We start from the raw sequence: 43,852 nt of genomic DNA, 5'->3' as shown, positions 1-43,852 counted from the left end.
AGAATAGGTTACCCACAACCGTCAGGATTTCCCGATAAATCTGACATACTCGCTATAGTAAGGAGTATGCGACTGTCTAAAAATTACTGATTTGACCGGGATTCACCGTTTGCATGGATTAATTTCAACCAATCATCTCGTAGCTTGTCTATGGCTTCTCGTCAGTTAGGCTTTCTATACAGTTGAAGAGATACATTATTTGGGATGGTTCTGTAAAAATGACCGAATTGTTTTCTCCTGCCGAGGCGTATCGTTCACTATGCAAGACCTTCGATGGGTGCAAATGTCCGATGGCGAATTGCACGAGTTTCTCGGAAAGGGGGGCACGGGCATCATCTCGTTTGCAACGGAGAGCAACAACCCACCATTCACAATCCCGGTGTCGTATGGATACGATACAGACTCCGCGACCTTCTACTACCGCCTTGCCTTCCCCCCGGAGAGTGGAAAAGAGGATGTCGTCGATAACCCTGTAGCCTTCGTCACATATAACCAGGTCGACGAGAGATATCAGAGCGTCGTCGCGACCGGCCACTTGGAGAAAGTGACGAACATGCCATACGATTCGGCCGCCATCCAACGAATGTGGGCGATCCAGATTCCGATGGTTGATATATTCGATCGTCCTCCGGAGAATATCTCGTTCCGACACTTCCGCCTTGTTCCGGATACGATAGCAGGACGGAAGGAAGTCAAAACACAGCCCTAAACGGAGTGGATTTGCCTTTTTGAATCGCAAGATCTCGACTAGGTGAGGGCGTTTACTCATGTTCCCACGGCGTGAAGCGTTCAATTCTCCGAGTAGAAGATACAGAAACTCTCTATGGGATATTTCATCTGTATAGCCCAACAATCGAGATTTAGTAAGATTTTCCATCTGAATTTCTGATATGTGAAATAGTCATCGAGAGATAACAGTATGTTCTCCTTCCACCACACGATCAGTCTCCTCACGGCTAATGAGCGCAACATCGCCTGGAATAGTCCGCTTTAGTGCAGCAACGGCTGCACCGTATTCAAGCGAAGTTTCGAGATCAGTTTCTGCTAGCTGACAGGCAAGAAAACCGCCGACGAATGCATCTCCGGTGCCAACTGGTTCTATCGTTTCTGTCTCGAATGCCGGTTGTTCGACGGACTCGTCGTCTTGATGGGCCACTGCTCCATCCGCCCCACATGTAATCACGACGGTATCGAATCCCCACTCGTCGGCGAGTGCTTTAGCGATTGTATTTGCGTCACCGGTCTTGCCTAATATATTTTGAGCGTCACGGATAGGCGTGATGAGAACGTTGATCATAGGGAAATAGTTCTCGATTGTCTCACGTGCCTTCTGTTGTGACCATAACTTGCCACGATAATTGACGTCAAATGCGGTTCGTACGTTTGCTTCTTGTGTGATATTTAATATATTATCTACTGTTTATTTTAATGTTGACGACAGCGCGGGCGTGATTCCAGAAGTAAAAAACAGACCCGCATTTTGGATCGTCTTAGTAGACAAATAGAATCTTCTCGCCGAATGAATCGAGTGAGCAGTAAATCCGTACCACGATCCCCGCACAGATCGATTCGGGGATCCCGGGGGTAGTCCACTTCCGCTTAGTAAAAAATGGAGAAGTAGAATGCATATTACCACCTCCAGTGTAAATCCGTGTTTCAAGCCCTATATCGGGCGATAGCAGCCATTCGAATATCCATAAACCATATATCGTTATATCAAATTTAATATTTGGAAGATGAGACTACACCGGCAACAGCGTACCCGGGATGCGCGATTTCGACGGATCCATCGATCTACAACCATTTCAAACTGGAATCTAAGAGATAGTTCTAGTTAATATTCTAACATTCTCACGAGTTGTGCGCTGCTTGAGCCAATGCTGTCGCTTATCGACGGGCGTTCACTATGTTATCCGCCGGCTTTAGCCGATTCCAGTCTGCTTCAGCAGTGTAAGAACCGTGTTCGCCGTCACAATCGGTGATCGCTCGTCATCTGCCGCTTCCTCAACGAAGTCGTGTGAATGCGTGTCCGGTGGCTCTCGCGAGATTGAAACGCCTGCTTGATCGGCCGTAAACAAAATCGTCTCCGCGGCCGTCTCGACCGTGTCTCTGAGGTCCGTGGTGAATCGATAATTCCAGCTTCGCTACAGTGTCGATTGGTCGGGTATCGATTCAATATTGAGTCGGTGGCATAGTGATGGCCGCTGCTGAAGATACTTGATGAGAGCTGTCTCGTGCTCCCACCCAGAGAGTTCTTTGAGCAGAAATAACCTCATCAGCACGGTCATATCATATCGTGTTGATCCAGTATACTGATCATGGTCTAAAACTAAAAATATGCTAGCGGAAAGTTAGAAACAAAGTGCTCGACTAATTGATGAGCGCCATGCTCGAACCAGACCGTGGCGACGGTTCAAACGTCCTCTTCGAGACCGCCGAGTGAACTCTGGTCGTACAGTGGTGTTGAATCATAGGCTGACCATTCGAAGTACAATGCTACCGCAATTGTTCGGAAAACCTCGCGTTGAGATATTCGTGTAGAGGGCATTGTTGAGTACTAGTTACTTTTTTTATTATATTTGTTCAATATCCACTGAATACAAATATACTGGGATATAACAGTTAAATCTGCAACTAAATAGGCAAAAGAGGCAACCTATGACAGCAACCCGTTGTTTTATTCCACTCATCAGTGATTCTTGGTTCGTGCTCGACATTAACATCATTCTCGCATTCATCCCAGCTGCCCTCGTGCTGATAATTTCACCGGGGCCTGACAGCATCTATACGCTGACTCGAAGCATCAGTGATGGCCGGACCGTCGGCGTTACTGCTGCATTGGGATCCTCAACTGGAAGCATCGTGCACACGACAGCTGCGGTTCTCGGGCTCTCAGCTGTTCTTAAAACATCAGCTGTTGCATATACCATCGTCAAATTGGTCGGTGCAGCGTACTTGGTCTACCTTGGCGTCCAAACGTTCAGAAGCTCGGAGGAGTTCGAGATCACACCAGAGAGTACAAGCTTCACGCCGACGGAGTCGTTCAAAAGCGCGCTCATGATTAACGCGTTAAATCCGAAGGTAGCAGTGTTCTTTCTCGCGTTTCTCCCGCAGTTTGTTCAGCCAAGTGGTTCGACTGCCGTCCAGCTGTTTACATTCGGAGTACTCTTTGCGACGCTTGGATTTTGCTATCAAGCACTCTTAGCAGTCTTCTCGGCGCGGGCTCGGCGAGCCATTACCGAACGCGAACTCGTGCAGACGATCCTTCAGACAGTAAGCGGGAGCGTTCTTATCGGCTTCGGGCTCAAGCTAGCGCTTGAACGACGGGTCACATCGTAGTTTTCGAGACATCAACTATCCATTCTTAGCTAGTTTTTGCAAATGACCATTGAACGATCTACCGACCAGATGCATTGAGAACTCCGGTCTCAACTTTTACTTAGTTGTGATATCGGTGAATACGTATGCCAACACCAGTAGAATAACGATTTGCCATTTACCTGGCCAACAATACCTCCACCCGTACGCTTATATTCCTATCAAACAGCATAACACACATGACCGGGAGGGGCACCGTCGAACAGATTTTTACTGCACCTGAAGCCGAAGTTGAGATGGAAGAGCAGACCGACGTTGAAGCGATCGCCGGGAATGGGCTCCGAGGTGATCGCTACTTTAGCGAGATTGAAACGGGAACTTTCGTCGACTGGGAGCCAGATGAGGAACGCCACGATGGGTACGATCTTACGCTGATTGAGCAAGAGGCAGTTGCAGCAATCGAACGTGAAGCGGGAATCGAACTCGCACCGGGAGAACACAGACGCAACATCGAGACTCGTGATGCCGCACTCAATCATCTCGTTGGACAACGATTCCGCGTCGGTGACGCCATCTGTCGAGGGGATCGGCTGTGTGAACCATGTAATCATCTTCAGCGTATCACTCACGATGGTGTATTGCAGGCACTCACTCACCGAGGAGGGCTCCGAGCGGACATTCTTGAAGATGGGATAATTCGTCCTGGAGACATCATCGAACCGATCGAATAAGCTACACTCTTTTGTTCATAAACGATCCGTATGCCCGCTTAGAGATCTGGACGGTCAAGTGGAAAGGGGAATGCGCGCCTACGGCAGCGCTGTCCGGAGGTCCTCACAAAGGTCATCGGCGTCTTCGAGGCCAACCGACACCCGGACCAACGTCTCCGGGATCTCCGCTGTCGCCTTCCCATGGCCAATCTCGTCGGGAATCATAAACGACGGAACCTCAATCAAACTTTCGACCCCACCAAGGCTCGCCCCCGGCGTAAATACCTCGAGCCCCTCTATGAACGCTTCAAGCTCAACCAGCGTACCGTCAAACTCGAACGACAACATTCCGCTGTACCCCAACATCTGCTCACTCGCAAGGTTGTGGGTGACTCTCCAGTCCCGGATAATAGACACGCGCCACCCGATCGTGGCTCTCGAGGAACCGCGCAACCGCCATCGCGTTGGTCTCGTGGTGTTCCATCCGTGCCGGCAACGTCTTCACCCCTCGCGCAACCAGATAGCAGTCAAACGGCGACAGCATATTCCCAAGTCCGACCCGCTGCGCGAACGCTAACTGCTCAAAGACCCTTTCATCGTTGGTAATGATGGCACCGCCGATCGAGTCGGAATGCCCGTTGAGGTACTTGGTGGTGCTGTGGACGACAACGTCGGCACCCAGCTCGAGCGGTGCTTGGAAGTACGGACTCGCAAAAGTACTGTCAACTCCGAACAGGATGCCGTGATCGTCGGCGATGTCGTCGATCGCCTGAATGTCGCACAGCCGCATCAGCGGGTTTGTCGGCGTCTCTGCCCAGATCAAGTCGGTGTCCGAATTGACTGCCGCCGCAACGTTTTCGGGGTCGCGAGCGTCGACGAAGTCCACGTCGACGTTAAGGTGTCCGGCAGCGAGTTCCGTGAGCAGTTTTTCGGTGCCGCTATAGATGGAGTCCGAGGAGACGAGGTGGCCACCCGGCGGGACCAGCGACAGTATCGTCGTCGAAGTAGCGGCCATCCCTGAGGCGAACGCCAATGCATGTTCGCCGCCTTCGAGGCGAGCTAATTGCTCTTCGAGGGCCGCCCGTGTCGGGTTGCTCTCACGTGAGTAGTCGTGTTCGTTGGCATTGTCCCCGCTGGCCCACTCGAACGTGGTCGAGAGGTGGATTGGCGGGACGACATCGCTCGTGCCACCTCTGTGGGGGCGCCTCTCAGTCTCAGCGGCGCCGACAGCAATGGTTGCGAATCGGTTCTCGATTGACCGGTTATCGTGTTGTGTCATAGGCAGTTCACTACAGGATCCACTCGGAGGGTGGTACAGGCCTCCGATATGGTTGGATTGTCCATAGGAGTGTTCTCTGAAGCGATGGATAGTTGTGGGGTTCCAGGCGAGACTGGCCAGAGACGAAAACGCGAGAAGGACGTTAGGTCAGCGAGTATCCAGTGGCGAACGTTTGCGTACATCGAGGGGAATCATCTTATCGGCGTGGGTGAGAATAAGTAGTGATGTATCTTGTTACGTTCCGCCTTGACCCGTGAGAGTACGATGAGGAGTTTCAGAAGTTAAACGACACGATACAAGCGGCCGCTGAAGATACGGATGGATATCTCGGTAAACGCACGTGGAACGCCCCGGAGAGTGAGGAGATTCTCGTCGTGTATTACTGGGAGTCACTGGGTGCGCTCGAGTCATTTGGAGCGAATTCAGACCACAAACGGGCGAAGCAGCGGTGGACTGAGTGGTACGACGCGTACGAGGTCACCGTTACAAAAGTGCTCGAAACGTACGGGAGTGGCTTCAGTGACGACGCAGCCCCACCCAAGTAGTATACCGAGGCTCTGTCGGAAGCCTGAGATAGCTATCGGTTTGAATCGGTTGGCTAAACGGAAACAACAGATCCATCTCCAGTTATACTGGCTCCTTAGCGGGGATTGTTCGTTACCCACTCTAAAACCTCGCTTGCGTGTTCATCTGGTGGGAAAATCGGATAGAAGACGTGTTCGATAAGTCCATCAGAGATCACCAATGTCAACCGTTTTAGGTACTCGTCTCCATCCCTTCGCGGTGAATTATGACTATAGTGTCTCCTCACTGATGTGGACAGCGTTACGAGGGTGGGAAATCGATGACGCCGAGTTGTTGCAATAGACTGAGATTATCAGGCAAGAACCACCGTTCGGTTATCCTTCCGTCCTTTATGCGGGCGAAGAACATCTGTTGAACTTCGATCTCCTTCCCGGTTGGCTCAAGCCCTCCAAGCTCACCTTTGTGCGTCCCACGACTCGTGATACGCACCGCAACTAGATCTCCTTCCGCAACGATATTCTCGACGGTCTGCGAGACGTCGGGGAACGCGGTGAGAAAACTGTTATAGGACTCTCGAATCGCCGGTCGACCCCGGTGAGTTCCCATCGCATTGCGTTCGACAGCATCTTCGGCGTACAGTTCGTCAAGCAGGTCGAGATCACCCTCCGCAAAAATTTCTTCCGGAATTCGGCGGGCAAGCCGCTTATTTGCCTCTAATTGAGAAGTAGGTTCTGAGTCTGTCATCGGTACTGTTCCTCGTTGGTGTCAGTCCAGATTTTGGTCTGTGAATTCATTGCAACCATTGGTGATATGTGGGGGGCAAGCGTGAGTTTGTGCAGGAACAAGTTTCTGCCTTTAAGTAAATCGAGAGCTGACTCTCCGATGAGATGCCTCAAATCCAGGTGAAGCTCGATGGAACAGCAGTAGACGGATGGTTGGCAATGATTTCAAGCGATTTCCCCGATGCCGAGTTCAGACTGATGGCGACCCAGCTACGGGACGACGGTGCGTTCGTCATTCTCGAAGTCCTGACCCCCAAGGGAGACGCACTCGTTCGCCGATTCGAGAACACACCTGAAGTAAATGCAGTTGATGTCTATCATACCGATGAGCGGATGGTGTTGCTTCAGTTCCAAACATCGGTAACAAAGTCGTATGATCCACTCCGTAGGTCGAAGAACATCTCAATTTATCCGACGATTCTTCGGGACGGATGGTTCTCCGTCGAGCTAGCGGGGTCACACGAACGGCTATCGGAATATACCGACGAGTTAGCAGCGGCTGGTATTCCGTATGAAATCGTGTCGCTCATCCAATCCCACACTGCAAGTGAGATGCTCACGGATCGCCAATGGGAGTTCATTATCGAAGCAGTCGAGCGGGGGTTCTATGAAAGTCCTCGGAACTGTACACTCGCTGAGCTGGGAGACATTCTTGAGATCCACAAATCCGCGGTAAGTCGGTTGCGCCATCGAGCCGAGAGTCGGATTATCAAGAATTTTGTCGCACAAGCAGCACAATAGGAGTCGGAGAGCGACTCGGTACCTGATCTTCAGTTACTGAACTCTCGGACAGCCTCGTTGAATTTCTCTGGATTTTCCCAGAAAAGCATATGGCTAGCGTCGTCGAAGAATACAGTTTCAGCAGTTGGTATATTATCGCCGACGTAAGCGCTCTCCGTCGGAGGCGTTGCTCGACTGTTTCTGCCAACAAACACCAACGTCGGGATTTCAATCTCGGGGAGGAATTTCCGCCAATCGAGATTGAGGATATCACGCATGAGTTCGATTTTCGCCGTCTTCGAGCAGTTCAGCATTTCCTCCACAAACCCTGACTCGCCAAGCGTTACTGAATCGTACCGACCAGCCATGCGAGTGAAGACCTCCTCTTCAGCATACTCGATGTCTTTTGTGAGTTTCGTGAATGCCTCGACGTTGAAGCAGCTTTGCCGATCCCAGTCTTGTGGGACAAGATCTTCTTTGGGGGATTGATCGACACAAACCAGTTTCGAAATTCGATCACTCCCGAATAGCTCCAGATACGACCACAACACATCTGCTCCCATTGACCAACCGACCGCGGTGACATCAGTGAGGTTCAAGTGGTCTAATAGCTCTTTAAGATCCATCGCAAGTCGAGAGATGCGATAACCGTGGCCGGGAGTCTCGGATTTGCCGTGGCCACGGTGATCATATACAATTACTCGGTAATCTTCGGCGAGGCCGGGGATGTTTTTCTCGAAGAATTGTAACGTGCTGGACCACGCACTGACGAACACGATCGGTTTCCCATCTCCGTGTGTTTCATAGTACAGTTCGACGCCATCGTTCGTTGTAAGAGACGACATTAAAATAGACTACTACTGGAAGCAGAATGATTCCGCACAGAAACATAGTTCTATATTTAATAGCATGAACAGTCGACACCACACGGGTGTATCACACTACAACCTGAGTCCAACTTGCAGTAGTCTTCGATTCCGTAGCCCCCTTCATCCGAGTTTCCACCACCTCGGAGTACTCAATAGGTCGTATTACTCACTTTGAGATCTGTTAAGGATATGAAGAACTCATGAACGATTCGTTTGTTTAGCGTAGTTACGGATCTTCGCTATGCATTGAGAGTAGCGGTCCCAACTTATGCACGAGCTTTGGTACTGAATCCCTCGTAATTGGGGATAACACTTCGACACCGGTGCACAAGGAGAACTGATCGATACCTACATCCACCGAGAGCTGTTTCACGACGGGATCACTCCAGGAGGATTTCAACATAGCCTCGTCTGTCTGTTCATGCATTGAGTACACTAGTCTCAACTTTTGGGCTCGCGTACAGTTGAGGACGTTACCAGAACGCCTCTCTATTTCACTGATCGCTATCAGAAATGATGTGCTGAATACAGAGGTTGAAGTCAGCGCCAAGCTGTCGTTGATTTTGTCTATGCTGTATCGTGACAACAGCTCAACAGGTGTTCGAACTTTCTGTCAATTCACTATTACTATTTACCAATGCTTTCTCGGCATGTCGGAAGGGATTGATTAGAGCAGATAACACTTATTAATGATCCTCAAGTATGTCAGTTGTGCTTAGACTATTCTTCCATCAGGCCGCTAGCATTGCCTACCTCGCCGTCACACGGAGGCAAATGCGATGACAGCACCCGACGATGTAGACAGGCAAAAGGCATTCGCTCAGCGCCTCACCGGAGAACTCCTGAAGCCGGGCGAAGACGGATACGACGATGCGCGAACGGTGTTCAACGGCATGATCGACCGACATCCGAGGCTGATCGCGCAATGTATTGACACTGACGACGTGGTGGCCGCGGTCACCTACGCCCGTGAAACCGATATACCCCTTAGTGTGAAGGCGGGCGGCCACAGCTCCGCCGGAATGGCCATTGTCGACGACGGCCTCGTCATCGATCTCTCACAGATGAACGACGTCACGATCGATCCTGACGCGAGGAAGGCCCGCGTCGGGGGCGGCGCGCTGGTCAAGGATCTCGACGCGGCCACGCAGCCCCATGGACTCTCCGTGACCACGGGGGGGTCCCCCGAGGTCGGCATTGGTGGCCTGACTCTCGGTGGCGGCATCGGCTGGCTCATGCGCAACTGTGGCCTCACGTGCGACAATCTCATCGGCGCCAAGGTTGTCACGGCCGACGGCGAGGTCGTCCGGGCGAGCGAGTCAGAACACCCCGACCTCCTTTGGGGTTTGCGCGGCGGTGGCGGCAACTTCGGCGTGGTAACCGAGTTCGAATTCCATCTCCACGAGATCGGCCCCGAGGTGCTCACCGTCCAGATTTTCCATCTGTTCGAGGTCGCCGGCGAGGCGCTTCAGATGTTCCGAGACTTCATGGTCGACGCGCCCGACGAGTTCACCTGTTTCCCGATGATCATGACCATTCCGCCGATGGAGCCCTTCCCCGAAGAGCATCAGGGCGAGACAGGCATCGTGTTCATCGGTTGTTGGTCGGGTAAAATCGACGTCGGTCGAGCCGCGTTGGAGCCGCTCACTTCGTGGGGGGAGCCGGTCCTCCCGATCGTTGAGCCAATGCCGTACACCGCGTTCAAGGCGACCTCCGACGAGGGCCAGCCAGGCTTGCGCTACTACGGCAAATCGGTGTACATCGAGGAGCTCTCCGACGAGCTCATAGACACGCTCGTCGATGCGATCAATGCCCTCCCCAATTCGTTCTCGAGCGTCTGGTTCGAGTCAATGGGCGGTGCCGTCGCCCGGGTCGGGCCCACCGAGGCGGCTTTCCCACACCGGGACGCGGCGTACAACGTAGGCATCGGGGTCGGGTGGACGGATCCGGCCGACGACGAGGCGATGATGGGCTGGGCCAAGGACATCTACGAGATGGTGCGACCGTACTCGACGGAGGGGATCTACGCGAACTACCTGGGGCAGGACGACGACGTGAAGGACGCCTTTGGCGAGAACTACGATCGCCTCGTCGAACTGAAAAACGAGTGGGATCCGGAGAACGTGTTACACATGAACCAGAACATCCAGCCGTCGGGCTGACTCCCAAGCCAATCGTGTCGGGATCTGCGATACTGGTAACTTTAACTACCATTCCAGGGAGCTTCTCGGCGAATTCATTCGCCAAACGGATGAGGGCTAAACGCTCATGTCCCGGGGGTTCGAGGTAGCCCAACCCATTATCGCCGATTCCGTGTATGATATAGGACTGATCGAACCGAACAATACTCAGTGACTGACCGTTATCGGCCGATTCGAATAATCTGAACTGGATAAGATTTCATGCAAGATACGCGCCTTGTATTCAGCCCGATTCTGCCAACTTCTCTAGTAGGTAGCAGAAGCAACAGCAAGCAGTTCGAATGTCTACTGAACAACCGCTTTACAAGATACATCTCTAAAAACAACTCTAACCCAGACATCACAAACCCATATGCTTTGAGAAGGCCAGTCGCAACTTCCGCATCCTCCAGAAGATCCCACAGTTTCGGAGGGTGACTAAAACCGAACGTTCTCTCTGGATCAAGGAGGAGCACTGAGATCGCTCAATACAGGAGACGAACTGCTCACTTCCCGAATCGGGGTAGCGCCGTCGCAAATATATTTTTGGCTTGAGCCCAACTATTCTGACTATGGAACCACGGATTACCGTTATTTCATTGGGGGTCGGCGATTTTGAAGAATCACCCACCTTTTATCATGATGGGTTAGGTTGACCGACTGAAGGTATCGTCAGGACCGAATTCAAAGGTGGAGATGTTGCTTTCTTCACATTGAACAATGGCTTTCAGCTCGCACTCTATCCGAAAGATCAAATTGCGGAAGACGCGAATATTGATGGAGCGGTGACTAGTTCAGCGGAATTCACCCTCGACTACAATGTTGAGTCGAAAGAAGAAGTCGAAATAATAATGATGGCAGCAGAAAATGCTGGAGCTGAGATCGCAGACTCACCTCGAAATCGTGTCTGGGGCGGCTATTCAGGGCAGTTTAAAGATCCTGACGACCACTTATGGGAAGTTGTTTGGAATCCTGAATTCAGAATCGAAGAATAGACTGACCCCCTCAATCAACCTTCTTAACCTATGGAATTTATTAATATCTTTGCTCTACATACATATTCGATGATCGGTTGACTCAATCTCAACAAGCCTGAAAATGAACCACGCATTAAAATCATCCTACAAGATCGTGACAGTATATTGACCAACGGGGCAGTGTCTACGGATAGATTTCGGTTGGTCAAAGAGTATATAATCTGTTACTTTATCCACATGTACGTTATGGAACAATACGTCGATGGATACGTTCTCCCTGTCCCGAACGATAAGATTGATGCCTACCGCGAAATGGCCGACGAGGCCGGAAAGCTCTGGGTCAAACACGGCGCGCTTGAGTACTTCGAAGGGGTCGGAGACGACATGGAGCCCGACATGGACGGCATGACGATACGGACTTTCCCACAGCTTACCGAAACCGGGGAGGACGAATCGGTTGTTTTCTCGTTCATCGTGTACGAGTCTCGGGAGCACCGCGACGAAGTGAACGCGAAGGTGATGGAGGATCCCGCAATGGATGCAGAAAACCTCGATGAGGAGATGCCCCACGACCCGGAACGTATGACTTACGGCGGCTTCCGCTCCATTGTCAGCCACGCGAAGTGAGAAACGAGCCTAAAGCGGCATATCGATTCGTGCCTCGATATTAATACAGATCTGGCTGTCACCAACGGAATATTCGCACCAACTGGCTGTTCGAAATTCGTATTCCTACAGAACGGTACATTCACACCAGATCATAACGGAAATAAGTCACTCATCAATTCTATCCTCCGAGGCTGTGGAAGTTGAGAATGACCAGGACAGATCTCGGCTTAAGCGATTGAATCTTCAGAAAACGTCCCATCTCGCCCCTCGCCGACCACATCACGCCACTCATTCAAGGTCTGCTTCAATCTCATCGAATAGTGCAATCACCCGCTGTTCGATTTCGTCGCGAATCTCACGAACGTGATCGAGCTTCTGACCATCGGGATCGGCAAGCGCCCAATCACGAACGTCGACATCTGCCGACGTATCGAGTTCAAGCGTCGAACATCCCATCGTCGCGACGTAGTCACACGACTCAAGTTCGTCAGTCGTGATGGCTCGTGGCATCCGACCTGAGAGATCGAATTCCGCTTCGTCCATGACCTCAACAACGGTCTCGTGGACGTGATCTGCAGGACAGGTTCCTCCGGTGAGGATTTCTACGTTATCTTTAAGTTCACGTCGTTCACGTTCTCGCTCCGCAAATGCTGTTGAAATCTGGCTCCGACCGGCATTCTGCACACACATAAAGGCGACCCGAATCGTCTGGGTAGACGTCTGCTGACCCATGAATGAATAATTGAACAACCCTTCTATTAATGTTTCGAAGCTAAGAGCCATATTCGGAACATAAAAACACTGAGAAGACAGTCTCGTATCGACGTCACAGTATCTCACAATAGTAGTAGTGGACGAATTCAAACGGGAAGACAGTCTTCGAAAATCTACAGCACTGACTACCGAGGATGAAAAGCGGCAGATAACCACGGAAGAAACAGGCATCTAAGAGAGCCAATTCAATAGATCTGTACCGAGCTTTGGACTCCAGAACCCTTATTGAAGTGTTTGCTAAAGTGTATTGCAATGGCAACCAACGACCGACTTCGGCGCTATCTCAGCGACGAACTCGGGGAGTGCTGTGATGAAGACGTCGAACAACGCGTCGAAGAACTCGAAATACTCGGTGCACAGACGGATGAAACGACGCTCGAATCTGACGTGCAAGTCCTCTCTGCACTCGCAAATGAAACGCGCTACAAGATCGTGCGATTACTTCACGCAGCCAATGGCGAACTCTGTGTCTGTGAGCTCTCACCGCTGCTCGACGTCAGCGAAAGCGCGATCAGCCACGCACTGTCGGACTTGACGAAGGCAGGACTCGTCACGAGGCGCAAGGATGGGAAATGGCGAAAGTATCGAGCCACCGGACGTGCAACAGCCCTTCTCGTTGCACTCGACGGCACGAAACCGGACTAACAGGCGTTCGTCGATACCTCTCTTCTTCGGGCAAATCGTAGTACAGAATCGGAACTGTCTGATTTTGATCTCCCATAGTCGGGCGAGCGTGTTCACCGCAACAATTATATGATCAGACCTTCATATGAGAGTGTGTTCAGATGAATGGCGAACAATCAACGCGATCGGTGTCCGACACTCAGCAACCGATAGAAGGAGGCTGTTGTGCAACAGAGCAGTACCTATCAGAGAGCGAGCTCCGAGACGACGTTACGCTTCTCTCGGCAACGGCGAACGATACCCGATACGAAGCGCTCCGGCTTATCGCCGCGAGTGATGATGGTATCTGCGTCTGTGAACTCGCACCATCGCTCGGTGTGAGTCAAAGTGCCGTCAGCCACGCACTCTCGCGCCTGCACACGGATGGGCTCGTCACTCGTCGAAAGGAGGGGCGATGGCGATACTACGAGACAACGGAACCAGCTGAAACGCTCCTGAACGCACTCGATACAATTCGACAAACATCCCATGAGTAACACGACCAACTCCGAGCATGATAATAAATCGTCAATAGATGCCCAAACCCAACGACGAGCGGTTCGGGAGCGATACGGAACCATCGCAACCGACGAATCGAGTTGTTGTAACGATTCGCTCATCTGCTGTGACGATACCGACCTCGGCGATCGAACAAAGCAACTCGGCTACACGCCCGACGAAATCGATTCAATTTCCGAGGGAGCCAATCTTGGGCTTGGCTGTGGAAATCCCAACGCCCTCGCGTCACTCAAAGTCGGCGAAACGGTCCTCGACCTCGGTTCTGGTGGCGGATTCGATTGCTTCCTCGCCGCTGCTGAAGTAGATGAAGAAGGGCAGGTTATTGGAGTCGATATGACCCCAGAAATGATCGAACGTGCACGAGCGAATGTCGAAAAGAACGATGTGAGCAACGCGGAGTTCCGACTCGGCGAAATCGAACATCTTCCCGTAGCGGATGATAGCGTCGACGTCATTATCTCAAATTGCGTGATTAACCTCTCGCCGGACAAGCCACAAGTCTTCCGCGAGGCGTATCGCGTTCTGCGTCCCGGTGGTCGCCTCGCGATTTCTGACGTTGTGATGACTGCACAGTTCCCCGCTGAGACCCGCAACGATATCGAATCACTCACGGGCTGTATCGCGGGTGCGGCGACGATTGAGTCGCTGCAGACGATGCTTGCAGATACTGGATTTGAAGACGTCCATATCACCCCTAAAGAAGAGAGCGACGAATTCATTCGAGAGTGGGACGACAGTCGCGATTTGAGTGAGTATATCGTCTCAGCGGCAATTGAAGGTCGAAAACCATCGCAGTGAACGAGGTTGCTTCGGTGAGACCACTATGAACCCAGACAAACGCGGACAACTGCTACCTGTGACCGAAGATCGCCTTGAGTACGTTCGTCATCTCCTTGATAAGCAGGATCTACCAACAGACGATATCACAACAAAACAAGACTGCCTCTACGTGTATTCTGTCAATACCACCCGAGTCGGCGTTGGTGGTCTCGAATGTTTTGAGTCAGTCGCGCTGCTTCGCTCCGTGGTGATCGAACCTGCGAAACAGGGGCAGGGATACGGTCAATTACTGTGCCACCAGCTGTTCGAGCAGGCAGCCACTCGTGGCGTAACAGAACTGTATCTACTCACGACAACCGCTGAATCATTCTTTGCAAATCTCGGTTTTGACAGAATTCGACGGGAAGACGCACCACCTGCGATTCAACAGACGAGCGAGTTTCACGATCTCTGTCCCACGACAGCAACGTGCATGAGAAAGCACCTTTCTTAGCGGCTCACGGTTCTTGCTATGACTTTCAGCACTTGTCTGTCGCTTTCTTCTGGCGTGTGGGTTGACTACTGAAGAGTTGCACTACCGTCAAACGACCACGGCTTCGATTTTTGCCTCGGTAGTTTCTGGCTCCAGTGAACTCGACCGGATATCGTGTTCGAATACAGTGTTTAATTGCATCGATCTGGTTTGGTGGCACCTCCTCGAGCTCCAGTAGCTCCGCTGCTTTTGCTGCGCCCCATCTGGCGTGATCGTCGATTTCCCCACTCGTTCTCGTGGCCGACCGATATCGCGTAACTATGCTGCTGCCAAAAGAGCGTCTCTCAACGGTGTTGCTTACGTTGCTAACCGGATCACCAAATCGTGGACTCGCTTGGCATGAGATTGATCGTGGACTGGGAGGGCAGCTTCATGATACTGTACCGATACCGTTCGAGCAAGGGAGCCGAATTCTGGTGCCATTGGAGGAGATGAGAAATCACCTCACAGATGACATAGTCGTTGTGAAAATGTCTATAGTACTCGTATCGAGCGAAGACTCAACACAAGCCATAAGATCGATAATCAGAATAAATCGTAATCTAGACTGTCGACCAAACTGACAACGGGCTTGATGTTGAATCCCTAGATGCGAAGGCCTCCGTCGCCAATGGCGGTAAAGATGAACGCTGATCAACACCATTCGAACATGTTTAACTCATTATTTAGATAAATATTGTCAATCAAATAGACAGAAGAGATTCGCTAGTAAAAACCTCGTTCTGGTGAACGTTTGTTAAGATTTCCTCAAAAAGCATCACTTCAAAGCACCAGCCGAACCAGTCTTTGCGCGTTTTAATCAGCGGGGACAATAGCCGCTGATTGACCAGGTTGACGCGCCATTTCAACCGAATAGACGAGACTTCCGGCAAACAGGATGATGCTCGCAACAATAAACAGCGCGCTGAGCGGGGAGGCCGTATCGACGAACACCCAATACAATGGGGCTGCGATAGAGGGGCCAGCTGCCAACACCGCGACTTTGGCGACGAGCGGCCCACAGCAGCCGCACGTGCACGAACCCACAATTGCACCCGCACCAGCGGTACTCTGTGTCAATCCGGCTCGCTCTTCAACGCGCCAGTGGCGGGCGATGAAAGCGGCATTTAGCCCAATCAGAGTGCTCAATAACCCGACCACAATAAGCTGTCCAGGCGAAATCGCCACAAAGAGAGGGATATGGGGGAGGTATATTTCGAGTGTAGGCCATGTCACGAGTTGGTAGATCGCGGGGAGGACAACAATTACGCGCTCGTGCGGGAGGCCTTCTTCCGGAAAGAACGAGAGATAGCCAGTCACAGAGATGAAGAATAGAGCGACGACAACTCCAACACCGATTCCAAACCAACGAGCAACCGGATCGCGCATGACTGCATAAAGCACACTTCCTGCGTCTTTCCATATGACATACCCGACGAGGATGGGAGTTCCCAAAACAATAGCATACCCAAGCGGATGCGAGTCATTGGCGTGACCAGGAATGAGGTAAGGATATGCGATCCACAACCCCATTAGAATCCCAAGGAAGGTGTAGCGAGGGCGAGTCGGCCATTGAAGCCAGCCGATGACGAGGCTCGACACGATAATCAAGCAGCCGACCGATAAGGCCATTGGAAGGTACCACGAACGCGGGAAAGGCATGGAAGCTGCTGAATAGGTGACTTCTGGTGATAGTGCTTCAAAGAGGATCGCCCCGAGTGCAGTCACGACGAGTCCGACGAACACGCCAGAGAGTGCGAGTGTTGGCGAAATGCGATCAGTCCGCTTAAACAGAATGGTACCGCCAAGGAGTACAATTCCGCCGAAAACAAGCAGGATTCCGTGCCACTGCGAGAGACCTCCAGTCGCAGTCGCACCATGTGCGGAGACAACGGGAATCCGGGTGAGCGCGAAGAGGACGAGGATAGATAACCATCGGATCAATCCAAGCTGTTGGGAGCGTCCTCGAGTGCCACCATCTCGCAGTTGACGCCGTTTCGAAGACATTAGTGGCTCTTGCCCAGCGATCTACTTCTACCTAACTGATTCGATCAAGACACTGGTGAGTGGGCAAAGATACGGGTAGCTCGCTACCTGGCAGATCCTCGTACTCCCTACAGACGGGTTTGTCACTTCCGCCCTCTCAAATTACAAGCGAATCGACGACAAGAGCGATCAGCAGTAACCCGAAGTAGGCCTTTCTACTAATCAATCGATTTCGCTCGAAACGCCTTCGATTAGGAGCACTGCCGACTCCTGTACCGGCGCTCCAGGACTTCCGCTTCGGCTGACGGGATATTTTTCACGTTCATGTTGTTTCCTCACGGGCACCAACGCGAAGGGCAGGGCAGTAGATCGTAGACGAGCGTTTGGATTCGCGGTGACAAACGAACTCGGAGAAGTTGCTACTTCTGCTCTCACCGAATCAGGAAATGGATGATACGAGCGATTCAAACCAATACGCAATCAGCTGTATTCACACCCCCACTCATCTAACATCTCTGCCACTTCGTCTGCGTGTTCCATCGCTACTAAATACGCGGCTTCTCTGAGATCGGTGGTATAAACATTATAGCCAGCTTCCTCCTCGACATCTCGTTTGAAATCATCCTCTCGTTTCTGTGTGTTCTCTTGCAAATAGAACTGCACCATTTCACGCCCACTCTTGACACTACTCCGTTCGACCGCCCATGGAACAGACGATGAGTTCTCTCTACTCTCGTTCTCGGTCGGTTTGTCTTGAACCGTCACGTCTTCGCCATTATCTAGTTCGTGGCCGAACGGATCGTCGCCTGATCCGCGCTTCATGTCCCGTCCTCCAAATGCTTGGCCAGCTCGTCGATCTTCACCAGCGTTTCGAGTTCATGGTCACGCTTTCGCTCTCTGTGTTCTTCGATATAGCGATATGCAGTACATTGTGTCCTCCAACATCCCTCAAACAGCGACGAACGCTTACGGAGCGTCACGGGGATGTCATACCCCAAATCAGAGACTTCATTCAATACTGCATCTTGATCATTCAACCCCTCGTAGCGATTAGGAACAACAGCAAGGACACCGACAGTAATTCCGAGTGTTTCTTCAATACCCGCCGAGACAGACTCAAGGCCCGAAATTGATTGGTCGCCTTTACCGGACAGTTCAACAGGAATAACGAGTGATCGCGTTGCGTCGATTGCATTGTATAAATGTGGCCCTGACGTGGCGGGAGGATCGACTATCAATACATCATACCGGTCGGGGACGTTATTTTTAGCGAGAACATGGCGCAAACGACCATATTTCGAGAAGGACTCGCCAGTCTGTTCTGCAATACTCGCAGCATCGCTAAGCAAATCGCCCAGGCGTTCAAGGATATTGTGAGAAGGAAGAACGTCTATCCCCTCAGTCGTTCGAATCAAGTTCTCAAAATCGCCCTTCGGTCGATCTATCAAGTGATGAACGAGCGTGTCAGCGTTCTCATCATCCCGCCCATCATCAACCCCGAGAAGATAGGAGAGGCTGCCGTCTTGAGGATCGAAATCGATAACGAGCACATCGAGTCCATTGTCAACGTGCGCTCGTGCGAGGTTTGCTGACAGCGTAGTTTTCCCAACGCCGCCTGCTTCCGAGTATGTTGTATAGGTGAGCATGTTTGCCTACTCGTACAGACTTGTTGTAAAGGTTCGTCAGACAAACAAGGTAGACACCCTATCTTGGCTAACCAGGTAGACCGCATACTTAGTCTGTGTAGTTAGGCTGTATAGTTAGACTGTGTAGTTAGGCCCCTTAGTTAATCTGTATAGACAGGTTCAGATAGTGGACTTTCAATAAGTACCCAGAGCGAAAACAGATTTGATATCGTTATCTTCGGATTGAATACTGAGTTGAGTAGGCTCAGTTACTCGCAAAAACCATGAAACGCTCGTCCGACAAGCAGAGCAGTTCATTCAGCATACGATAGTTAGACTATCTAGTTAGACTAATAAGATGGACAAACCATCTACTCTACGAAACCAACAGACTCGATTTCGCAACTCTGGTGGCACAAATCGAGGGGGACGCTTGATCGATCTAGCGGTAGAAAAGCAATTAACAACCTAGGCAAACTCATCAACCAACCTACTTAGTTAGGCTAATTAGTTATACTAACTCTACTAACTAATGTATTAGCCTCTCTAATTCGACTATCGCAGGAAACGACTCAATTAGTGACTTCGTCAGTGACCACATCGTAAAAGACCGATTCGTATTTCGACGAAACGCTTTCTCACGCACTATTCGAAGAGATACGTATGAGCACCTCTGACAGTACACCATCTAACCTCGACAACGTTCTAAAACGGTTGAATGTCGTTGTCTAAGAGACACGTTTTCGCTCATTCAGGATACACTCGGACATCCATCACAGCTTCCGACGCTAAAAGAATTGGATTGTGCAACCCGAGTAAGAGCAAGACGGTAATCTGCCAACATCTCCAGCAACTCGTCGAGGTAGGGATCGTGTAAGAGGTTTTCCCCCTGACGGGAACGGCAGACAATCTCCCGTCAAGTTTTATGGAATTAGTGACGAAGGACGAGTGTTCCTCAATGATCACGGTTACTGCATGCCGAAGAAACTTTGCAAACGATTTATGCTCGGATGGAGAAATCCGACGCAAGCGAACGAGATCAGACCGCACCTCCCCCTGAACACTGATCCACGCTTCTGATGGAGTTTTTAAAACTGTATCGACGAATTGCTGCCGAAAGTTGTGGGCTGAAAAGTGACCGAAAGCAGAAAGTCTGGAGAAAAAGTCAGCGCCCTACGAGACCAATGATCTGTTGGCGCATTTGAGTGTCAATCGGGATCCTCGAACATTGGTCATCAAGTCCGATCGATTGCAGCAGCAAGCTTGCCTCGTCTAAGAGCGAGAGTTCTAAATACGTTCCTTCACGATATCCATCACTCGTTCGAGTCATATCGAGGATTTTCAGAGTCTCATACTCTCGAAGTTGATCGGTGATGCGTTTCTGGCCGAGTACATTTGTATTAATTGACTCGGCGAATTTGCGATAGACACGGTACATCTCAGTCGCCTTGAAATGGGATTGATTTGTAAATTCATCCATGGCGGCAAGTGCGGCAATCGCGATTTTTGCCTGCGTCGGGCACCCACGAATCAGATCCTGAACCCGTGTGACTTCAGCATCGTCGTTCGCAGCACGGACGTGTTCTTCACGAACCTGATCGACATCGTCATCACGAGCGACTTCACCAGCAAGTCGAAAGAGATCGAGTGCACGTCGTGCATCGCCGTGTTCCTGTGCGGAAAATGCAGAGCATAACGGGATCACGTCCTCCGAGAGGACACCTTTGTGATAGGCGTCGCGACGTCGGTCTAGAATATCACCAAGTTGGTTTGCATCGTACGCGGGGAAAACGATCTCATCCGGGGCAAACGAACTCTCAACACGAGTGTCCAATCGATCGCCATATTTGAGATCGTTGCTGATGCCGACGACTGTGATGCTGGCCTCAACGTCGTTTTCCTCACCAGCTCGAGAGAGCTGCATGAGGAGTTTGCTGTCATCCGCTTCCTCTGGTGGAATGTTCCGGGCGTCATCTGATGGCGCAAGCCGATCGATTTCGTCGAGAACGACGATAATCGCGTCATAGAGTTTATCGATGACCATCCATAAGCGGTCGTAGTACGCTCCTGTCGCGATTCCCGAATGTGGAATCGTGATGCCTGTTTTCTGGGGGTCGTTCAGACTTTTTGAGAGGTGAATGACTGTTTGGACTTCCGAGCGGCGTTGCGCGCAGTCGATAATTGCACGGCCGATTCGGACGTCGTTATCTGCGCCGCGTTCTTCGACTTCACGGCTCACGTACCGAGTGACAAGTGTCTTCCCGGAGCCAGATTTGCCAAGAAGAAGTGTTCCCTTTCCAGAGCCACCAGTGATCGTCGGTTTGAGTCGACGAGCGACGGTTTCAATCTGATCGTTTCGACCGACGATCTTGTCGTGTTCGGGGATATGGTCGATACGAAGTAAATCTTCGTTGGCGAAAATAGGGTCATCCTCGTCGAGTACGGAAAGGGGGTCGTCGCGAGCTTTAGAGCGAGAGTGGGCAACAGCCCCATGCTCGGCAGCATAATCTCCGAGTGTTTTCACCTGTGCCGTGCCTGAATCCATACACCGGATTTCAAATGAATTGGTCTTAGTTCTTTCCCCAAAATACCTCACTTCATGGATTCACGTGGAAGCCGGCTCCGGTTCTTATTCACCGGTCTATCGGTATAGAGTAGTGGCAGACAGGTGGATAACACCACATTTCAAATGAATTCCTGACAAATGGCAGGATTCTTAAACCTCGATTATCCCCCTCCGTCTCACACCATGTTTCAAATGAATTCTTGGTGTGGTAGAGTAAGACTGAGATTCTTGATGCCCCCACACCGAATTTCAAATGAATTTACGCAAGTGTAAGGTCTCCACGTAGACGGTATAACTTGACGGCTGTTCTTCTGAAACCTCATTAAATAGCAGATAGAGGTGCTGTAGATGGGAAATCATTTGAAATCCAGTGTCGTTGAGTAGAACACGGGGGGATTGTACGATTTCCCACCATCGAAACGATGATCAGACAGATAGTATATAAACACAATATTGCTAGAAACTCTCATTCTCGAATATCGTTTGTAAACTCCTAAAATGTATTTCTTACACATTACTACTGCTACTATATTACCTTTACAGTAATATATATAATAATGCGAATAGAGTCACCGGTTTCCAGTTGAACACAAAATGCCGCATACCAGAACGAGTAACTGCCTTACCGTCTTGTTCCTCATTTCTCAAGAACTATATTATCCACCTCCTACTCGATACCTCCCTTTCCCTTGGAATGGAATTCATTTGAAATCCGGTGTGAGGGCGCTGTTTACTGATCAAGCATCACTGCTAATTCAACCGACCAGTTTCATCAGTTCGGGAGTTAGTATTCTCTAAGCAGTTCCCCAATCCTATCATCGTCATAGAGGTGGAAACTATTGAATCCGAAATTAGCTAGATCGAATACTGAGATATGGTTGGGCAGAACAGCATCCCGTCAGCAGCGCATCCACTCAATCGATCAACCACAATACGACAGAGTCGCGACAGTTATGGATTGTGGCTTCGGAACTCAGAATACGATTAATCGTTTTGGAGGTCGGATACGATATTCTGTTTTGTTTTTGGCTGTTCAAAGACAGTATCGAGAACCATATCAGAATCGCGCAATAGTGAGTGTTCTCGGTAGCTCCCCTCGCTCTTTCCGCCACCAGTATGGCGGTTTTCCGTAACGTCACTAAACGCCCATTCCTTTAGCAACTCCAGTACTCGTTGGTGACTGAGTGGATCGGTTCCCTCACTTTTACAGACGTCCTCGTACACGTGATAGATCTCTCCTGTGCTGAAGGCTTGTTTCAGCGATGACTTCTGTAAGTACGCGAGGGCAAACAAGACGTATTTCGAGTGTGGAGTCGACCCTCGGATCAGCTCTTGGAATCGCGACATTTCTGCATAGTCCTGCGCCGCATCGACATGTTCCTCCGAGACACTCGAATCCCCATTGCGAGCAGCTAGCTTTCCCGAACTCGAAAGGATTTCAATTGCTTTCCGCGCGTCACCGTGTTCACGCGCAGCAAGTGCTGCAACGCGTGGGATAACACCATCTTCGAGAACATTTGGTTGAAATGCATCTCGGCGTTTGTTCAGTATTTCACGGATTTGCCCGGCATCATACGGATGGAAAACGAGTTCATCGTCTTGGAAGCTAGACTTCACCCGCTCATCGAGGTTCTCGTAGTATTCGATCTTATTGCTAATCGCGATGACACCGATATAGCAACCAGTTTTACCACTCTCTTCTGCTCTCGAGAGTTTGAACAGAATTTCATCGTCACCGAGTTTGTCAATCTCGTCGATAATGGCGACGAGGACATCAGCATCGTCGAGCAGCGTGTAGAGATAGTCCATGTACTCGCTAGATCCAATCCCCTTATCTGGAATATCTAGCGAGCGAGTAGACTGGTATTCGGCTTGTTGTGAGAGAGATCGAGCAACTCGAGTAATAGTGTTTGCTTGGTCGCAATCGATATAGGCGGAAATGAGGGAGATGTCGTTGTTTTGAGCAATTGCACGGGCACGTCCAGTAACGTGTCGAGAGACGAGCGATTTACCGGATCCTGTCTTGCCATAGACAATCGCATTTCCCGGCGGGTCACCGAACACGCCTGGACGGAGCAATTCTTCTATATCCTTGATTTCTCCGTCACGACCGACAATGCGGTCGCTGTCGGGAACGTGCCCGATTCGGAGTAGCTCTCGGCGTGCGAAGATAGAGTCATTACGCTGGGCAAGTGGATCATCAGCAATATCCTCGGGATCCGGCGTAGGAATTGGATCGTTTGGCACGTTATTACATGTCTTCTTGAAGAAGCATCTTAGTTCTACCGCTCCCTGTTTTCAGTGAAAGGTGAAGAATAACGGCCAGGAGAGTTTAAACAAGGACGTTCGGTAATCCATGCACATCGAGAGACACCCCTCGTTTTCAGTGAAACCATGTGAATGAGCAACCGTTCTATCTGTACCAAAGGTTGCCTACTTAAAGAAACGGTAAAGTGCAATCGTCAGACACCGAGTTTTCAGTGAAAAACACGGAGACAGCGATTAAATTACGTTCCAGAGCTCATTTGTCGATATTTCCTCTACCCATAATTACTTACTTACTATACTAGGCTAGTTAGTGTAGTAGTCGCAAGTGTAGTACTGGTTCCGCTTTCACTGAAAACGAGGGGTCTGACCAGCGGAATCTATCTGATCTCAACGAGAATAGGATTGGTTTCTGTTTTCACTGAAAACGAGGGGTGTGCGCAAACGTTGAGAACGTCTCATAGCCGGTAGAAGTCCGTCAACCGTATTTGTATGTTTTAGTTCTACAGAAAATACAGCGAGAGTGCCTCGGGGTCAAGCCCCGAGATGAATCGCGTAAGCTTGATCCAGACATGCTCCGTGCGGTTGGTGTATCGTTCTACAGTTCGACTGCTCATTTCTCCGGTAGTCCCGACATAGAACGACCGTTCCCAGAAACTACCCCAAAATACTCTTGCTAACAGTAATTCGTGTTGCTCCCAAATCTCTCTCGCGGTGATACTCTTGATTGTTCGGACAATCTCACTCGGAGCGTGTTTCAGATGGATCGACATGAACAGGTGCACGTGGTCCGGTGCGATAGCAACGAGAGAACGTCGTATCCATATCGTTCGGCCACGTTTCGGATATTCTGTTTCAGCGACACCTCAATCTTATCGAGGATGGCGTGTCGGTATTTCGGGAATCAGACGAAGTAACAGTTTATTGCATAGACAGTGTGATTCCCGCAGCGAACGTCCATGCACAGTTACTTTCAGCACAAACTCACCACGTGGTTTGTGAAAGCGTACGACGTAGTGGCGGTCGAAGACTTGGACGTGAAGCCGATGCTCGAAACCAGTCAATCGGCGAAAAACAAACAGGACGTTCGTGGTCTCGGTTCCTCGATTTGCTGGAATACAAAGGTGAACTGTACGGCACACACGTCGTCCGTGTGAATGCTCGCGGAACCACCAAAAAGTGCAACCAGTGCTGTGTCGAAACGTCGAAACCGCTGTGGATGCGCGAACACTCGTGTCCGGCGTGCGGTCACACCGAAGACCGAGACTTAAATGCAGCAAAGAACATCCTCGACAGAGGACTCAACAAACTATCTCTTCATGTAGGGCCGGGACGGTCCGAATCAACGCCTGTGCAGACTGTGCTCCCTGCGTTCGTTCGTCATTCAGGACGGGTGGATGCAAAGCACGTCGTGGAAGCTGGGATGTTGTTAGGAACACAGAGCCTAACATGGTTCTTAACAGTGAAGAGACACCGATGACTTCTGTCGGCAAGACAGCGTTTAGTTTCACTTTCGCTCTGGTTGGCTCATGACTTTATTCATCGGGTCTCAAGAGTAGAATGCAGTCATCGTCCCCCAGCAGGTGGTGTGGGGCCTGTGCCAATCCCAACCCATCCTCCCACATCGCATGCTCATTCCTTTTGTCACACGGATTCAATTAGTATCACGAAGAGACCCTGTTCGAGGGGTTTACTTGTTCAGGGGTCGAATTTGTCGTACGAAGGATCTCAGATGGCGAATCGCCACTCACTCCACTTGCATAAAAAGCGCTCGACGCGATCGCGACAGCACTCCCGGATGAGGGAGAACTCACGTACGAGCAAGCCTATGAGGTTCTCGCGAAAGAAGAAGATCTTGAGCGGCCTGCTGCTGAGGATATCATCGAACGGCTCTACATGAGGGGCCATCTCTATGAGGTCGAGGAGAAGCTCCAACTCACTGATTACGGATCCGAATAGTAAGGATAGTCTCGTTAGTGAAGGTAAACGCGATTAACACGTCGCGTAGTGTGGATCGCTTTTCATGATCAACTAGCCGGGCACGGGTTTTCACCAGTACCGCGGTGTGCTCCAAGCGGTTCGTAGATGAGGATGGTGTTGTTGCTGCGGACGGTGACGAGATAGTTTTCGACCGTAAATCGAACTTCGATATCACTCTTTTTCGACGTACTTGCTTTGATAATGTCTTCGAGCGCATCTGGGTTCACGTGCTCGTACAGTGAGAGTGTAGTTTGGCCAGCTGCCGGTTCTATTACGTCAACGAGTGCGTTGACGACACCAGTAATTAGCTCCGAATTCAATGCTTCGAGGTCGATCGTTTCGGAGGTGACTAATGCGTATTGACGGGGTGAACGGAGGCCAGAATGCTCTGTCGTAGAGCCGAACCAAGTTGTTGTTTGCGTCGTCATTGATTCGCTTGCCATACTTCTTGTTAGGTCTCCAGATAGTTGAGTAACCACCGATTACCGCCGAATTTAGCCACATGCAAGAAAAATCGACGTTGAAACTAAGTTCGTTATGAGCTAGCTAGATCATACTTTTATATAATATATAAATTTATAAACAAATAAATTATTTTACTCTACCTATTATTAGTAAAGATGCGATCTCACAAAAGCCGGTACGACGCATAGTCTGACGCCATCACCGAATGATATCGCCGTGATGGCCGAGAGAGCTGACTCTCCCTCCTTTGCCTTCTTTCCGATCAATGAGTACACTGTTCAACGTTTTCCATGTCGAAAATCGAGGTTTCGGAAAACAAAATCGGAAACGAATAGAACGTGTCAAATCTCGTTGTCGGTAGAGAGCCTTTCGGATCGTGACTGAATGTGGTAGACCCGTGCTTGACATCCTCCTCGCCGTATACGGCGAGGCTTCCCCAGCATGAGGAATACCAGCCAGTCGTCGTCACCAGAACCTCCTGTTCTGGTTGGCTCACGAGACATAGTCTCGTGGACACTGGCAGAGGATTCCGACTCTCGAACGCCGTGAGCGTCATCTGCACACGTGATGCAGTACCACTACTCGATAAGATAAGTATTGCTTGATGTTGGTCAAAAACACCTACGTACAAGGCGTCAGAACTGTCTTGAATAAACAGGGAATCTTCTCAAACCACATGGCTCGAAACATTATTTCGCCTCAGCGACACTGAACAGCCGCTAAGTGGACAAGTCTATGGAATGGCGGTGTCAGCCGAAATAGGAGGCAAGGGGTAGGATGCTGTTCAGGAAGACACGGGATCGCAATTCCAACCGGGGTCGTGACCGGTGCGGTCGATAAGGTCGGATCGACACGCTGGGCAGTAGTCGGGAATGACAGATTTGCCTCGGGGGACGTATACCGCACCGTCGCACTCCACGCACGCATCCGCAACGATAGTCGCGCAGTCCGCGCAGATGTTGAAGTCGTCAACTGTGAGGTCGCGCAGGGATTCGAGTTGTTTATCCAAGTTGTACTCGTCGATGACCGACTGACAGCTGTGGCACGGTTTCATGGCGATGCACATAGCATCATGTGACCACACCGTAAATATCTACCTCCGAGAAATGACAGACTCACTGTAACCCAGGCGATCAGTGTTCTCTCAAAAGTTGTCGATGGATTCTGATACTGACCAGCGTTTTCGATTCCTTCCGACGGGTCGTAGTCTTAGACGACACCCTCCTGTGAATCGGCTGATCCTATACCATATGCCAATTATAGCGGGAAGTCGTGGTACCCTGACCCTCGGAAGTGTTATCCGTGCGTGGGGACTTCGTTTATTCGTAATGGCAAACGGTAAGGTTGACTTCTTCAACGACACAGGCGGTTACGGTTTTATTTCGACTGACGACGACGACGTAGACGACGACGAGGACGTATTCTTCCACATGGAGGACGTCGGCGGCCCCGACCTCGAAGAAGGGCAAGAAGTCGAGTTCGACATCGAATCATCCCCTAAGGGACCACGCGCGACGAACCTCGTCCGTCAGTAATCGCGAATTTCACCCGTCGCTCACAGCGATGGATGGCAATTTTGTTTTTTTACAGTCACGGATCGTAGCTGGTGCTATCTTTTTTCAAGGCGAGAATTCACACAGATGCAACTCACCGCGGAGGGAGCGTATCAGCGCAGATGACGCTCACGGCGCGACGCAATCTCACTTCGTACCAGAGCAATAAGTAGTGTCGGAATATCATAAGTTGCGCATCAACGAGTGACGCGCGGATGAGTGCAAGGTGAATAAACTCGTCACACAGAGATTGCATCGCGTTGAGTTTGTTTGTGAGATTGGTGCTCCGCACGCCATTACGAACCTTCTCGAACTCGCCCCATCGTTCCAGAACCCCGTGAAGACGCGATTTTCGTGGCGGTAACGTATCTCGATGAGTATCGGATGACGTTATTTGATGCACTCCACGCAGGTCTTGTCGCGACGAATGGTGAACGTATTCTGTCAAATGAATGTAGTTGTTATACTTTTGATCTTGATCAGGTGTCGCTTGCCCAATCAGAAACCAGCTAACCGATTCTTCAAACGGTTCCTGAAAAGCTGTGGTTAGTATGTCTTACTAACACAAGACGGTTGAGTTCTTCGCATTAAATTCGTTGCGGTGCTACTCAAGAACGCGTTTCCGGCAACTACGTCTGTGGTCGGATCGCAATTCGTGTTTTTGTTCGTAACTTCGTCGGGCAGCTCAACATTCGCTTTCAGGACGAGACGTGTCTCTTGATACCTCATGCCGTCCTTGGATCGCTGTCGATAGGTCTTTCCCAGATGTTCATTCGAACGTTCGTACATCGCATCCATCGTTCAGCGAGCGAGTTCCTGATTCGAGTATTTGCTGTCTTTTAAACGGATTCAACAGTCCAGCTGATCGATCGCCAATGTTGGCGATATATAAATTTGCATAAATTATTAGAATTAATAACTTTCTAATTAAACAACTATATCCTTACGGTAGTAAGAAACGTGCTCAGGTAGTGACTAATAGATTAGTCGTGCCCTACTACTGGTGGGTTTGTTGTTGTTTTATATTCTAAATCCTGTGTACACAACCACTGTTCGCTTCATTTTACTCCTTTTGGAAATGCCCCCCTGTTAGCTTGGACGATCATGTAATTCATACTTCTGAAGATTGTTTCGAGCTATATGTCTTCAGAGCCATTCGCTTATCCACCCACAGAGCGATCGTCACTGTCCACAGATTTCTCTGACCTCGTTTTCTGTTTCATCAAAACCACCACATACGATCAGGTTAGCAAAGCGAATTACGAACAGGCTCTACAGTAACGAATGGACGGAAAACGTAATTTAGCGGATCAGTCCCAAGATGAAACTCAACGCCCCCGATTAGAACAGACGGTAGCTTCCCTGGCACAAGTTTTCACAAACGAGCGTATCTGGATTGTGCTTGCTGTCCTTACAGCAACGCTCATAGTTGGCATTTATTCTCGAACTCACCAGTATCCCGCGTATGGAGCTGGTTTATTTCTCTCAATCGCCGAAGAAATTCTTGCTCGCGGCTACCGGCTACCGGTACAAATCCCTGGATATACCGCCAATGGTATTCCGTTTGCCTATCCGCCGTTGGGATTCTATCTATCTGCAGTATTCCTTGATCTTGGCGTTGATCCGATCACACTCTCCCGAGTGTTTCCGGGATTCATTACAATACTTACTGTAATCTCGTTTTACTACTTAGCGCGTGAAATAACAGGATCAGTATCTCAAGCTGGTGTTTCGGCTATTATTTTTGCTGTCACACCAACGTTACTAGAATGGCATATCTCTGCGGGTGGAATTGTTCGAGCATTGGCCTTTTTATTCACTGTAACTGGGCTCTATTGTGGGATGCAACTATTCAAATATAGTCAAAGACAGTGGCTTGCTCCGGCTTTCCTTCTATTCGGGTTCACGTTGCTAACTCACCCATCGTATGCTGTCTTCTTCGGAGCGAGCTACCTACTCATGTGGATATTTTTCGATCATTCATTCAAAGGGCTAGCGATGGGGGCTTTGGTCGCCATCAGTGGATTCGTGATTATATCACCATGGCTGGCGTATACTATCTCGGTACATGGCATTGAGACATATATGGCGGCAGCGAGTACACACGGCGGACTTGGAAAACCCTATTCTTTTTTTGAAATACTGTCTCTGCTAGGTAAGCCGATTGCCGCTGGTAATACCATGTCTTTCTGGTATCTTCTCACTCTCTTAGGTAGCGGCTACCTCGTTGCTTGTCGGCGATTTTTTCTCCCAGTCTGGTTTCTCTCTTCATTGTTACTCCTTGGGGATCCCCGGTTCGCGTTTGTTTCCGGAACTATCGTCATGGGTCTCTGGATAACCGTCCCAGTTGATACGGTGACTGACAGTGACTCCCAGCAGGTTGTTCAGTGGTCGCTACGGGTGGCCGTTGCCAGCGTACTTGTATTCTCAGTCATTCTGGGAGGCACGTACGTGGCCGGAACACCATTCCACGGTGGTACATCACAACCAGCATTTATCGATGATGAGGACGTCACAGCGATGAAATGGGTTAATGAAGAAGTTCCAATAAATGCCAATTTTGTCGTCCTTGGCGATGCAGCAGAGTGGTTCCCATATCTTACAGACCGAACGATGCTTATTGGCCCGTGGGGTGCCGAATGGAAATCATCCGCTGCATATCTGCATCATCTTCGAACCTACCGCCAACTATCACGCTGCCACACCGAAACGTGTCTCACGAAACAGCTTCATCAAAGTAGTATTCAACCAGATTATGTATATATTCCGAAGGGAAATTATACCGTTCGGGGTGCTCCAAAACGGCAACAACCACAGATGCGTCGATCGCTCGTACAATCCAACACGTATCGTCTCGTGTATGAAAATCGAGGTGTAATGGTATTCCGAGTACGATAGTACTGTCTTATTTCGTTGAATTCTATGATTTGCAGTCGACTCCGACACTTCACACCTTCGCCGGAAGCTCATCGAATGCTTCGAGTGCATCATGAATGTTTGCGTGCAAACAGTTCTCTGTCTCAGCATCCTCGTACTTGTAGGTGCCACGCTGGAGCTCAGCAATGTAGAAGCGTTCGGTGCGTTTGTCCCTGTGATGTCTTCGAGCCATCTTGTGAGATTAGTATGCCACGATTCGCGAAGTTCGTTGGTGGGAAGTATTTCATTCACCTCCTGTGATTTCTTCTCAAGCGTCGAAGTCAGTAATCGCCTGGGCACGCTTCGAGATTTTTTGGGCTGTATCGATTCTGTTTGGGGTCTCGTCCAGAGTTGTGTATACCTCGGAGGGGTGTGAGTCGTTAACTATGTTTAGCTCGTACTACCGAACATGGCTCACATCACTGATGTCTTCATCGCGGAAGCCGGATCCGAACCGATGCAGTCGATCACAACGATCCAAGCGATCGCCAACAAGGGTCTCAGGGACGATCGTTACTTTAATGGTACGGGCTATTATTCGCCGTACGATGTTTGTCAGGTGACATTGATAGCCAGCGAAGCAATCGACGAAATCAATCAGGAATACGACCTTGATCTGACGGCCGGTGAGCATCGGCGAAATATCGTTACGGAAGGAATCGATGTACACGATCTTCTGAAACACCGATTTAGAGCCGGTGACGCGCTATTAGAAGGAACACGTCCGCGTCCACCCTGCGCACATGTTGAGCAGCTCAACGAACAAGAGGGTGTTGCCCGAGCACTCAAACACGGTCGTGGTGGTATCTGTGCGGACGTGGTCGAATCCGGACAAATCAGCGTCGATGATTCGATTACCGAAATTGAGGCAATCGATACGACTGCCAGTATCATTGAACGACTCCGATCGTAAACTCGGTGAGAAGCTGCCTTTCGAGTGTGGTATCGATACTCTATACTTTTACACCAACCTAACTGGATGCCAGCAAGGTGGAGAATGGGCTGTTGATGTGGATTGAGTTTCGGTAAGCACTCTCAGACATTGATGGAGATTCTCTGCTAATAGGAGCGTTGCATTAGCCTGTTCTGCACTCGCGACAGTTTCCCATTAATAGACTTCTACTCGGTTTTGCTGCCACAACTGAAGCAACCGAGCTGCAACCGAGTTGCCTCTGCACTTCGTTGGTATACCGCCGTCTGCTCAAAGCAAAGATCTTTTCAGCAGGTTGTCCTTGATGGAGCAGATAGAACTGGATACTCTGTTCGACGGCAACAAAGGATGCTTCGATTACGACCGTCTCTATTCAAGGACAAAGCGCGCTCAAATCGAAATCGAGCGGTTCATTCTCCTTCGACGAGCTACCGACGTAGAGCTTGGTGCCGGTGTAGTCGGCGCGCTTGGTTAGTACACGTTTTTATCCCACTTCCGACCGAATACCGAGTAATGCTCATCGCAGACGGGGACGACTATTACCGGTTCATTACGCAACCAGATCACGCGAAGTTAGCGGGACAGTTCGCCGAGCACTGGGGAAATGACACGTTCGAGCGCCCAACGCCCTTCGCCGCGATGGTTCTCGTGGCGGCAAATCACGACGACGGGTGGTGGGAGTACGACCGAACGCCACACCTTGAGGACGGCGACATTGTTGATTTCGTGAGCGTCCCCGCAGCCGAGTGGATCAAATTTTACGACAACGGCATCAGCACCGTCGCCGAGATGAACCGCTATGCGGGCCTCGTAGCGTCAATGCACGGGTCGGGGCTCCGTCGCCGCCGCTACGGCCTCTCCGCATCGTGGCCCGATACGCAGCCTGCATTTGAGGAATTCGTAGACCATGAGGAGCAACGACAGACGCGGCTCGCAGGCCAACTGCACAGGTCGAATGGTCCCGAGGAGGAACGAGTGTCGGACGAGGATATGTCGGTGCTCACCGCGCTCCACGAGCGGGGAGAACCGCCGGCGAACACGGACAGCCGGCTGTGGTGTAACTACGAACTCTTGCAAGTGTGGGACGCACTCTCGCTTATCTTCGGGACCAGCGAATCGCCGGACAAGACGGCCATTGAATCCGTACCGGTGGCTCCTAATGAAGAGGAATCGGTGACGGTACAGCCCGTCAGTAACGGTGAATTTGAACTGAACCCGTACCCGTTCGACGAGTCGCCGCTAACCGTTTTCGTTCCCGCCAGAATCGTCCCAAAAGTAGACTACGAGACGGAGGACGACCTCCGCCGAGCGTACTACGGTGGTGAGTACGAAACGGTCGAGTTCACCCTCCGGGCATAAACATATCTTCGAAGTATCAGGACGATACGAAAAATTCTGTATTCCACCTGCATCCTCAATGAAGGGCACAATAATGTGAAGCCAACAGAGTAGACCGGACGTTCATGCTCAAAGAGATGCTAGCACGCCCTGTAAACTTTCAAAGTCACCTAAACGATTCTCCCCAGAGCACCGTCTAAACTAGAATTGTTTGGCCGTCCGGGAGAGTCAATTGATCTCCTCCCGCGCCTGAAAAGGGAGGTTTGCGCTATTGGATTGTATCATCCCGCCCCAATGGCGAACTTCGATTGAATCACGTATGTCCTGCGCTGTTGCGATCGCTGCCAATCCCGGAAAGTCTGTATCTAGATCTGCATACACTAGGGTCGATAGCAGATCCGTTTTCGATCGCTCATACTGGCGCAAGTGTTCTTGCTCTTCTTCTGCCAGCCATTCGAGCTGGTGTTGAATTGCCGATAATCGATCACTTCGGTCGTCAAATGGATAGTCCGCTCGTTCAATGCGAGCCAGCTCATCGCCGCTGACAGCAAGCGAATCCGACAGACTCTCAATTCGTTGTCGTTCTGCGACAACCGTCTGATGACATCGGCGACGAGTTTCAATGGAGTCCGTCGTTTCAGCCCGGAGTTGGTTCCACAACAGTGATGTCCACGTTTCTACACCACCTGCAAGACCCGCTGCCACGTCCGGTCCAAATTCATTTGCTATACTTTCACCAGTGGTTTCCTTTCCATAAGCTTCCTCCCAGTGATCAACCGCCAGCACTGTTTCCTGATAGGCGGTTTGAACCGCGTCCAGTGATGCGGTTGTGGTAGGTGTCTGAGTCTGCAGTGTCGTGGGCTTCGTTCCACCGTCTGTTCGATACGGCTGCGGCGGATCTTCGTTGAGTCGGTCGAGAAAGTCTTCAAAAGCGTGGATTTCGGCCTTGATTCGAGATTCTTCTCGCATGAGGCTTCTGTGTGCGCATGGTAGCGACGTTAAGTCAACTAGTTGATTATCTCCTGGCCTCATTGTTTCTCTACCTAACGTAGCTGGTGGTGTAATATATACATTCTTGCCCATAAATCAACATTGGAATATGCGGTTTTGAGCATATAAACAGCAAGCTGATAAGCTAATACATCTACTTCGGCGCTCGTATTGCTAATTTGGGGGTTTCTCACAGTAAGCATTTATCAATATAAAAATATTAAAAGTTTATCTTGATCTCGTGCATATGAATAACTTCATTCCGATTACTCTGTCATTTGAAAAAACAATGAACGAGGAATTACGTGATTGAACTTGTCACGAAATCCGTCCCCCACTGTACCGGGTTGATCAATATCGACTGTAGACGAGGAGCGTCGCCATCTGGATACCAGAAATCGGTGACGCATGTGGGTAACTAAAATTGAATTTTGTGCTTCCGGTACTCCCTTTATGCTTCCAGCCAATTATTTAGATGCCCTCACAGAGCCCTCCCTCGAAGACACCATCTGGCGCCATCACCAGACTTGCATTGCAACACCGGCTGCCTGTGAGGCATCCCATGTATTTTACCTTTCATTCATCGTCCGTCTTCCAGACTCTCATTTGGCGATTTCCATGGCGTAGTTCTGACTTTCGGAAAGCTAATCGGAAAAGAAACCGGATGCGCTGAGAAAGACTGCTCGTGTTTGGCTTTGTTAGTGTGCATCCCGTCTCGAGGACGCCGTGTATCGGTCGATATTTCCGTCCGAACTCACCCGGTATTTGTGGTGGTGCTCTCACTTTCTGATGGATGATTTGCGATCGATACCTTTGCTATCACCACTCTCTCGCCCAGTTTCGGCGTCTAAACAGAGAACGGACGCTGGTCAAATTTACGCAAATGTATCACGTGTTCGGTATTGCGCCACCAGTGATGTAAACCGGTTGGAATCGATAGTTGCACGGCGAGTGCATACTTTGTCGATCGTTGACGTCCTCGGAAGTGTATTCTTCTGGGCGACCGTATGTGAATTGACCAGTCTAGCTCGATGTCAGCGGCGTCAGTTATTCTGATTCCACTTTTCGACGCCCGATTCGGCGACTTCTCGGTCCTGTTCGACCGCACCACCGGAAACGCCAAGCGCTCCGACGACCGCACCGTCACGTTTGAGTGGATATCCACCGCCGAAGACGACGATTCGGTTACCGTCTGTTGTCTGGAGTCCGTAGAGAGAGTTCCCCGGTTCTGTGGCTTCTGCCAATTCGTGCGTTGGCATCTCCAGTGCGGCGGCCGTATAGGCCTTATTCCGCGAAATATTCACTGACGCGAGCCACGCACCATCCATCCGGTGCTGGGCGACGAGATTACCTTCGTCGTTCGCTACCGTAATTACCATCGGATTATCGATATCGTTTGCTTTTTGTTCGGCGGCTTCAATGAGCGTCTTCGCCTCGGAAAGTGGAATCGAATTCATCGTGAATAAACCGGGAGCGAGGAGGGATAGCGATTCACCACAGTATAGAAACCCAATTAAATACGGTTACATAAGATCTGGAAAATCTAAAAAAGTAACTTCAATTGGTTACTTCGAGAAGTGTCGACCATAGCGGGTAGACGACGATGAGACTCGATGATGATGTCGGTAGGGTTCTCTGTCCCCGGTTCTTCAATTTCTTCTGCTTCGAAATCGTGTTCGTCATTCCGGGACGCAGGCGAATATGGGCGTCTACTTCGCCACGTTGGATCCCGATGACCGAATCTTATCCCTCTCGTTGAGTCACGATGGTCACCTTTCACACGGCCACTCGGTCAACTTCTCCGGCCAGTTGTACGAGGTCGAACAGTACGAGGTAGACCCGGAGACGGGCTATATCAACTACGAAGACTTCGCAACTCTCGCTCAGGAGTTCGACCTGGACCTCATCGTGAGCGGATCGTCCGAATACCCGCGCGAGTTCGATTTCGAGCGGTTCATCGCCGTCGCCGAGGAGGTAGATGCCTATCACCTCGCGAACATCCCCCACGTCACGGGACTCATTGCGGCTGGCGAACACGCGAATCCAGTTCCGCACGCGGATTTCGTCACCGGTTCGACACACAAGACCATCCGCTCGGGACACGGTGGTATCATCATGTGCGATGAGTAGTACGCTGACGACATCGATTCCGCAGTCTTTCCGGGCGCGCAGGGCGGTCTACTGATGCATAATATCGCCGGAAAGGCGGCCGGGTTCGGCGAGGCGCTCGACCCCGGATTCGAGACGTACGCAAAGCAGGTCGTCGCGAACGCGCAAACGTTGGCGGATGCCCTTCAGGATCGAGGGTTATCGTCGTGTCCGGCGGGACGGACAAACACCTCGTCCTTGTCGACCTCCGCGATTCGCACCCCGAACTCACCGGCAAAGAGGCCGAAATCGCACTCAACCAGGTGGGACTCGTCGTCAACAAGAACACTGCTCCGGGGGAGACTCGGTCGCCGATGGTGACGAGTGGAATCCGAATCGGTACCCCGGCGATTACCGCCCGGGGGTTCGACACCGAAGCGGTGCACTATCACAGAAACGATTGCGGACGTGTTGAATACACCCTACGACGAGGTCGTACTCGAACCGGCGCGCGAAGACGTCGACCGTCTCTGCGCGCGGCTCCCAATTTACGAGTGAGAGAAAACCGGACGAAAAAAGAAGGTTCGTCAAACCGAGCCGTCGGGAACATCAGTCGTCCTCATCGCCGTCGGCCGGATGGGCGGAAGTTGCTCTGCCCGGCCCGCCGCTACTGCTACCACCCCCGATCAGCATATCGTCGTCCCGGATGGATGCACCCTCCTGAACGAGGACGCGGCCTTTGAAACTGCTGAACTCCTTTACCATGCCGTACACGCCGATGAGTCCGACGAGGGCGACCGGTCCGCCGGTGATGATGGCAGCCTGTTGAAGTGCGTTGGTTCCGCCGATGACGATGAGGACGGCAGCGACCAGTCCCTGAAGTATACCCCAGATGAGTCGATTGAGCTCCGAGGGGCTTTCCTTCCCACCGGTGGTCAGCATTGCGATGCCGAGCGTCGAGGAGTCGGCCGACGTTACGAAGAAGGTGATGACAAGCAGGAAGAACAGCCCCGATAACAGGGCACCCGCCGGGAGCGCTCCGAACAGCGGATACCCGGAGACTGCCTCGTTTCCGCCGTAGTTTGAGAGAACTGCGAGGATGTCTGCGTTGCCGAGTTGCTGCATCCGCATTGACATCCCACCGATGACGAGGAACCACGGGATCGTCGCTAGCGTCGTCGCGACGACGCCGACGAACGTCACTTCGCGGATGGTTCGACCGTACGAAATCTTCGCGAGGAAGATACCCGAGAAGGGTGCCCATGAAAACCACCACGCCCAGTAGAAGATGGTCCAACTCCCGATGAACGACGAATCCGTCGCCGCGCCGGTGAACAGGCTCATCTTGATAAACTGGTCGAAGTACTGGCCGATGGCCTGCGTTCCCAGATTGAGCACGAACGAAGCCATCCCGTTGTAGACGCCGATGAAGAAGACCAACACGCCCAACAGGATGAACACGATGACGTTCAGTTGCGAGAGCCGCTTGATACCCTTCTCGACGCCGCTGATGACGGAGAGCGTGAATACCGTGGTCACGCCGATAATGACGAGGATGATGCCGATGTCGCCCAGCTGAATCCCGAATACGTCAAGCGGGAGCGCCGACGCCGAGGCTGAGGGCGTTCGGACGGACCCAAACTGATAGTCCATCCCCATCAATAGCTGCTGACCGATGAATCCAAGCGACGTTGCAATGCCGCCCATCGTCCCAAATACCGCGATGAGGTCGACGACTCGCGCGAAGTAGCTGCCGTCGATATTCTCAACGCCAACGAGCGGCGCAATGATGGTCGAGAACTTGAACGGTGCGCCCTTCTTGTGTGCGAAGTATCCGATGGGAACTCCAACGATGAGGTAGGCAGCCCACGCCGAGATGCCCCAATGGAAGAACGTGTACTGAAGCGACCCTAACATGCGTTGTTTCGCGGGGGCATCCGCACCTGCGAGGGGGGTTCCGCTACCATAGTGGAAAATGGCTTCGGCGGGGCCCCAAAACACGATTCCAGCGGCGATTCCGGCGGAGAAAAACATCGCAAAATAGGCAAAAAAACTATGTTTTGGTTCCGCGTCGGGCGGACCGAGTTTTATTTTCCCCCACGGTCCGAAGATGAGAAACGTCGTGAAGCCGACGAATATCAACATCGCCCAGAGGTAGAACCACGAGAAGTTGGTCCACAACCAGTTGTTGATTGCTTCCATGGTATTTCCTGCTTTGTCCGGCCCCACGAGTAACACGTATCCGAGGAACGTTATCGCGGTCAAAATGCCGAATCCGAACACAAGCGGATCTATCTCGTCTACGAACTCGCGTACGATTCCTTGTTCTTGGCTCATGTTTCGCTCATGCGATCCCCTGCTGGTGTGTATTCACAGCACTCCGCGTTGTGTTGCCGTCCGTTCGAGGGGCTAACGTCGGTGTTTTCGACGTCCGGTTACGCGTCTCTTGAAATCGACGGTGCTTCCCCCGAAAATTCATTGTCTCGTTAGTGACTGGTGTCCCGATGCGATTGGGTGTTGATGTGAGTTCGAATTTGTCAGCGAATCTCGTGTCCTGAGACACCATGTCACAATGCCACATGCCTTTGTCTTGAGATTCGATAATAATAGTTCGTGTTTCTATGCTGCGGTCTATATAACGGACAGACGAAAATTTAACACTCATTTAATTTATGATAACCATCGTATCATTTTGTTCAAAAAGGAATATCCGTGATATCGATACGCTGGAGTCGAGTGGGCCAAACGCATCAGGCGTTGACGTGAATGACCTCGTAAGAACGACTACGTATCGAGCGGATGATATTCCGCGCTTGCCCGGCACCGCTCGTCTCCACCTGGAAGACGAGGTAGGCCTCGCCGACGTCCAGTTCGGGTGCCGAACGGTCGTGTCGGACGTTTCGGATGTTCGCCCCGTGATTCGCGATAATGCCGGACACCTCCTGCATCTTTCCAGGTTGGTCGTGGATACGAACTCGAAGTCGGAGGAGTTGCTCGCGGTTGGTCAGTGCGTGTACCAGCACGGTTTGGAGCATAGTCATATCGAGATTTCCACCGCAGAGCAACGGCATCACCGTTTTCCCTTCGACGTCGAGGGCTTCGCCCATGATGGCTGCGACTGAAGCCGCACCAGCACCCTCGACCACCTGCTTCGACCGTTCGAGCAGGAAGAGAACCGCCCGTGCGATTTCGCTGTCCGTCACAGTGACGATTTCGTCGACGTGGTTTTCGATTATCGAGAGCGTCAACTCGGAGATACCGCCCGTTGCGATGCCGTCCGCAATGGTGTCCACGGAGTCGAGTGTCTTCGGAATCCCCTTGTCCAAACTGTCGGGAACGGTCGCCGCACCCGTCGCCTGCACGCCCACGATTCGCGTCTCGGGGGACAGTTCGGCGAAGGCCATCGCAATACCGGAGATGAGGCCGCCGCCGCCAATGGGAACCACGACGGTATCGACACTTGGGAGATCTTCGTACATTTCGACGCCGAGCGTTCCCTGTCCAGCGATGATTGCCGGGTCGTCGTACGCGTGAATGAGTTCTGCGGAACCCTCCTCCGCGAGGCTTTGTGCATGGTTCATCGCCTCACGAAAGTCCTGTCCGACGAGTTCTACCTCGCCACCGTAGCCCCTTGTCGCGTCGATCTTCGTCTGCGGAGCGGTTTTGGGCATGACGATGGTGGAATCGATGTTGAGTTTGGTCGCCGCGAGCGCCACCCCCTGCGCGTGATTACCGGCGCTCGCCGCGACGACGCGGTCGGTGTCCGTTCCCACCACGTCGCGTTCTATTTTGTTGTACGCGCCGCGCGTTTTGAACGACCCCGTCCACTGGAGATGCTCCATCTTGAGGTGTACCTCGCCGCCGGTTCGGTCGTCGAGGGACGTACTCCGTTCGACGGGCGTTCGTTTCACCACTTCGGGGTCGTCAAGTCGTTCGATGGCCTGTTCGATGTCCGAAAAGGAGAGTCGTTTCGACGTGTTGTCGGTCATTTGTGTCTCCATTGTCGTCCACTACTATGATGGAAACGGTTCGACGTGGATGCGATCCAAACGGTGCAATACCGTAATTCTACTCCCCGAATCAACGCAGTATCTTCTCCCGGTCGGGGTCGAATAGCGGTTCATTTTGTACTGTCGCGTGGAAGCGCTCTCCTTCGTACTCCACATCGACCGATTGACCGGCGTCCGTGTAGGCCGTCGGTAGATAGGCGTAGGCGATTCCAGCGTCGATAGTGTACCCGTAGTCGGCGCGTGTCGTATATCCTACCACCTCGTCGCCGTCGATGATAGGGTGGCCGGTATCGACGACCGTACCCGGTTCGTCGAGGGTTACAGGAACGAGTTTTCGCTTGATTCCCTCCTCTTTCGCCTCCGCCAGCGCTTCCTTCCCGACGAAGTCCGTCTCCATATCCACGGCGAACGAAAGGTTCGCCTCGTAGGGGTTGTACTCTGGCGAGATGTCCGTTCCCCACAGTCGGAACCCTTTCTCCATGCTCATCGAGTTGAGCGTCGCATCGCCCATTGCGAGGACGCCGTATTCCTCTCCCGCATCCCAGACTGCGTCCCAGAGTTGCGCGCCGTACTCCATCGGAGCGTATAGTTCCCAGCCGAGTTCGCCGACGAACGAGACACGGAGCATCGTCACGGGGACGCCCCCGACGTACGTCTCCTGACAGGAAAAGAATGGGAACGCGTCGTGCGAGATATCCGCCTCAACCAATCCTGCGAGGGTTTTTCGCGCGTTGGGGCCCCAGACACCGAGGCCGCACCGGGCGGAGGTTCGGTCGATAACCTTGACTGACCCGTTATCGGGGGCGTGGTCGCGAATCCAGCGCTCCTGCGTCGTTCCCGAACTGCCGCCGCCGGTCAGTATCAGGAATCGATCCTCGCCGAGACGCGAGACGGTCAGATCGGCGAGAATGCCGCCATCCTCGTTGAGCATCGTCGTATAGCGAACCCGTCCGGGAGAAACGCCGATGTCGTTCGAGAGGAGTCCCTGCAGGAACCGCTCCGAACCCGAACCGGACACCTCGATCGCGGTAAAGGAGGTGAGGTCGTACAAACCAACTCGGTCACGAACCGCTTGGTGCTCCGCACCGTGCGCTTTCGACCAATTACGTCCCAGCCAATCTGGCCGGTCGAGAACGTCGTATTCGGAGCATAGCGCTTCGTTCGCTTCGTACCACTGTGGTGACTCCCACCCGTCGCTCTCGTAGAACTCCGCATTGAGTTCCCGCTGGCGCGGATAGTACGGACTCCGACGCAACCCGCGTTGCTTTTCCGGCTGATTGCGGGGATGGGTGAGTTGGTAGACCTCGCGGTACTGCTGTGCTGCCCGATCGTGAACGAATCCGTCGGATCCGTGATATTCTTGAAACCGGTCGATGGAAGCGCTGGTCACGTCTACCAGTTCACCGTCGAGTCGCGGCGTCCCGTTTTCCATCCACTCGGCGATGACGTTCCCGACGCCGCCCGATTGTGTTACCCAAACGGCAAGTGCCCACCATAGTCCATCAATATCCTTGGTTTCGCCTAGAATCGGCATCCCGTCGGTGGTGAAACAGAACATCCCGTTCATTTCGGTTTTCCAGTCGCACTCCTCGAACGCCGGAATCAGGTCGCTCGCGGCGTCGAACGCCGTTTGTTCGTGGTCGGGATGCGTGTTCTCGACGAAATGTTCGGCCGTGAACTCCCGAAGCGACGGGTATTCCAATCCGAGGTCGTCTAGCTGTTCCGGCCCGTAGATGTCCTCGGATTCGACGAGTAGTGGTTCGTGGTTATACGAACCGACCCCATAGGCATCGCCGTGCTGTCGGAAGTAAAGCGAACGATCCTGATGGCGGAGGATCGGTTGTTCGAGTTCGCGCTCGGCACCGACCAGTTCGTCGATGGTATCCGAGACAAGATACTGGTGCGCACAGGGTTTGAGTGGGACGTCGACATCGACCATTTCGCCGAACAGCGGTCCCCAGATGTTCGTCGCGAGGAGTACCTCGTCAGCCTCGATACGGCCGTGTTCGGTGATGACGGCATCAATTTCACCATCGTCGGTTTCGAGATCGACGACCTGCGTATTGCCGTAGAACTCGGCTCCTCTGTCCCGTGCTAGGTTCGCCATCGCCTCTGAGGCATCGACAGCATGCGCCTTCCCGTCGGACGGGACGTAGAACCCGCCGTGGATGGCGTCCGCGTTTATCTGCGGAATGCGCTCCTTGACCGCCGACGGCGACTGCAGTTCCCCGTCCTCGACGCCGAAGGAGCGAGACCACTCGCGCTTCCGTTTGAGGAAGTTCCACCTCTCTTCGGTGTGGGCGACTTCGATACCGCCACACTTTCGAAAGCCACCGAGGTTGTCGTATAGTTCCCGCGTGTACTGAGCCATCTTGGACATCAACTTGTCGCTGGCGGTCTGAAACACCAATCCGGGTGCGTGTGATGTCGAACCACCCGTTTCGAACAATGGCCCTTGGTCGACGACGACGATGTCCTCACGACCGAGTTCGCTCAAGTGGTACGCCGCACTACAACCGACACAGCCGGCCCCCACGACGAGTGTCCCGGCTTCGTCGGGAAGTATGCCATTTGCACTCATTTGTCACATTTACATCGACGGTAACAAGTGAAAAGGGTCAATGTGAGATAAGACAGGTATTGAAATTAGATGCCCCACCGAGAGGCGACAAGAACCGAATGGTCAATCGAACCGTCCCAACTCGAACATCCCTATCGGGTAGTCCGTTTCCCCCTCGACGGCGAGGTCGGCAAGAATTTCTCCAATGATGCTCGCGAACTTGAATCCATGGCCGGAGAAACCGGCACCGACCGCTACCTGTGGATGATCCGGGAGCGTATCGAGGATGAAATGCTCGTCCGGGGAGTTGGTGAACATACACGTCGCCAACCGCATGGTCTGTCCCGCCGCTTTCGGGAAGTATTTCTCCGTGAAATCTCGCAATAGCCGCTCGTCTTCGGGCCCCGGTTCCGTGTTCCAGTCATCGGGGTCGACCTGTTCGTCGAGGTGGTGGTACTTTCCGAGTTTGAACCCGGGAACGCCGTAAATCGGAAGCCCATAAAACCGCCCTTCCGGTGCGCTGATGTTCCACACCGGTAAGGAGTCGGGTTCGAACGCCGACGGTTCGTCCGGTTGGAACCACGCGAGTACTTGCCGCTCGGGGACGGCAAGCCCATCGAGTGCGTCCGCGTGTTTGTAGTTCCACGCGCCGGCGGCGAGTACGAGGTTTTCGGCTTCGTACGTCGCCTCTGACGTTTTGACGCGAACGCCGCCGCCGGATGTTTCCTCCCAGTCGAGAACGCGCTGACGGGCACGGATATCCGCTCCTTCTTCCTGTGCTGCTTCGACGTGACCGATGATAGACTCCTCCGGAACGACGAATCCGCCATCCGGTTGGTACAGCGCCTTGTAATCCTCGGGAAGGCGATAGCCGGGAAACCGGTCGGTCAGTTCCGCACCGGTGAGGATTTCGTGAGGAATGTCGTGTTCCTCACAGGAGCGCAGCGAGCCTTCGAAGACGACGTTCCCCTCGGGCGCGGCGTCGATCGAGCCGGTCCGATGAATGACGGGTCTTCCCGTCCGGTCGGCCAACTCGTCCCAGAGTTCGTACGCACGTTCGATGAGCGGGATGTATGACGGGTGTTCGTAGTACGCACGCCGGATGATACGCGTAATACCGTGCGATGATCCCTGTGTGTGTGGAATATCGAAGCGCTCCAGTCCGAGGACGTCGAGTCCTCGTCGCGCCAGATGGTACGTTGCGGCGCTCCCCATTCCACCGACGCCGATCACGATGACGTCCCTTCGGTTGTTACTGTCTCTCATGCTCGTCCCCGTTGTTCGGAACCGACCATCTTCATATTTTTCCCTCTGTAAAACCCAGCGAATTATCGAACTTATCCAGGTTAACTGTTCGACTTCC

The 43,852-nt window shown here is 51.9% G+C and carries 38 protein-coding genes and 5 pseudogenes; 20 read left to right on the top strand and 23 right to left on the bottom strand.

Annotated features, from left to right (window positions below):
- Window positions 1–259 precede the first annotated feature (259 nt).
- Window positions 260–709: a pyridoxamine 5'-phosphate oxidase family protein gene (locus LIX15_RS32645; RefSeq protein ID WP_227779028.1), complete on the top strand. Its 450-nt coding sequence runs from the start codon at window positions 260–262 to the stop codon at window positions 707–709.
- Window positions 710–901: 192 nt separating this feature from the next.
- On the opposite strand, the gene LIX15_RS32640 is transcribed toward LIX15_RS32645, so the two are convergent.
- The gene (locus LIX15_RS32640; protein ID WP_227779310.1) at window positions 902–1,399 is read right to left on the bottom strand and encodes a PfkB family carbohydrate kinase; all 498 of its coding nucleotides are present in this window, start codon (window positions 1,397–1,399) and stop codon (window positions 902–904) included.
- Between the two features lie 1,307 nt (window positions 1,400–2,706).
- Here LIX15_RS32640 and LIX15_RS32635 point away from each other — a divergent pair.
- The gene (locus tag LIX15_RS32635; protein ID WP_227779027.1) at window positions 2,707–3,339 is read left to right on the top strand and encodes a LysE family translocator; all 633 of its coding nucleotides are present in this window, start codon (window positions 2,707–2,709) and stop codon (window positions 3,337–3,339) included.
- 218 nt (window positions 3,340–3,557) lie between these two features.
- Window positions 3,558–4,049: an MOSC domain-containing protein gene (locus LIX15_RS32630; RefSeq protein ID WP_227779026.1), complete on the top strand. Its 492-nt coding sequence runs from the start codon at window positions 3,558–3,560 to the stop codon at window positions 4,047–4,049.
- Between the two features lie 78 nt (window positions 4,050–4,127).
- On the opposite strand, the pseudogene LIX15_RS32625 reads toward LIX15_RS32630, so the two are convergent.
- A pseudogene (locus LIX15_RS32625) lies at window positions 4,128–5,307 on the bottom strand (trans-sulfuration enzyme family protein).
- Between the two features lie 224 nt (window positions 5,308–5,531).
- On the opposite strand from LIX15_RS32625, the pseudogene LIX15_RS32620 reads away from it, so the two are divergent.
- Window positions 5,532–5,852, top strand: a pseudogene (locus LIX15_RS32620) (antibiotic biosynthesis monooxygenase family protein).
- A gap of 280 nt (window positions 5,853–6,132) precedes the next feature.
- Here LIX15_RS32620 and LIX15_RS32615 read toward each other — a convergent pair.
- Window positions 6,133–6,576 carry an ester cyclase gene (locus LIX15_RS32615; RefSeq protein WP_227779025.1) on the bottom strand — a complete coding sequence of 148 codons (444 nt, stop codon included), beginning with the start codon at window positions 6,574–6,576 and terminating at the stop codon, window positions 6,133–6,135.
- A gap of 143 nt (window positions 6,577–6,719) precedes the next feature.
- On the opposite strand from LIX15_RS32615, the gene LIX15_RS32610 reads away from it, so the two are divergent.
- A complete protein-coding gene (locus LIX15_RS32610) occupies window positions 6,720–7,355 on the top strand; it encodes a helix-turn-helix domain-containing protein (protein ID WP_227779024.1) in 636 nt (211 codons plus the stop codon).
- Between the two features lie 29 nt (window positions 7,356–7,384).
- Here the strand turns inward: LIX15_RS32610 and LIX15_RS32605 are convergent, their stop codons facing one another.
- Window positions 7,385–8,179, bottom strand: a complete 795-nt coding sequence (locus LIX15_RS32605) for an alpha/beta fold hydrolase (protein ID WP_227779023.1) — start codon at window positions 8,177–8,179, stop codon at window positions 7,385–7,387.
- 803 nt (window positions 8,180–8,982) lie between these two features.
- Between LIX15_RS32605 and LIX15_RS32600 the strand changes: the two genes are divergently transcribed.
- From LIX15_RS32600 to LIX15_RS32590, 4 genes are all read left to right on the top strand, one after another.
- Window positions 8,983–10,365 (top strand): FAD-binding oxidoreductase, encoded by a 1,383-nt coding sequence (locus LIX15_RS32600; RefSeq protein ID WP_227779022.1) that lies wholly within the window; start codon window positions 8,983–8,985, stop codon window positions 10,363–10,365.
- Window positions 10,366–10,387: 22 nt separating this feature from the next.
- Entirely contained in the window at window positions 10,388–10,465 is a 78-nt protein-coding gene (locus tag LIX15_RS33955; protein ID WP_425556843.1) for a DUF7347 domain-containing protein, read from the top strand.
- 586 nt (window positions 10,466–11,051) lie between these two features.
- A complete protein-coding gene (locus tag LIX15_RS32595; protein ID WP_227779308.1) occupies window positions 11,052–11,378 on the top strand; it encodes a VOC family protein in 327 nt (108 codons plus the stop codon).
- Window positions 11,379–11,606: 228 nt separating this feature from the next.
- A complete protein-coding gene (locus LIX15_RS32590; RefSeq protein WP_227779021.1) occupies window positions 11,607–11,987 on the top strand; it encodes a DUF1428 domain-containing protein in 381 nt (126 codons plus the stop codon).
- A 270-nt stretch (window positions 11,988–12,257) separates the two neighbouring features.
- Here LIX15_RS32590 and LIX15_RS32585 read toward each other — a convergent pair whose 3' ends face one another.
- Window positions 12,258–12,701, bottom strand: a complete 444-nt coding sequence (locus LIX15_RS32585; protein ID WP_227779020.1) for a low molecular weight phosphatase family protein — start codon at window positions 12,699–12,701, stop codon at window positions 12,258–12,260.
- A 294-nt stretch (window positions 12,702–12,995) separates the two neighbouring features.
- Between LIX15_RS32585 and LIX15_RS32580 the strand changes: the two genes are divergently transcribed.
- From LIX15_RS32580 to arsN2, 4 genes are all read left to right on the top strand, one after another.
- Window positions 12,996–13,388: an ArsR/SmtB family transcription factor gene (locus LIX15_RS32580; protein ID WP_227779019.1), complete on the top strand. Its 393-nt coding sequence runs from the start codon at window positions 12,996–12,998 to the stop codon at window positions 13,386–13,388.
- Between the two features lie 140 nt (window positions 13,389–13,528).
- Window positions 13,529–13,903 (top strand): ArsR/SmtB family transcription factor, encoded by a 375-nt coding sequence (locus tag LIX15_RS32575; protein ID WP_227779018.1) that lies wholly within the window; start codon window positions 13,529–13,531, stop codon window positions 13,901–13,903.
- On the top strand, window positions 13,896–14,723 hold the full coding sequence (locus tag LIX15_RS32570; RefSeq protein WP_227779017.1) for an arsenite methyltransferase: 828 nt from the start codon (window positions 13,896–13,898) through the stop codon (window positions 14,721–14,723). The genes LIX15_RS32575 and LIX15_RS32570 overlap by 8 nt, the downstream gene beginning before the upstream one ends.
- A 25-nt stretch (window positions 14,724–14,748) precedes the next feature.
- Window positions 14,749–15,198, top strand: coding sequence for an arsenic resistance N-acetyltransferase ArsN2 (gene arsN2, locus LIX15_RS33585; RefSeq protein WP_227779016.1), 450 nt, complete (start codon window positions 14,749–14,751; stop codon window positions 15,196–15,198).
- An 834-nt stretch (window positions 15,199–16,032) separates the two neighbouring features.
- Here the strand turns inward: arsN2 and LIX15_RS32560 are convergent.
- The 6 genes and pseudogenes from LIX15_RS32560 to tnpA all read right to left on the bottom strand — a co-directional run.
- Window positions 16,033–17,223 carry a hypothetical protein gene (locus LIX15_RS32560; RefSeq protein ID WP_227779015.1) on the bottom strand — a complete coding sequence of 397 codons (1,191 nt, stop codon included), beginning with the start codon at window positions 17,221–17,223 and terminating at the stop codon, window positions 16,033–16,035.
- Window positions 17,224–17,682: 459 nt separating this feature from the next.
- Complete coding sequence (locus LIX15_RS32555; RefSeq protein WP_227779014.1) at window positions 17,683–18,024, bottom strand: DUF7970 domain-containing protein; 342 nt, start codon at window positions 18,022–18,024, stop codon at window positions 17,683–17,685.
- Window positions 18,021–18,848: a ParA family protein gene (locus tag LIX15_RS32550; protein WP_227779013.1), complete on the bottom strand. Its 828-nt coding sequence runs from the start codon at window positions 18,846–18,848 to the stop codon at window positions 18,021–18,023. Before LIX15_RS32550 ends, LIX15_RS32555 begins: the two co-directional genes overlap by 4 nt.
- A gap of 1,144 nt (window positions 18,849–19,992) precedes the next feature.
- Window positions 19,993–21,372, bottom strand: coding sequence for a Cdc6/Cdc18 family protein (locus LIX15_RS32545; protein ID WP_227779012.1), 1,380 nt, complete (start codon window positions 21,370–21,372; stop codon window positions 19,993–19,995).
- A 1,005-nt stretch (window positions 21,373–22,377) separates the two neighbouring features.
- Window positions 22,378–23,640 (bottom strand): Cdc6/Cdc18 family protein, encoded by a 1,263-nt coding sequence (locus LIX15_RS32540; RefSeq protein WP_227779011.1) that lies wholly within the window; start codon window positions 23,638–23,640, stop codon window positions 22,378–22,380.
- Window positions 23,641–24,227: 587 nt separating this feature from the next.
- Window positions 24,228–24,619 (bottom strand): annotated as a pseudogene (gene tnpA, locus LIX15_RS32535) (IS200/IS605 family transposase); the annotation flags it as partial.
- A gap of 10 nt (window positions 24,620–24,629) precedes the next feature.
- Here tnpA and LIX15_RS32530 point away from each other — a divergent pair.
- A pseudogene (locus LIX15_RS32530) lies at window positions 24,630–25,138 on the top strand (RNA-guided endonuclease InsQ/TnpB family protein); the annotation flags it as partial.
- 248 nt (window positions 25,139–25,386) lie between these two features.
- Here the strand turns inward: LIX15_RS32530 and LIX15_RS32525 are convergent.
- From LIX15_RS32525 to LIX15_RS32515, 3 genes are all read right to left on the bottom strand, one after another.
- Window positions 25,387–25,593, bottom strand: coding sequence for a hypothetical protein (locus tag LIX15_RS32525; RefSeq protein WP_227779010.1), 207 nt, complete (start codon window positions 25,591–25,593; stop codon window positions 25,387–25,389).
- 92 nt (window positions 25,594–25,685) lie between these two features.
- Window positions 25,686–26,081, bottom strand: coding sequence for a HalOD1 output domain-containing protein (locus LIX15_RS32520; RefSeq protein WP_227779009.1), 396 nt, complete (start codon window positions 26,079–26,081; stop codon window positions 25,686–25,688).
- A gap of 806 nt (window positions 26,082–26,887) precedes the next feature.
- Entirely contained in the window at window positions 26,888–27,157 is a 270-nt protein-coding gene (locus LIX15_RS32515) for a DUF7571 family protein (RefSeq protein ID WP_227779008.1), read from the bottom strand.
- Window positions 27,158–27,431: 274 nt separating this feature from the next.
- On the opposite strand from LIX15_RS32515, the gene LIX15_RS32510 reads away from it, so the two are divergent.
- On the top strand, window positions 27,432–27,638 hold the full coding sequence (locus LIX15_RS32510) for a cold-shock protein (protein ID WP_227375928.1): 207 nt from the start codon (window positions 27,432–27,434) through the stop codon (window positions 27,636–27,638).
- Between the two features lie 564 nt (window positions 27,639–28,202).
- On the opposite strand, the gene LIX15_RS34175 is transcribed toward LIX15_RS32510, so the two are convergent.
- Window positions 28,203–28,445 carry a DUF8008 family protein gene (locus tag LIX15_RS34175; protein WP_486327145.1) on the bottom strand — a complete coding sequence of 81 codons (243 nt, stop codon included), beginning with the start codon at window positions 28,443–28,445 and terminating at the stop codon, window positions 28,203–28,205.
- Window positions 28,446–28,940: 495 nt separating this feature from the next.
- On the opposite strand from LIX15_RS34175, the gene LIX15_RS32505 reads away from it, so the two are divergent.
- Window positions 28,941–30,554 carry a glycosyltransferase family 39 protein gene (locus LIX15_RS32505; protein ID WP_227779007.1) on the top strand — a complete coding sequence of 538 codons (1,614 nt, stop codon included), beginning with the start codon at window positions 28,941–28,943 and terminating at the stop codon, window positions 30,552–30,554.
- 49 nt (window positions 30,555–30,603) lie between these two features.
- Here LIX15_RS32505 and LIX15_RS32500 read toward each other — a convergent pair whose 3' ends face one another.
- Complete coding sequence (locus LIX15_RS32500) at window positions 30,604–30,765, bottom strand: hypothetical protein (RefSeq protein WP_227779006.1); 162 nt, start codon at window positions 30,763–30,765, stop codon at window positions 30,604–30,606.
- A gap of 216 nt (window positions 30,766–30,981) precedes the next feature.
- Here LIX15_RS32500 and LIX15_RS32495 point away from each other — a divergent pair, with 216 nt between their 5' ends.
- Window positions 30,982–31,485, top strand: a complete 504-nt coding sequence (locus LIX15_RS32495) for an MOSC domain-containing protein (RefSeq protein ID WP_227779005.1) — start codon at window positions 30,982–30,984, stop codon at window positions 31,483–31,485.
- A gap of 163 nt (window positions 31,486–31,648) precedes the next feature.
- On the opposite strand, the gene LIX15_RS34170 is transcribed toward LIX15_RS32495, so the two are convergent.
- On the bottom strand, window positions 31,649–31,816 hold the full coding sequence (locus LIX15_RS34170) for a hypothetical protein (RefSeq protein ID WP_486327144.1): 168 nt from the start codon (window positions 31,814–31,816) through the stop codon (window positions 31,649–31,651).
- Between LIX15_RS34170 and LIX15_RS32490 the strand changes: the two genes are divergently transcribed.
- A complete protein-coding gene (locus LIX15_RS32490) occupies window positions 31,808–31,978 on the top strand; it encodes a hypothetical protein (protein ID WP_227779004.1) in 171 nt (56 codons plus the stop codon). The two genes, LIX15_RS34170 and LIX15_RS32490, sit on opposite strands and share 9 nt — an antisense overlap.
- Window positions 31,979–32,016: 38 nt before the next feature.
- Window positions 32,017–32,862, top strand: a complete 846-nt coding sequence (locus tag LIX15_RS32485) for a DUF3891 family protein (protein ID WP_227779003.1) — start codon at window positions 32,017–32,019, stop codon at window positions 32,860–32,862.
- A gap of 207 nt (window positions 32,863–33,069) precedes the next feature.
- Here LIX15_RS32485 and LIX15_RS32480 read toward each other — a convergent pair whose 3' ends face one another.
- Together LIX15_RS32480 and LIX15_RS32475 are read right to left on the bottom strand one after the other, a co-directional pair.
- Window positions 33,070–33,924 (bottom strand): DUF7260 family protein, encoded by an 855-nt coding sequence (locus LIX15_RS32480; protein ID WP_227779002.1) that lies wholly within the window; start codon window positions 33,922–33,924, stop codon window positions 33,070–33,072.
- A gap of 950 nt (window positions 33,925–34,874) precedes the next feature.
- Window positions 34,875–35,288 carry a GlcG/HbpS family heme-binding protein gene (locus LIX15_RS32475; RefSeq protein WP_227779001.1) on the bottom strand — a complete coding sequence of 138 codons (414 nt, stop codon included), beginning with the start codon at window positions 35,286–35,288 and terminating at the stop codon, window positions 34,875–34,877.
- Window positions 35,289–35,511: 223 nt separating this feature from the next.
- On the opposite strand from LIX15_RS32475, the pseudogene glyA reads away from it, so the two are divergent.
- Window positions 35,512–36,477, top strand: a pseudogene (gene glyA, locus LIX15_RS32470) (serine hydroxymethyltransferase); the annotation flags it as partial.
- Between the two features lie 51 nt (window positions 36,478–36,528).
- On the opposite strand, the gene LIX15_RS32465 reads toward glyA, so the two are convergent.
- The 4 genes from LIX15_RS32465 to solA form a co-directional block, all read right to left on the bottom strand.
- On the bottom strand, window positions 36,529–38,256 hold the full coding sequence (locus LIX15_RS32465) for a BCCT family transporter (protein ID WP_227779000.1): 1,728 nt from the start codon (window positions 38,254–38,256) through the stop codon (window positions 36,529–36,531).
- Between the two features lie 413 nt (window positions 38,257–38,669).
- Complete coding sequence (ilvA, locus tag LIX15_RS32460) at window positions 38,670–39,908, bottom strand: threonine ammonia-lyase (RefSeq protein WP_227778999.1); 1,239 nt, start codon at window positions 39,906–39,908, stop codon at window positions 38,670–38,672.
- A 91-nt stretch (window positions 39,909–39,999) separates the two neighbouring features.
- Complete coding sequence (locus tag LIX15_RS32455; protein ID WP_227778998.1) at window positions 40,000–42,510, bottom strand: GcvT family protein; 2,511 nt, start codon at window positions 42,508–42,510, stop codon at window positions 40,000–40,002.
- A 102-nt stretch (window positions 42,511–42,612) separates the two neighbouring features.
- Window positions 42,613–43,755, bottom strand: coding sequence for an N-methyl-L-tryptophan oxidase (solA, locus tag LIX15_RS32450; protein WP_227778997.1), 1,143 nt, complete (start codon window positions 43,753–43,755; stop codon window positions 42,613–42,615).
- Window positions 43,756–43,852 lie beyond the last annotated feature (97 nt).

It is taken from the genome of Haladaptatus pallidirubidus, from assembly GCF_020700235.1.
GTDB lineage: Archaea > Halobacteriota > Halobacteria > Halobacteriales > Haladaptataceae > Haladaptatus > Haladaptatus pallidirubidus.
This window is presented reverse-complemented; position numbering and strand designations above follow the sequence as displayed.

Coding starts and splice junctions, on each gene's coding strand:
- LIX15_RS32645 (WP_227779028.1), top strand. CDS start 260: ATGCAAGACCTTCGATGGGTGCAAATGTCCGATGGCGAATTGCACGAG.
- LIX15_RS32630 (WP_227779026.1), top strand. CDS start 3,558: ATGACCGGGAGGGGCACCGTCGAACAGATTTTTACTGCACCTGAAGCC.
- LIX15_RS32615 (WP_227779025.1), bottom strand. CDS start 6,576: ATGACAGACTCAGAACCTACTTCTCAATTAGAGGCAAATAAGCGGCTT.
- LIX15_RS32610 (WP_227779024.1), top strand. CDS start 6,720: ATGCCTCAAATCCAGGTGAAGCTCGATGGAACAGCAGTAGACGGATGG.
- LIX15_RS32605 (WP_227779023.1), bottom strand. CDS start 8,179: ATGTCGTCTCTTACAACGAACGATGGCGTCGAACTGTACTATGAAACA.
- LIX15_RS32600 (WP_227779022.1), top strand. CDS start 8,983: ATGACAGCACCCGACGATGTAGACAGGCAAAAGGCATTCGCTCAGCGC.
- LIX15_RS32590 (WP_227779021.1), top strand. CDS start 11,607: ATGGAACAATACGTCGATGGATACGTTCTCCCTGTCCCGAACGATAAG.
- LIX15_RS32585 (WP_227779020.1), bottom strand. CDS start 12,701: ATGGGTCAGCAGACGTCTACCCAGACGATTCGGGTCGCCTTTATGTGT.
- LIX15_RS32580 (WP_227779019.1), top strand. CDS start 12,996: ATGGCAACCAACGACCGACTTCGGCGCTATCTCAGCGACGAACTCGGG.
- LIX15_RS32575 (WP_227779018.1), top strand. CDS start 13,529: ATGAATGGCGAACAATCAACGCGATCGGTGTCCGACACTCAGCAACCG.
- LIX15_RS32570 (WP_227779017.1), top strand. CDS start 13,896: ATGAGTAACACGACCAACTCCGAGCATGATAATAAATCGTCAATAGAT.
- arsN2 (WP_227779016.1), top strand. CDS start 14,749: ATGAACCCAGACAAACGCGGACAACTGCTACCTGTGACCGAAGATCGC.
- LIX15_RS32560 (WP_227779015.1), bottom strand. CDS start 17,223: ATGTCTTCGAAACGGCGTCAACTGCGAGATGGTGGCACTCGAGGACGC.
- LIX15_RS32555 (WP_227779014.1), bottom strand. CDS start 18,024: ATGAAGCGCGGATCAGGCGACGATCCGTTCGGCCACGAACTAGATAAT.
- LIX15_RS32550 (WP_227779013.1), bottom strand. CDS start 18,848: ATGCTCACCTATACAACATACTCGGAAGCAGGCGGCGTTGGGAAAACT.
- LIX15_RS32545 (WP_227779012.1), bottom strand. CDS start 21,372: ATGGATTCAGGCACGGCACAGGTGAAAACACTCGGAGATTATGCTGCC.
- LIX15_RS32520 (WP_227779009.1), bottom strand. CDS start 26,081: ATGGCAAGCGAATCAATGACGACGCAAACAACAACTTGGTTCGGCTCT.
- LIX15_RS32515 (WP_227779008.1), bottom strand. CDS start 27,157: ATGAAACCGTGCCACAGCTGTCAGTCGGTCATCGACGAGTACAACTTG.
- LIX15_RS32510 (WP_227375928.1), top strand. CDS start 27,432: ATGGCAAACGGTAAGGTTGACTTCTTCAACGACACAGGCGGTTACGGT.
- LIX15_RS34175 (WP_486327145.1), bottom strand. CDS start 28,445: ATGTACGAACGTTCGAATGAACATCTGGGAAAGACCTATCGACAGCGA.
- LIX15_RS32505 (WP_227779007.1), top strand. CDS start 28,941: ATGGACGGAAAACGTAATTTAGCGGATCAGTCCCAAGATGAAACTCAA.
- LIX15_RS32500 (WP_227779006.1), bottom strand. CDS start 30,765: ATGGCTCGAAGACATCACAGGGACAAACGCACCGAACGCTTCTACATT.
- LIX15_RS32495 (WP_227779005.1), top strand. CDS start 30,982: ATGGCTCACATCACTGATGTCTTCATCGCGGAAGCCGGATCCGAACCG.
- LIX15_RS32490 (WP_227779004.1), top strand. CDS start 31,808: ATGGAGCAGATAGAACTGGATACTCTGTTCGACGGCAACAAAGGATGC.
- LIX15_RS32485 (WP_227779003.1), top strand. CDS start 32,017: ATGCTCATCGCAGACGGGGACGACTATTACCGGTTCATTACGCAACCA.
- LIX15_RS32480 (WP_227779002.1), bottom strand. CDS start 33,924: ATGGGCAAGAATGTATATATTACACCACCAGCTACGTTAGGTAGAGAA.
- LIX15_RS32475 (WP_227779001.1), bottom strand. CDS start 35,288: ATGAATTCGATTCCACTTTCCGAGGCGAAGACGCTCATTGAAGCCGCC.
- LIX15_RS32465 (WP_227779000.1), bottom strand. CDS start 38,256: ATGAGCCAAGAACAAGGAATCGTACGCGAGTTCGTAGACGAGATAGAT.
- ilvA (WP_227778999.1), bottom strand. CDS start 39,908: ATGACCGACAACACGTCGAAACGACTCTCCTTTTCGGACATCGAACAG.
- LIX15_RS32455 (WP_227778998.1), bottom strand. CDS start 42,510: ATGAGTGCAAATGGCATACTTCCCGACGAAGCCGGGACACTCGTCGTG.
- solA (WP_227778997.1), bottom strand. CDS start 43,755: ATGAGAGACAGTAACAACCGAAGGGACGTCATCGTGATCGGCGTCGGT.